Below are 57,222 nucleotides of genomic sequence, written 5' to 3' on the forward strand. Positions count from 1 at the left end.
CCCGGCGAGTAGCTACTCGCCGGGCCGCGCTCGGGAACGGGCCGGTCTTCCGTCCCGAGCGATGGATCGGGCGCATCCCGATCACGCTCGACCGCGGGCCGGGTGATCTCATCGCTGTGCAGCCACCACGGACGATCTCGGCCGACGCGGCTCAGGAAATCTTGCGGCGGTAGGTGTTCATGGCGAAGAGATAGGCGACGACCAGGATCCCGACGCACCAGCCGAGGGCGATCCAGATGTCGTTGCCAACCGGCTGCTCGGAGAACAGGGCGCGGACGGCGTCGATGATGGAGGTCACCGGCTGGTTCTCGGCGAAGGCGCGAAGCGGACCCGGCATGGTGTCGGTGGGCACGAACGCCGAGCTGATGAACGGTAGGAAGATCAGCGGGTAGGAGAACGCGCTCGCGCCGTCCGGAGTCTTCGCGGACAGGCCGGGGATGACCGCGATCCAGGTCAGCGCCAGAGTGAACAGGACCAATATCCCGGTCACCGAGAGCCACGACAGCACTCCGGCGCCGGAGCGGAAACCCAGGAGCAGGGCGACGAGCACGACGACCACGACAGAGATCAGGTTGGCGACCAGCGAGGTCAGTACATGCGCCCACAGCACCGACGACCGTGCTATCGGCATCGACTGGAATCGCTCGAAGATGCCACTCTTCATATCGAGAAACAGCCGGAAAGCAGTGTAGGAGATACCCGATGCGATCGTGATGAGCAGGATGCCGGGTAGCAGATATTGGACATACGAATCCGACCCCGAGTCGATCGCGCCGCCGAAGACGTAGACGAACAGCAGCATGAACGCGATCGGCATGATCGTGGTCGTGATGATGGTGTCCACGCTACGCGTGATGTGACGCAGGGATCGTCCCAGCAGCAGGGTGGTGTCGGCGAAGAAATGCGTGGTCATCATGGTTTCCTATTTCGTCCGAACCGCGCCGCGGTCATTTCCGGGGGTGCCCTTGTGGTCATCGTCTCCGACGAGAGCGAAGAAGATGTCCTCGAGGCTCGGCTGCTTTTCGATATATTCGACTTCGGCAGGTGGGAGTAGCTGTTTCAGCTCGGCGAGGGTTCCGTTGACGATGATCCGGCCCCGGTGCAGGATCGCGATCCGGTCGGCGAGTTGTTCGGCCTCGTCCAGGTATTGCGTGGTGAGCAGCACCGTCGTGCCGTGCTCGGCGAGTTCTTTCACCGCGTCCCACACCTCGATGCGCGCCTGAGGGTCGAGCCCGGTCGTGGGCTCGTCGAGGAAGATCACCGGCGGGTTCCCGATGAGGCTCATGGCGATATCGAGGCGACGGCGCATACCACCGGAATACGTAGATACCTTCCGGGTGGCCGCGTCGGTCAGTGAGAAACGCTCGAGCAGGTCGTCGGCGACGGTGTCCGCGTTCTTCAGGTGCCGCAATTTGGCGATCAGCACGAGATTCTCCCGGCCGCTGAGAATTTCGTCGACGGCGGCGAACTGTCCGGTGAGGCTGATGGATTCCCGTACGTTGCCCGGTTGCGTGGCGACGTCGAAGCCGTTGACGCCGGCCGTTCCCGCATCGGCTGCGAGCAGGGTGGACAAGATCCGCACAATGGTGGTCTTACCGGCGCCGTTCGAGCCGAGCAGCGCGAAGATGCTGCCCCGTTCGACGTCGAAGTCCACGCCGCGCAGCACCTCCGTCTTGTTGTAGGACTTCTGCAGACCCTGTACGCGGATCGCCGGAGCTTGCTGTGTCGTCATCGAAAGGCCCTACTTTCCTTCTGTGGCGGCGCGCTCGATGGCGCTGTTCAGCCGAGCCCGTTCCCTATTGAGCCAGGATTCCTCCTGGTAGTTCCGCGCGAAGGTCTCGATGAACCCCACCGGGTCGGCTCCCACGACCTCCCGGATCGGGATTTCATCGGCCGCGCTCTGCTCGAACAGATCGATGAGGTCGTCGAACAGCGCGACGCCGCCGCCTCCCGCTCCGCCGTACAGCAGGTACCGCTCGAAAGCCTCGACCGCGGTGCGATAATTCGGGGGCAGCTGCTTGGACCGCGTTTTGTACTGCCGCCACCGCTTCTTGTCGCCCAGGTCGCCGATCACCTTCGAGGCGAGATCCGATATTTCCATGGCTATTTGCCTCCCTTTACACGGAGCTGTTCGATACGTTCAGCGAGGAAGCTCCAGGTCCTCCAGAACTCGTCGAGATATTCCTGTCCTGCGGCGTTGAGGGAATACACCTTCCGCGGGGGGCCCTTCTCCGAGGGAACCTTTTCCACGTCCACGAATCCGCGCTTCTCGATCCTGACCAGCAGGGCGTAAACGGTGCCCTCGGCGATATCGGAGAAACCCTGCTCCCGCAGCCATGCGGTGATCTCATAGCCGTACGCGGGACGGCCGAGCAGAATCGCCAGCACAATGCCCTCCAGCGTTCCTTTGAGCATCTCCGTCTCCTGTTTGCCCATGAACACTCCCTTAGCTACTCAGTGACACTGACTACCACTACATAGTAACACCGAGTAGTAGTTCCGCAAGTCCGCTCGGCCGGCTCACCCACGCGACCACCGGCCGAATCGGCCGAGAGGGCAGACAGATCCGTGCCGATCGACGTACCAAGCGATCGACTCCAACCCGCCAGCTGATCATAAGTAGATGTATACGTACACGCCTGAAGCTGAATATACGTATAGTTGCACGTATACGCAAGATCAAGGTACAAACCATTTCGAAGCCTCGTCGGCGGCATATCGCGCCACCGCCAGGCTCTTCACGACTGTGCCCGGACACCTGGTCGCCCTCGCCGACCGTGGCCCGACGAGCGAGGGCACCGCCGGTAGATGTCAGCGGTTGAGCCAGGACGGCGCGCACGGATTTCCGCACCCTCGATGCCCTGTGCACACCGAGAACAGGGCCGTGGATGACCCGGCCGGATCACCAGTCGCGGCGCTGTCCGACCGGCGACGTCTACGCTGCGCTTGTCGCCGCGTAGACCAGCAACGTCATCATCAGCGCGATGACTCCCAGCACACCGCCTACGAGCGCGTCCTTCCGATTGGTCGCGATACCACGATCGACCCGGTCCCAGCCGATGAAACTCGCTATCACAGCGGCCAACCCGGCCGGTGCCGTGAGAATCTCGCTCGCGAAAGGAACGAAGGCGAACGCGACCGCGAAGATACCGAGCAGCAGTGCCGACAACCCGGCACCATTACGGGCAGGCGGGGTGTCGTCCGGGTCCGGTGCCATATCCGCGAGCCTAGACCGGATCCGTTCATCGATCCCGGCTCATATTGCGGTACCGGAGCGGCGGTTACGGCTCGACCGGCCGCGAGCCGATTTCCCAGAGGAGGACACGTGCTCTCCGGTTCGAAGTGGGCGATGACGGATGACTGGGGGCGGGCCTCCGACAGGCTAGAGGGAGCGCGCGACGCGGTGGGCGGAGGCGATCATCGGTTCCGGCACGACGACGATCACCCGGAGCCGAGATCGTGGCTGTCTACGGTGACGAGCGCGACCGCGGTTCCGGTCGTGGTCTCGGTGATCGAGAACGGTCCGTCACGTAACTGCCGCCGCGATCTAGCTTCTACTCGTGACCGGCACGCAGACCTTCCCGCACCTGCTCGCTCCCGGGACCATCGGCCCGATGTCCCTGGCCAACCGAGTGGTCCTGCCGGCGATGGATATGAACCTCTGCGACGACGGCGAAATAGAGCAGGGCGATATCGATCATTTCGCCGCCCGTGCGGGCGGCGGGACCGGGCCGATCATCACCGGCGCCTGCGCTGTCGCCTACCCGATGGGGTGCGCGAGCACCAAGGAACCCGGTCTCTCCGAGGACCGGTTCCTACCCGGGCCGAAAGCTCTGGCCGACGCCGTCCATCCCGCGGGCAGCGCACTGTGCGTACAGATGTCGCACCACGGCAAGATCGCTCGGATCGACACCGTCCAGGGGCGGCCGCTGCTGGTCCCCTCGGCGCCGGGCGGCCCCTCCGACCTGTCCGCTCTGGCGGACAACACTCCCGACGAGCTGCGGAAGCCGGGGGCCGTCACCGGTGGCAGGCACGCCACCTGTCACGAGGCGACGAAGGACGATACCGACTGGCTGGTGCGCTGCTTCGCCGCGGCCGCCGCGCGGGTGCGCGACGCCGGCGGGGACGCGGTCGAGATCCACGTCGCGCACGGCTATGTACTGGGCGGCTTCTCGAGCCGGGCGGACAACAGGCGCACCGACGGATACGGCGGATCTCTCGAGAACCGGGCGCGCGCGGCAGTGGAGGTGATCCGCGCGGTCGCGGCGGAGGTCGGCGATTCACTCGCGATTCCGGTGCGCGTCGCCGGGCGCGAATTCGGCGAGGATGGCGCGCTGACCACCACCGCCCGGTACGGAAAGGCCCGAATCCGCCGATCACCACCCGGTGATCCCGGTAGACGACACGATCACCGATGAGCACGGCCCGCGGACCGGCGCTCATCTCATCAGGAATTCCGGTTCCGGAGGTCAATTATGTTCATTCACCGCTCGACCCGTCGCTTGTACGCGACGGCCGTCGTAGTCGTCGGCGCGGTCCTGATCACCGTCGCCGGTGGCGGAGCCGGCGTCGCCCCGGCCGTCCCTCCGGTGCCCGGGGGTAAGCTCCTCGGCGCCCGGCCACTGACCACCGTCGCGGCGCTACCGAGTGCCGCGCGAACGGATCTGATCGCCTACACCTCCCACGACGCGCACGGGCGGCCGATCGTCGTATCGGGCACGGTCGCTGTACCCCGGTCGGCCCCGCCCACCGCGGGATGGCCGGTGATCAGCTGGGCGCACGGAACGACGGGGTATGCCGATCTCTGCGCGCCCTCACGGGACACCGACACCGGTCCCGCCCACGACTATCTCGGCCCGGTGACCCAGGTTCTCGACACCTGGATCCAGCATGGATACGCCGTTGTCCAAACCGACTACCAGGGCTTGGGAACACCCGGCGGACATCCGTACATCAACGGGCTCGGCGAAGCGAACACTGTGACCGATATTGTGCAAGCAGCCCGCTCGCTCAATCGTTCGATCGGCACGGCCTGGGTCGCCGCCGGACACAGCCAGGGCGGCCAGGCAGCGTTGTTCACCGCCCAGTACGCCGCGGCCCGGCAGCCGGAGCTCTCCTTGAAAGGCGCCGTCGCCATCGCGCCGGGCGGGATCGGCCTCAGCCGAATGGTCGAGTTCGTCGACAGCGGCCGGCCCGGTGCCGCGGCCGCCGCGGCGTTCCTACCGCTCATCGTGCTGGGCGCGCACGTCGTCCAACCGGCGATCGACCCCGGCAAGCTGTTCACACCGGCCGCACAGCCGATGCTGCACGCGGCACACACCGGTTGCGTGGCGCAGATTCGCGAAGTTCCACCGATCCCGGCCACCGAGATCTTCGAACCCGATGCCGACTTCGGCCCCCTGACCCGGTACCTGGAAGAACAAGACCCGTCCGTCACCGCGCCCGCGGTGCCGGTGATGATCGCCCAGGGCAGCACGGACACGCTGGTCACCCGGCCGAGTACGGACACACTCGTCGACGCGCTCTGCGGCAAGGGGGCGACGGTCGACTACCGGATCTACGACGGCCAGGACCACCGGGCCACCGTCCCCAGCTCACTGGCCGACGCACAGCGATTCGTGGCCGCGGCACTGTCGGGAGAACCCGCCACCGACACCTGCGCGACTCCATGAGCGCGGCGATCCCCGCACTCCCCGATCGGAATCGACAGAGTCGCCGACGTATGCATGCGGCCGAGGCCGTGTGGGTGAGAGTCGGCACGAACCACCAGGAGGACCACCCCGCCCGAGAGCGCCCCGAGCCCGCAAGGTGGACATGCCCCGGAGGGTCGCGACAGCCCGCCGTCGGCGGCCCCTCAAAGAGCGGGCGCGTTTCTCCGACTGCGACCACTGCCCTGTGACCACCGAGGACACCGCGATTCGGCTGTTCGAACCGGCGGGCACGATGAAAACCGGCGAATTCGAAGGCCTCTGACCAGGGCAACCGAGGACCGCGGCGGACCGAGGACCCGAAAGGGCATTCCCCCATCCGATCCAACCCTCCACGGCGCTCAGTTACGTCACTGTGACCAGGCGAAGATCGATCAGTTGCGCGCCCAACCGCTGATGGCCGGAACCACAGCCGTCCGCCAGGACAACATCATCGCCCTGCCCTACGCCGCGCTCGCCGGAAGCCCGCGTAAACCCCGAGCGGTGATCACAGTCGCCGACTTCCTCCGTTCCAAGGGCTACTGACCCGGATCGAAATCATCGTGTGACGCCCCGCCCACCCCCTGCGCTCGCCGTAGTCGACGCGGACGAGAGCCGAGAGCCGCACCACATCTGTGCCTGTCGCGGAACCGCCGGCCTCGTCCAGACGACTACCGATCGGCAGTGAACGGACCGGACGCTCGGCGGACCGCGGAGAGACAGGATGGGGCATCGAAATGATCTCGGCGCGGACAGTGTGGGTCGGTACGGCGGCACTCGCGGTGTCCGCGGTGGCCGGTGCCGCGATAGCGGCCGGAGAAATGCCCTATACCGCGGCGGGTACCGCCTTCCCGGGCCTCGCCCAGGCGATCTGCTACACCGTGCTGCGGGCGCTCGCCATGGTGGCCGGCGCGGTCGCGCTGGGCGCGCTGGTGTACACCGTGTGCTGCACCGATACCACCGGCCGCGGACGGGTCGGCGTGGACGGGTACGCAGGACTCCGGGTCGTCGAACACGCCGCCACGGTATGGGCGGTGGCGGCGGTAGCCCTGGTCCCGGTCACAGCGGCGGATATCGCTGGTTCCACGACTCCGGCGTTGTTGCGCGACGGCACCCTGGGCCCGCTGCTGGAGGCGAGCGAGAAGCCCAAGGCATGGGTGGTCGTCGCGCTCCTCGCCGCCGGGGTCGCGCTGATCGCCCGGCTGTCCCTGTCCTGGCTCGGCGCGGTGACGGCGCTGTTGTGCGCCGCGATCGGGATACTGCCGCCGGTGGTCGTGGGCAATGCCGGCGAAGGACCCGGCCACGACTACGCGACCGGGGCGGTGCTGCTCTTCCAACCGGCTCTCTCGGTGTGCTGCGGCGTGCTGTGGTGCGCCGGAGCACATCTGCGACGCAACGGCGCGCACTGTGCGACCGTGATCCGGCGGGTCCGGATGCTCACCGGTCTGTGCCTGGCGGTCGCCGCGCTCACCGGCGGGCCGCTGATCGCGCTGCTGCTGCCGCCGGATCTGCTGCTGGCCACCGGTTATGGGCGGCTCGTGTTCGGCGCGGCGGTCTGCGGCGGTCTCGCCGCCGCGCTCGTGTGGCAGGCCGGCCGGATGCGGGCACGTGCCGCGACGCTGTTCACGATGGCCGGAGCCGCGGCACTGCTCGCGGTGGCGTTGCCGGCCGCCGCGGGAGTGCGGCCGGCGCCGGCGTTCGCGGGCCGCCGATTCAGCGCGCACGAGGCCTTCATCGGCTTCGATATCGTGGCTCCGCCGACCGCGTGGCAGCTGCTCACCTTCTGGCGGTTCGATATCGTCCTCGGCGGCGCGGCGCTGGCCGGGATCGCGCTCTACGCGGTGGGTGTCGTGCGGTTACGCCGCCGGGGTGACGCCTGGTCGGCACGACGCACTTTCTCCTGGGTCCTGGGTTGCCTGAGCCTGCTCGTGGCGACCTCGTCGGGTATCGGCGCGTACGGGTACGCGATGTTCAGCCTGCACATGATCACCCATATGGCGTTGAACATGGTTGTACCGGTGCTGCTGGTACTGGGCGCGCCGATGACGCTGCTGCTGCGGGTGGTACCGGCGGCGGGCAGCGGCGAATTACGCGGGTTGCGTGAAGGGTTGCTCGAGGTGCTGCATTCCCGGGCGAGCGCTGTCCTGGCACATCCGGGCTTCTCCATTCCCGTGTTCGTGGTGACGTTGTACGGGCTGTACTTCACCTCGCTTTTCGAGAATCTGATCAGCTATCACTGGGGGCACGTGCTGATGAACGTGCACTTCCTGATCGTCGGTTACCTGTTCTATTGGGCCATCATCGGTATCGACCCCGGTCCGCATCGGCTCCCACATCTCGGGCGGCTCGGCATGCTGTTCGCGATCATGCCTTTCCACGCGTTCTTCGGCGTGGTCGTGATGTCGACCGCGTCGGTCATCGGCGGCCGTTTCTACACGAACCTGCAATTGCCGTGGGGTATCGATCTGTCCGCGGATCAGCACGCGGGCGGCGGTATCGCCTGGGTGGCCGGGGAGGTCCCAGTACTGATCGTGGTCGGCGCCCTGCTGACCCAGTGGGTCGCCCAGGACCGGCGGACCGCCGTACGTACCGACCGGAAGGACGAGACGTACGGCGATTCCGACCTCGCGGCCTACAACGCGATGCTGGCGGAGCTGGCCCGTTCACGCAGCTGACTCAGCGGCCCTCCGCGCGTTCGTACTCGACCGGTGCCGGCGCAACCGCAAACTGTTGGTGACCACGAAGAACGACGAGAAGGCCATCGCCGCCCCGGCGATCAGCGGGTTGAGCCAGCCCAGCGCGGCGACCGGGATCGCGACGACGTTGTAGCCGAACGCCCACACCAGATTCGCCCGGATGGTGCGCAAGGTGGCGTGCGCAAGTTCGACGGCGTCGGGCACCGTGTGCAGGTCGGGCCGCACCAGGATCACGTCGGCGGCCGCGAGGGCGACATCGGTGCCGGTGCCGATAGCCAGTCCGAGGTCCGCCGTGGCCAGCGCGGCGCCGTCGTTGATGCCGTCACCGACCATGGCCACCCGGTGCCCGGCCGCCCGCAACTGCGCGATCCGATCCACCTTGTCCTGTGGCAGCAGTTCGGCGAACACCTCTCCGACGCCCACTTCGTCGGCGACGGCCTGTGCGGCGAAAGTATTGTCTCCGGTGAGCATGACGGTCCGCAGGCCCAACCGGTGGAGCCGGGCGACGGCGGCGGTCGCCGACTCCTTGACCGTGTCGGCGACCGCGATCACCGCCACAACGGTTTCGTCCACGGCGACGAACACCGCTGTGCGTCCGGCCCGGGCGTGCCGGTCGAGGTCGGCGGCCAGCGCCGCCGGCGGCACACAGCCGAACTCGGCCATCAGTCGAGGACGCCCGACGAGGACCTCCCGGCCCTCGACGCGCCCCTGGGCCCCGAGGCCGGGAAGCGCCGCGAATGCTTCGGTAGCCGGGAGTTCCCCCGCCCGCCGCGCGGCCTGTGTCACCGCCGCCGCGACGGCGTGCTCCGACGCGGCTTCCACCGCGCCGGCCAGCCGCAACGCCGCCGCCGCGTCGATTCCCGTGGCGGTGACGCCGACCACGCGCATCGAACCGTTGGTGACGGTCCCGGTCTTGTCGAAAACGACCACGTCCACATCCCGTGTTGCTTCGAGCGCCCGGTGGCCCTTGATGAAGATGCCCGCCCGGGCGCCGCGGCCCGAGGCCACCATCAGTGCTGTCGGGATGGCCAGGCCGAGTGCGCACGGGCAGGCCACCACCAGCACCGCGATCGCCGCCGCACCCGCCGCGTCGGCCCCGTGGCCGAGCAGCAGCCACGACACGAAGGTGGCAGCGGCGGTCACGAAGACAAACGGGACGAACACCGCGGAGACCTGGTCCGCGACACGCTGCATCCGCGCCTTGCCCTGTTGTGCCTCGTCCACCAGCCGGATCATCGCCGACAGTGCGGTATCCGGGCCCACCGCCGTCGCCTCCACGACAATGCGCCCGGTCAGCGATACGGTGCCGCCGGTCACCCGGTCGCCGGCGGCGATCTCGACCGGTAGCGATTCGCCGGTCATCGCACCGGCATCGAGGCTGGTGGCCCCGCCGATCACTGTGCCGTCGGCGGCGACCGTCTCCCCGGGCCGGACGAGAAACCGCTGGCCCGTGTTCAATTCGGAGACCGGCACGGTGATCTCACGTCCGTCCCGGGTGAGGACGGTGACCTCGTGGGCCGCCAGTGCGGCCAGCGCCCGCAACGCACCACCGGCGGCGCGTTTGGCCTTGGCCTCGAAGTAGCGACCCGCCAGGACGAAGGTGGTGATACCCGCGGCCACCTCGAGATAGATCGAATCGCTGGACCAGATCGCCGCCCAGACACCGTCCGGGGTTTCGGTGCGGGCGGGACTCAGGTACATGGTGTGCAGCGACCACAGAGTCGCGGTGAGCACACCGACGGAGACGAGTGTGTCCATGCTCGCCGCGCGATGCCGGGCGTTGGTGAACGCGCGCCGATGGAACGGCGCGGCCGCCCACAGCACCACCGGGAGCGCCAGGACGGTGAGCAGCAGCTGCCACCCGTCGAAACGAACGCTCGGAATGAACGCGAACATGACCGACAGATCGGCCAGCGGGAAGAATGCCAGCAGCGCGACGAACAATCGCCGGCGTAGATCCGTCACCTCCGTCTCCTCGGCGGCCGTTTCGGCGAAAGCGGGACGCTCCGGCGGGGTCGGCTCGGCGGAGTACCCGGCGGCAACCACCTCTTCGCACAGCTGGGCCGGGGTGATCACCGGGTCGGCATCGACGGTCGCCGTACCGGTCGCGTAGTTGACGGCCGCGGTGACACCGTCGATCTTGTTGAGCCGGCGCTCCACCCGGGCGGCGCAGGCCGCGCAGCTCATGCCGCCGACAGTGAGGCGGATCCGGGCGCTGCGCTCGGGCGCGAGGATGTCCGGTAGGGCCGGCATCACCGCGCCGTTCCACAGAGACGGCACGGGCCGGGCAACGGACGGATGATCGGTGATTTCGGCACGATCGAGCAGTCGGACGACGGGAGCGCACGGTTCCCGGCCACCGGGGTGATCCCGGCGACAGCACGCGATCCGGTGATGTGAGAATCGGCGCGTGGATTGCTCGGTGGCACAGGAATCGCTGTCCGCTCGGCTCGCCGTGTGCGCGCCTCACCTCGCCCGCGGGTAGCGGGGCCCCGGGCCGCTCATCCGATACGCAGCCCGAGGAGCTCGACTACTTCGGCGGCGCTACGTGCGGGCAGGGGTGCCGCGTGGTCGGACGCCCAGTCACGGTCGAAACCGGCGAGCTGGATATCGCACCAGCGGAGCACGGCGGTCCGGTGCGGTACGGGCAGTGCCCCGGAGGCCGCGACCAGCCCACGCCAGCGGTCCAGGGGGACGGACCCGGCCGTGGTGAGCGCGCCGAGCACCTCGGCGAACCCCACCGGTTCCGGCCCGAAGAGGTCGAGAATGCGGGGCGAGCGGGTGGAACGCGCGGGAGTCGGAGCGGTCACCAGACGGGCGACATCGTCGGCGCGGACCATCGGCTCGCGCAGTGCGGTCCGCGGCACCGCACCCACGGCCGCGGCGGCCGCGGCCAGCGCGTGCAGGAAGTCCCCGCGCGCGCCCCGGCTATCCGCCGGATGCGGCAGTATCCGGCCCGGGCGCGCGATGGTGGCCGCGATACCGAACTCGTGCGCGGCCGTCGCGAGCAGATGTTCGGCGACCGACTTGCTTTGCGCGTAGCCGGTGGGCAGCGTGGACGGTTCCCCGAGTCCCCCGCGCGGCCCGGCGGCGGTGGCAGTGGACACCAGGGTGAGCGCAGCCCCGGTCCGGTACGCGAGGCGCAACAGCGCGGCGGTGGACTCCACATTGGCCGGCCGCAGTCCGCTGTAGGCCTGGACCGCGTTGATCTCGGCCGCGCTGTGCACGATCCGGCTCGGCGCGGGGAACGAGGCCGCGCCCGCGGCGAATTCGGCAAGCGGCGTTGTCACGACGCGCACGCGTCCCGATTCCCACGCGGCATCGAAGATTTCCGCAGCGACGACAGCTGTGCAGGCGGTGCGCAACCGGTGGCGGGCGTGCTCGGGATCCCCGGCGCGCACCGGCACCACCACATCGTCCTCGGTGGCGTTCAGGAGTTCCGCGAGCAGATAGGCGCCCAGGAACCCGGTTCCGCCGGTCAGCAGTACCGGGCCGGCGGTTGCGGGTGTGGGCGCCGCGGCGGTGCCGCCCACCCGCAGAGCAGCATGTTCACCGGCGGAATGCACCCGCAGAGCGCCACGTGCACCGGCGAGGCCCGCCCGCGGAACGCCACGTGCACCGGCAAGATCGACCCGCAGCTCGCTGCGCTCACCGGCAAGATCCACTCGCAGGGCGGCTTCCGCGGCAAGATCCGCCCGCAGACCAGCACGTTCGGCGGTGAGATCCGGGCCGTCGCGCCGACCGCGGCCCGCCGGTGCGGCCAGTGCCGCCGCGGTGGGCCGGGCGAGCACATCGTCGACCTCCACCGGGACTCCGAGCGCCACAGTGAGCCGGTTCGCCAAGGCGATGGTCTGCATACTGGTGCCGCCCGCCGCGAAGAAATCGTCGGCCGCGGTCAGATCGTCGCGGCCCAGGATCTCGGCGAATACCGCCAGCACCCGCGCGGCGGTATCACCCGGCGCCGGGTCGTCCCCGGCACTCCCGGACCGGTCCGCTTTCAGGTTGCGGGTGCGCGGTAGCTGCTCGACCACGCGCACCCGCGCCGGAACCCAGGCCGGCGGCAGCCGCTCGGCCAGCCGCCGCCGCACCGCGGCGCACCAGTCCGGCGACCGGGGCGCGGTCACGGTGACCAGCGCGTGCAGGGCGAACTCACCGTGCCGGGTGATCACGGCGTCCCGGATGCCCGGCTCGCGGCGCAGCAGGTCTTCGATCGCGCGCACGCCGACCCGCTGTCCGCCGACCTTCACCGTGCCGTCGACCCGCTCGACGAATTCGAGTGTGCCGTTGTCGAGTACGCGGACCCGGTCGCCGGTGCCGAAGGCACGCACGGTGGTCCCGGCGACCGTGATCTCGCGGAATCCGTCGCCCGGCGGCAGATAGCCGTCGGCCAGTGCCGGCCCGTAGAGATACAGCAGCCCGCAACCGGGGTCCGGGTCGGCGGCGAGCATGTCCACCGCCAGCGCGGCACCAATACCGGGGAAGAGTGTGCCCAGCGGGACCGGTGGCGCCGAACCCGGGACGAGTGCGGTGCTCGCGCAGACGATCGCCGCCTCGCTCGGACCGTAGCTGTTGTGCAGCGGCGGTCCGCCGCGGGCGTGCCAGCGCGATACCAGTTCCGGTGACGCCTCCTCTCCGCCGATCACCACGAGCCGCACCGACGGTGGGATGGCGAACGTGCCCACGTCCACTGCCACCGCCAGTTCGTGCCAGATCGCGGTGGGCAGGTCCAGGACGGTGGCGCCGGTGCGGCCGGCCAGCGCGAGCAGGGCGGCCGGTGAACTGCGGTCGGTGGCGCGGGTGGCCACCATCGCGCCGCCCGCGGCCAAGGTCACGAAGATCTCCTCCACGCTGGTGTCGGCGTGCAGTGGCCCGAACTGCACCACTCGGTCTCCCGGCCCCCAGCGGTAGCGCCGGACCGCGTCGGTGACGAAAACGGCCAGGGCGCCACCGCCGACCCGGACGGCCTTGGGCCGGCCCGTCGAGCCCGAGGTGAGCACCGCATAGCCCGCGCCGGGCGGCAATGAGTAACCGGTGAGCTGCCGCGGCGTAGCGCTTTCCGGTGCCGGGACAACAGCAGGGACCCCGGGCGCCACCTCGGCCGCCAGTGCGGCGAATCGGCCGTCGTGCACCAGCACCGACGGTTCGAGCGCGGTGAGCAGTTCTCGTAATTCGGTCTCCGGAAGCGTGGAATCCAGCGCGGCGTGGGCCGCGCCCGCGACCGCGATACCCAGCATAGTGACGATATCGTCGGGTTCGCCACCCGGGACGACGGCGACCAGATCGCCGGGTGCCACGCCGTGGCCGGTCAATACGCGCGCCCGGGCCAGCGCGGCGGCCAGCAGTTCACCGCGCGTCACGAGGTGGTCACCGTCGATCAGTGCCGGAGCGTCCGGATCGGATCGGACGTGCCGGGCGAACAGCTCCAGCGGATGATCCGGGAGCGCCGCCGCGGGGGACTGTAGTAGCACGTAGTCGATTCCGAGATCGGCGACCTTCTGCCCCGCTCCCGTCGCCACCGCCTCGATCATCCGGACCACAGCGTCGGCGTGGGCGTCGAGTTGCACCGCGCTGTAGCGTCCAGGGTGCGCGTCGACGATCAGTTCCGCACTGCCGCCGCGCAGGTACACATTGATCGACAGATCCTCGACCGGACCCGCGCTCAGGTTCCGTGCCGTCGTCTCGACACCGGGCAGACCGAATTCATAATCGAACGGCATGATGTTGACGATGGGCCCGAGTAGGCTGCGGCCGGCGCCGAGCAGCCCGAGTTCGGCACGCAGTCGTTCGTGCCGGTATCGCGAATGCCTCCGGGCGGCGCGCAGGGACCGCCCGATCCCTCCCGCCAGCTCGGCCACGGTCTCGGCCGGATCGTTGCGAACCGGTACGGCGACCGCGTTGAGCACCATGGTGGGCACCGTGGCGGCGACCGACCCGATCCGGTTCATCATCGGCACACCGAGCACTATCTCGCGTTCGGCGAGGTGACGGCCGAGGTGGATCGCCACCGCGGCCAATATCGACTCCCCCACCCCGTAGCGGGCACCCGCCGGTGGCCGCCACCGCGGCAGCGCGCGCCGGGTCCGCAGCCGTTCGGCGACCGGAGGCAGCGGTTCGGTCGACGGGGTGGGCGCGCTGCGGTGCGGCAGCGCCGATCGCCAATATGCGCCGTCGGCGTCGTGCCGCGCCGACTCGGTATAGGCCCGATCCTCGGCGATCACCTCGTCGAGTCCGCGTTCGGGCGGCGGCACCGGGGAGCCGCCACACAGCGCCCGATAGTGTTCGGCGACCCGGCGGGCACACTGGGCGAAACCGTAACCGTCGAGGGCCACGTGGTGGGCCCGGTGGTACCACAGCAGTGTCCCCGGGCCGGTGATCAGTACCAGATGCGCGGCGGTGACACCGGCGTAGGGATCACACGGTTTTCGCAGATCCGCCTCCATCCGCGCCCGCGCCGCTTCCTCCGGTGCGGGTTCCTCGGAGAGGTCGGTGACTGTCACCGGTACCCGGTCCGCCGGGTCGATGACCTGTCGCGGCCCCGAATCGGTGTGGATCAGGCGGATACGCTGCGCTTCGGTGTCGGTGATCATGCCGCGGACGGCGGCGGCCCACAGGTGCGGCTCGACCGGCCCGCGCACCGTCAGGTATTCGGCCAGGGTGAACGCCCGCCGCTGCGGCCAGAGGCGCAGCGCATCGGTTATGCCGCGCTGTGCCGCGGTGAGCGCACGCCCCGGCGGTGCCGTCACAGGCCCAAACGCGTGCACCATGCGCCGAGCACCGGTTCTTCGGCCAGTCCGGCGAAATCTATCCGCGCGCCGGCGGCACGCCAGCGCTCGACCAAGGTGGTGAGCCGCAGCGAATCCAGTCCGAGATCCGCCAGATCGGTGTCGGCGGTCAGTTCGGCCGGTTGCACGAACAACATTTCCGCGAGGTCGTCGATCACCCGCTGCCGATCGAGCCGCGACCCGCCGCGGCCCGACGCCTCAGTTGACGCGTCGATCACGATCGGCCAGAACCGTTCACGCAGTTCGCGGCGCAGGATCTTGCCGCTGGGGGTGCGCGGGATCGCCTCGACGAAGTCGTAGCGCGAGGGCACCTTGAACCCGGCCAGCCGTCCGGTCAGGAACAGCATCAGGTCCCGCCTGGTGAGCCCGGTGCCGGGTCGTGCGACAACGAAGGCGTGCACCCGCTCACCCCAGCGGTCGTCCGGTGCGCCGACCACCGCGCATTCGTGCACATCCGGGTGCGCATCGATGGCCTTCTCCACCTCCGCCGGGTAGACGTTCTCGCCCGCGACGATGATCAGATCCTCGACCCGGTCGCGGATGACGAGATACCCCTCGTCGTCGAGATATCCGGCGTCGCCGGTACGCACCCAGCCGTCCTCGGTCACCGTGGCCGCGGTGGCCGCCGGGTCGGCGAAGTACTCCACCATCCGAGCCGGACTGTGCACCAGCACCTCACCGGATTCGCCCGGAGTGGCGGCCGTCCCGTCAGGACGCCGGATCTGTATGCCGACGCCCGGGTACGGCCGACCGGCCGCATGCCGCAGCCGGCGGCCCGGCCGGTGGTCCTCGGGTGGCAGGCAGATCGCGGTGTTGCCGGTCTCGGTGAGCCCGTATATCTGGGCGAAATCGCATCCGAAGGTGTCCACCGCGCGGGCGAGCAGGTCCGGGCCGATCGGCGATCCGCCGTAGACGATTTTGCGCAGCGACGCGAAATCCGCCGGGCCGGTGCCCGGCTCGGACAGCATGAGCAGCAGCATCGCGGGGACGAAACAGGAGGTGGTGACGCCGTGGTCGCGGACCGCGGCGACGGCGGCCGCGGCGGTGAACGCCGGCAGCACGACGGTGGCCACGCCGGAGTTCAAGCCTTGGACGGCCCACCACATTCCACCGATATGGAAGGACGGGAGCGCGGCCAGGCTCACGTCCCCGTCGCGCCAATCGATCCAGTCCAGCCCGGCCTCGTCGAGCAGCGAACGGACCGCGAAGAACGTCCGGTGCGCCAGCACCACGCCTTTCGGCCGCCCGGTCGTGCCGCTGGTGTACATCTGCACGACCGGGGTATCGGCGGTCGCCGGGAACGGTTCCGAGACCGTGCCGCGGGCCCCGTCCCGCCACTTCGGATAGCCCGGCAAGTCCACCACCGTGGCGGGATACGCGCCGAGCCGGTCGGGCATATCGGTGACCACGAGCCGCGCTGCGCTGTGTTCGAGGATGTAGCCGATCTCCGCGGCGGCCAGTCGCTGGTTCACGGGCACGAGGACCGCCCCGATGCGGGCGCAACCGAACAGCAGTTCGTAGACCGCGATCGTGTCCTGCGCCAGATAGAGCACGCGATCACCCGCGTCGACACCCGCCGACCGCAGGGCACACCCGACGGCCGCCGAGCGGTCTTCGAGTTCGGCGTAGTCCACCGTGCCGGAAGAATCGATGAGCGCCGGCTGCTGTGCTCTGGGGACGGCGTGGTGCGCCAACGCCGTCACCAGAGTGTGCGGGCCCCTCATCGGGTCGCACCGGCCGCCGGGTGCCCGGGTGGGTCCAGCAGCACGATCTCGATATCGCCGACGGCGCTGCCGCCGGCCGAGTCGGCGAATTCCACACCGGTCTGCACCGCGTACAGCGGTCGCGACCGGTTCCGGAACGTGACCTCTCCGATAGTCAGTTCCGCAGTGTAGGAACGGGAGTCGATCGGTCGGCGGTACCGGCTGTCGAACGTGCTGATCAGCACCGACGGCAGTTGCCTGGCCCAGTAGTCGTCCATCGACCAGTCCGCCAGCTCGGGGATCAGCCGGTCGCGGATGGCGACGGCCAGGGCGTAGTAGACCAACTGGTTGTAGGAGATCGTGAACTCCACGGCGTTGAAATGACCGGTGTCCTCGATATAGCAGCTCCGGTCGATCGCGAACTCGCCCACCCCGACCACGGATTCGCCGCGCCGCACGGCATGCGCGCGCTCGAGGTAGACCGTGCCCTTGCGCGCGTACGGACGCACGGCCCGGGCCAGCAGCGCGATATCGTCCGCCGTCGCGTCGGAGACGGCCACGGCGGTCGCCGGGTCGGTGGCGGTCATACGGCTTCCTCACTGGTGAGCGGAAATTCGTCGAGTACGGTCACCCGATAGGACTCGGTGCGGTCGTTACCGGGGTTGTGCAGGGCACGGTGGATGAGCGTGCGGTTGTCCCAGAGCACGAGATCACCGGGTTCATAGGACTGGAGGAAGATATTGGGGTGGGAACAGCTGTCGTCGAGCTGCCCCGATTCGGCCAGCAGATCCGAGAGCAGGGTGCCGGGTAACGCCTTGCCCGAGCCGTCTTCGATCGCATAGGTGAACGCCTCGGAGAGGTAGAGCAGGCGCTCGCCCGTCACCGGATGCCGTAACACGGTCGGGTGCCGCTGCGGCGGTGTCCGACGTTCGACCTCCGCGATCACCTCACCCAGCGGGCGGAACACATCGCCCGGACGGATCTTGACGTAGCGGCGCGCACTGTGGCGGCAGTAGGTGTTCTCGATCGCGGTACGCAACCGTGGGCTCAGGCGCCCGTACGCCCGAGCCATATCGATGAAGTAGGTGCCGCGGCCGGCGGCCGGTAATCGCTGCGGATAGAAGCACGTGACCGCGAACGGTTCCGGCATGAACTGATAGTCCGAATGCCAGAACGCGCCGGTTTTCGGTACGCCCACCCGGCCGGTGTCGCGGTCGACGTTCGACGAGACGAAGACGTATTCGCTGTCGGGATGGTGGTACATGGGCTCGTAATAGGCGACCGGGGTCCCGAAAGCCGCTCCGAGCGCGACGAACTCCGCGACGCCGAGCGCCTGTTGCGTGAGAACGACGATCTTGTCGTGGTAGAGGTGGCGCCGTAGTAGCGCTACCTCGTCCGCGGTGGCTGCCACCGCCGAGAAATCGCGCACTTCGATACCACGACCGCCCCCGGTCCGGGTGTCGATCCTCATATGTCCTCTGTCCAGCTGTGCGGTTACGGAACTGCGCCCCTATGACCGCGGGTGGTGAATGGAGCCGACGAGCCGCCCCGCCAGGAGCCGTTGCTGTCACGAGGAGTAGTCGGATGCGACGGATGCGCGGTTCCCGCAGCGCTGCACCGTGACGGCCGTCTCGCACCGCCGATCTCGGTACTTACCGGTAACGCGGGGGAGCCGAGCGCTTTCAGGTGATCGGCGACCGCGGGCTCCGACGGACTCCACCTCGGATCGGTGCCGTTTCGCGACCGACTCGGCAGAGCGGTCGGTCCACCCCGTCCACGGTTCCTGGTGGAACGTGGAAGGGGCCGCGCCGCCGCTCACCCGCCGGGTGTTCGGGGCACGATATCCACCGGGTGGGCATCCATCTCCTCCGACAGCGCCAGCACCACATGGGGGCGACCGGTGAGCGGATTGGTCAGAATCCGGGCCCGCACCCCGAAAACCTCGAGCAGCAGCTCCGGTGTGAGGGTCGTGGCCGGGTCCCCGGCGGCGGCGACCCGGCCCGCCGCGAGCACCACGACATGATCGGCGTACGCCAGTGCCTGCCCGATATCGTGTACCGCCAGCACGATCGTGGCATCGAGTTCCCGTAGCAGCCGCAACAGCGCGAATTGGGCGTGTACATCGAGATGGCTGGTCGGCTCGTCGAGCAGGATCACCGGCGCCTGCTGGGCCAGCGCTCGCGCCAGCAGCACCCGCTGCCGCTCGCCACCCGACAGGCCGGCGAACGGCCGGTCGGCGAAAACCTCGACACCTACCCGGCGCATGGCCGCCAGCACGATCTCCCGGTCGCGTCGCGAATCCTGCTGTAGATACTTCTTGTGCGGCGACCGCCCCATTGCCACGATCTCCCCGACCGTGAAATCGGCAGCCGCACCGTGATGCTGGGTCACCACCGCACGGGTCCGCGCCATCTCCTTGGCGGGCGCGCGCCAGACGTCGTGGCCGTCGATCAGGGCCACCCCGGCCGCCGGTTTGCACGCCCGGTAGACCGCCCGCAACAGCGTGGACTTCCCCGAACCGTTGGGTCCGATCAGCGCGGTGACCCGGCCCGGCGCCGCGGTCAGGGCGACATCGTCGAGAACGGTCGTGCCGTCGATATCCACCCGCAACCCGGCCACCTCTACGGATGCGCCCGGGGAGGTCGTTTCGCTGTTGCCGGTCATACCGCGCCCCCGGACCTGCTGCGCCCGAGCAGCCACAGGAAGAACGGCCCGCCCAGGGCGGCGGTGAAGATGGTCAGCGGATACTCGTTGGGCGGGTCGATCGCCCGCGCGGCGAGATCGATGAGCACGAGGAACGCCGCCCCGAGCACCGCGGTCACGGGCAGCAACCGCCGATAGTCCGAACCCGCCCCGAACCGAGCGATATGCGGAATGATCAGCCCCGCGAAACCGACCCCGCCCGCGACGCTCACCGCCAGACCGGTGAGGACCGCCACGATCACGATGAGCTGGAGCCGCAGCCGGTTCACGTCGACGCCGAGCGCCACCGCATCATCGTCCCCCATGGACAGCGCGTTGAGGTTGCGCCCCTGCACCAGCAACCAGCCCAGGCAGGCCACGGCCAGGACCGCGGGCACGGCCAGCGCACCGAGTTCGGCCCCGGCCACACTGCCCATCATCCAGAACAGGATGCCCCGGATCTCCGCGGGTTCGGAGCCGAGCTGGATCAGGCTCGTCCCGGCCGCGGCCACCTGCCCGACCGCGACACCGGCCAGGACGATACGCGGGCCGGTGAACCGGCCCTGATACTGGGCGAACACCAGGACCAGCAGCAACGCCCCGAGCGCGCCGACGAACGCCGCGACCGGTACACCCAGATTGCGGATCCACAGGGCCGAGACCGAGGACATGACCGCGACCGCGGCCAGCGAAGCGCCGGAGGACACCCCGAGGACGAACGGATCGGCCAGCGGATTGCGCACCATACCCTGCAGCACCGCGCCCGCGACCGACAGTGCCGCGCCGACCAGCACCGCGGCCAGTACCCGGGGAACCCGCAACTGCCACACGATCATCGCGTGCAACGCGTCCGGCGCCGAGCCGAATCCCAGGATCTGATAGCGGAGGGTGGCCCAGACTTCGGTGACCGGGACGTTCACCGACCCGAGCGCGACACCGGCGAGACACGCCAGCACGACCGCGACCGCGCCGCCGATGAATACGGATCCGAAAGGAAACCGTCCCGAACTCTTCCAGCGCGTCCGGGCGGCGTCAGAAGGCATCGGGGTGGGCGACACGGGCGATCTTGTCGATCGCGTCGGCGTTGGCCGGGCCGAGATAGATGCCATCGGAAACCTTCACATAGGTCTTGTTCTTCGAGGCGTTCCACTGCGGATACGCGGCGAACAACTTCGCGGCCTCCGCGTCGAGATCCTCGCCCGGCCGGTACGCGCCGATCACCAGGACATCCACCGGCGCGGCGGCGAGCTGTTCGGCGCTGAGGTTGCCGGTGAGATCCCAGCCACCGTCGGCAAAACTCGGTTCACCGCCCGCGGCGCGCACCACGGAGTCGTAGATGGTGCCCGAGAACACGGCCGGCAGGCCGTTGGCGTTCATCACACTCATATCCGGGAAGGCGATCAGCATTCGCTTCGGTTGCCGTCCTGCCACAGCCGTTTTCGTCGCTTCGATGCGACCGCGCAGGTGGGTGGTGAGGTCGGTGGCCCGCTCGGAGACACCGAACACCTCGCCGATCAACTCGATGAATTCGAGCGAGGACTCGGTGGACCCGGTGCGGTACTTCTGTTCCTCGGCCGGCGTGACGTTCTCCGGTTTGCCGTATGCGCAGTTGACCGGGTTCACCAGCGTGCGGATCCCGGCGCGGTCCAGCATCTCCCGGCTCGCGAAACCGAACTCGGGGTCGAAACCGCCGGACCAGGTGGATACGACCAGATCCGGACGCAGCGCCAGTGCCTGCTCGGCCGGGACATCGGCGGCGGCGTTGAGGGTCAGACCGCCCTTGGACAGCGCATCGACCTTCTCCGCCATACCCGGGATATCGGAGACACCGTAGAACTGGGTGTTCGCGGCGATCGAGTCCTCGAGCCCGAGCGAGACGAAGGTCTCCGCCTCCCCTACCGACGCCCCCTGCAGGACCAGCACACGCGACGGCGGCCGGTCGAAAGTCTGCTCGAATCCGCAGTTGTCCACGGTCACCGGGTATCCGGCCGGTATTTCTCCCGCGCTCGCGGACTCTCCGGCGCCGGAGGTGCCGCAGGCGCCCAGCAGCCCCGTACCCGCGAGCAGCAGTCCGCACAGCGCCGGCCGCGAAAGCCGTCGTACTACCTTCATGCCGCGTATCCACCTTTCGTGGTTTCGCCGATCGCGGGCCGAGCCCACTCCTCGCAGTAGTCGCGCGCGGGGTACCGGCGGTTCCCGGGCGGTGACTCGAACTTCGGCGCCGGCCGCGGCGGCATGCGCACAGTGCACCTGCCGGTTGCGCCGGGCAGCGCCACCCCGAACAGCGCAATGCCGCCGAGTACCAGCAGCAGAATCTGTGGAAGGGGCAGCGCCCACCCCGGTTCCGCATAATGAGGCCCGGGAGAGTCACCGCCGCAGACGAGCGCCGGGCGACCCGCGCCCCACCCTGCCGCCGGTCCCGAAGAGGTGCGACGATAGACGGCACCATGACCAGTCCAGCGCACCGTTCGCCGCTCGCCCGGGCGTGCCGTGCATGGGTCTTCGCGCTGATCTGCGTGCTGTTGTCGGCATCCGGGCACACACTGACGTCGGCGCACACCATCTCCCTGTCGACGCTGGCTCTCGCGGTCGCCTTGCTCACAGCTCTGGCCTGGTCGGTCGCCGACCGGCAACGCGGGCTGCTACCGATCACGACAGGATTACTCGCCGGCCAAGGCCTCCTGCACCTGTGGTTCGCGGCCGACCCCGCCGGTGGGCACACCGGCCACGCCGAGGCCGCCGGCCGGCTGACCGAGACACGAACGCCGGCCATGCTGCTGGCGCACGGTCTGGCGGCTCTGGTGTGCGGCGTCTGGCTGTGGTGTGGGGAACGCGCGGCGTTCTCACTCGCCGCGGCCCTGTACACGCGCATCCTGGTACCGCTCCTCCTGCTGCCGCTGCCGGTCGCCCGTCCCGCGGTGCCCGCGCAACCGGCCGACGGACCGGACGAACCGGCGGTAGCGGTCGAGTTCCTACGGCACGCGCTGGCACGCCGCGGGCCACCCGGACGCGAGATCGGCCTCTTCTCACCATCCGCCGCGACGGCGTGACCGCCGGCCGGCCTCTTCCGTGGAATTCCGCGGGCGATCGGGGCTTCCGTGGCACGCGGCGGGTATACCGTCACCGGCGCAGCACCGGCGGTGACGTGATCTGCTGATGTCCGTGCCGCGCCCTCTCGGTGCATGCATGCGCGGAGATCGGCGCGATCGCGATGCCGTCCGCGTCTGCGTCCCGATCAGAAGCTTGCTGTGATGGACACATTGCACTTCATGCTGCCCGGATGCGGGCGGTTACGCTGCTCCCCGCACGACTCGGCGCCGTCTTCCGGCCGTCACCCGGCGGGCGACCATGCCCCAGATGAGCACCTCACCGCGCTGGCCCTCGCGGCGGGGGCAGGCGACCGGACCGCACTGGCGGAATTCGTCCGGTGTACGCGGGCCGATGTCTGGCGCTTCGTCGCGCACCTCACCGATGTGCAGTCGGCCGACGACCTCACCCAGGAGACCTTCTTGCGAGCGATGGGCAGTTTGCCGCGTTTCGCCGGACGCTCGACCGCGCGGACCTGGCTGCTGTCGATCGCCCGGCGCGCGGTGATCGATCGGCTGCGCAACGCCTCGGCCCGGCCGCGAACCGCCGGCGGCGCGGACTGGGAAACAGCGATCGAGCAACGGCGTGACCGCCACGACAGCGACGTGGGTGAGGAGATGGTCGTCGCCGACTTCCTGCGTCATCTCCCCGAGGATCGCCGCGAGGCGTTCGTGCTCACCCAGATCCTCGGATTGACCTACGCCGAGGCGGCCCGGGCCGCCGACTGTCCGGTCGGCACGATCCGTTCCCGGGTCGCCCGGGCGCGGGAAACCCTGGTCGAGCTGTGGCGGGGTATCGACGCCGATCCCACGGTGGTCTACGCATTCCCCAGGGACGCCCGGCCCTCCGGCACGTCGTCGGTCCCGCTCGCACACGCGCGGTGACGCTATCGCGTGCTCCGCGCGAACTCCGGTACCGCGACGGTGGCCGGCGCACCGGCCACCGGCTCCGGCGGGACCGCGCATGGTGGACATCCGATCTCGGTTGTCCGCCATGCGGTTCGGCCGCCACGTGGTGGCTCGGACGGCAAACCCCCTCAACCCAACCACGTCAAGGCAAGGAACTCGCGTGCACAAACCAACGAAGCACAAGAACTCGCTGTCCTCGGTACGGCAGGTGGACCGCACCCGCCGGATCCTCGTCCAGCTGGCGGTGGCCGCGGTATTGATCGGGCTCATCGCGGCCATCGGAATCAATGTGGCGCTGCAGAAGGCAGAGCGCGACGACCCCGGGCCGACTCCGGCCATCGCCGCGCAAGCGGGCGCCGACCCGGCCGGCGTCACCACGAGTATCACCGGGTCCGGCGCGATCAGGATCGGCACACCGTCCGCAGCGCGGATTGTCCGAGTGGTCGCCGACCTGCAGTGCCCGGCCTGTCAGCGCTTCGAGGCGAGCTATGGATCGCTGCTGACCGACGCGGTGAACGCGGGGACGGTGGCGGTCGAGTACGACATCATCGCTTTCCTCGACCACGCCTCGTCCACCGAGTATTCGAGCCGGGCCGCCAACGCCTCGTTCTGCGCCGCCGAATCCGATCCCACCGGTTACCCGAGCTGGTTGCGGACCATGTTCGAGCACCAGCCCGCGGAAGGCGGTGACGGCCTGCCCGACAACACGATCGTCGAAATCGCCGAGGGCGTCGGCTACTCGGATCCGGAATTCGCCCGCTGCGTGACAGACCAGACCTACCGCAAATTCGTCCGGGCCCGCACTCTGGAGGTTCTCGACAGCGGAATCCAGTCGACACCGTCGATCTTCGTCGACGGCACGCCGATCGACCCCGGGCAGCTTCCCGGCGCGATCGGCTCCTGACCCGGCATCCGCCGCGGCGGATTCGGCTCGATCCACCGGACGCGGCGCCGACCCATCCTCGGCCCGCGGTCCGGTGGCCCGGAACTCCACGCACCGGACCGCTCGGCAGTCCGGCCGGCCACCACGATCACGGCCGAGAGGTGAACTCGTGTTCGGCTACCGTCCAGGCCCGTGCCTGCTCACTGAGAGTGAAGCCGAGCCCGGGACGGGCGGAAACATACATGCGGCCCTCGCGGATCTCCAGGCTCTCGTTGAACAGCGGCTCCAGCCAGTCGAAGTGTTCCACCCAGGGCTCGATCGGGTAGGCCGCGGCGAGGTGGAGGTGGATCTCCATGGCGAAGTGGGGGGCCAGCTGCAGGTTCTCGTTTTCGGCGAGGGCGGCGAGCTTGAGGAACTGGGTGATGCCGCCGATACGGGGCGCGTCGGGCTGGATGATGTCGGCCGCGCCGAGCCGGATGAGCTCTTTGTGCTCGGCCACGCTGGCGAGCATTTCCCCGGTGGCGATGGGGGTGTCCAGCGAGGCGGCGAGTGCCGCGTGCCCCTTCGCGTCGTAGGCGTCGAGCGGTTCCTCGATCCAGTCGAGGTGGTATTCCTCCATGGCCCGGCCCATACGCTGAGCGGTGGGCCGGTCCCATTGCTGGTTCGCGTCGACCATCAGCGGGACATCGTCGCCGATATGCGCCCGCACCGCGGCCAATCGGGTCAGGTCGTATGTGCCGTCGGGATGACCGACTTTGATCTTGATCCCGCCGATTCCGCTGGCCAGCGAGGCGGCGGCGTTTTCCAGCACCTGCTCGGTCGGGGTGTGCAAGAACCCGCCCGAGGTGTTGTAGCAACGGACCGAGTCGCGGTGCGCGCCGAGCAGCTTGGCCAGCGGTAGACCGGCGCGCTTGGCCTTCAGATCCCACAGCGCGACGTCGAACGCCGCGATGGCCTGGGTGGCCAGGCCGCTGCGGCCCACCGACGCGCCGGCCCACACGAGCTTGGTCCAGATCTTGCCGATATCGCTGGGATCCTCGCCCAGGAGGTTCTCGGCGATCTCCTTGGCATGGGCGAACTGGCCGGGACCGCCGGCGCGTTTGGAGTAGCTGAACCCGACGCCCTCGTAGCCTTGTTCGGTCTCGATTTCGACGAACAGGAAGGCGACCTCGGTCATCGGCTTCTGCCGGCCGGTGAAGACTTTCGCGTCGCTGATCGGCGTCGCCAGCGGCAACGTCACCGAGGAAAGGCGCAGCCGAGCGATCCGGTCGAGGGTTGCCGGGCCGGCGGCCGCGAGTGTGCGCGCAGTGTTCGTCGTGGTCGTCACTTCGTGTCCTCATGTAGACGTGTCTGAATTCGTGGGAGGGCGCTTGGAGGCCGTAAGGCAGGTCGTGGCCGCCCGGGAGCCGCTGGGCTGCGGCGCGATTCCCCGGGAGTCGACGGGGAGATCGGCAGGTCGAGGGAATCTGTGGTCCCCCGGTCGAGCCGACGGTCGCGCAAGGACCGTACCGTTGTGCGAGTTCGCTACGGCCCTTCTACCACCGCGACGGTGGTGGCGCCGCTGGTCCGCTGTGTTGCATGCCACTGACGGTATGCGGGTGGTGTGATCCACGTCCAACACAGAAATTGGATGTCGCGATTCAATAAGAGCATCAATACCCCGCCGCGTAACTATACAAATTAGGTATCGCAGGCAATAAAAATCGACCTGGACCTGAATCGGTGTGTTACTTACGGTCGAACGCAGCCATCGTTCTGTGGCTCAGACCACATGCGGCAGCACAGCCCGCATCACATAGGTCCAGGAGATCGACCATGCACACACTCAGTCAGGATGAACCGGCGGAGGCCGTGACAACGGCCGCCGCGAAAGCCGGCCGCACCAGGTATCTGATCCTGGCGATGCTCTTCCTGGTCACCACGATCAACTACGCGGACCGGTCCACGCTCTCCATCGCCGGTGACTCCATGCAGGAGCAGCTACACATCAGCTCCAGCGAGCTGGGTCTGCTGTTCTCTGCTTTCTCCTGGTCCTATCTGATCGCCCAGATACCCGGCGGCTGGCTACTGGACCGTTTCGGGTCGAAGAAGGTCTACGGACTGGCGATCTTCCTCTGGTCGGTGTTCACAATGATGCAGGGCGCCATCGGCTTCTTCGCCGGAGCGGCGATCTTCCTGCTGTTCATCCTGCGCTTCGCGGTCGGTCTCGCCGAGGCGCCGTCGTTCCCCGGCAATTCACGTATCGTGGCGGCCTGGTTCCCCACCAAGGAACGCGGTTTCGCTTCCGCGCTGTTCAACTCCGCCCAGTACTTCGCCACCGTAGCCTTCGCCCCGTTGATGGGCTGGTTGGTCACCGCCATGGGCTGGGAGCATGTCTTCACTGTCGTCGGCGGTATCGGCGTGGTCCTGGCCATCGTTTGGACGAAGGTCATCTACGCGCCCCGCAGCCACCCCCGGGTGCAGAAGGCCGAACTGGACTACATCTCCGCGGGCGGCGCCCTGGTGGACCTGGATGCCCCCACCGCCGAACAGCAGCGGCAGACCAAAGAGGCCACCTCCGGTAAGCAGAACCTCCGCCATATCGGGACCCTGCTGAAAAACCGCACCACCCTGGGTGTCTTCGTCGGTCAGTACTTCATCAACACCATTACCTGGTTCTTCCTGACCTGGTTCCCGGTGTATCTGGTTCAGGAACGCGGGATGAGCATTCTCGAGGTCGGCTTCGTGGCCTCACTGCCCGCACTGTGCGGATTCGGCGGCGGAGTTCTGGGCGGCTGGCTCTCCGACCGCCTCGCGCAGCGCGGCGTCGGCCTCACCGCCGCCCGGAAGATCCCCATCGTCGTCGGCCTGCTCCTGTCCACCAGCATCATCGTTTGCAACTACGTCACCGCCTCCTGGCTGGTGGTCCTGATCATGTCCGTGGCATTCTTCGGCAAGGGCCTCGGAGCCCTGGGCTGGGCGGTCATGTCGGACGTGGCACCCAGGCAGATCGCCGGTCTCGCGGGCGGCGTGTTCAACACCTTCGGCGCCGTCGCCGGCATCGTCACCCCGCTCGTCATCGGCTTCATCCTCGATGCCACCGGCTCCTTCGACCTCGCTCTCGCCTTCGTCAGCCTGTGCGCGGCCATGGCCGTTGTCAGCTACCTCGTCATCGTCCGCGAGATCAAACGCGTCGAACTGCCGGATTACCAACCGGCCGCCACGTAACACCCCGGGCGCCGACACAGGACGTGCGCCCCTGGGCAGTCGACCGCAGAGACGCGTACCACCCGACCGCACATCGGGTGGTACGCGCGTGAAGGCGGTCGATGCCGACTGCGCCGAAGCCCCCGGCGCGCGACAGGAACTCATCGGCTTCGCCCGCGCGACCGCAGCGGATTCGGCAGCCTCGACGATTTGCGGCCGAGAACAAAGCGTCGGACGCATACTCGGCCGGGAGCGGCACGCGAACCCGTGCCCGCATCATAAGCACGCCGGTGATCGGCTCACCAAAGATCGCTCGCGTCGACCCGCCGTTGACCAAAAACCTGATGGTGATAGATATCTGGAGATTCGCCCGGCCGCCGGACCAGGCCAGTTCGTCCGCGTCCGGCGGTGCGCCGGGCATGCGGGCCGATCCCCGGCCCGCAGTCGCCGAAAGGAATCGAGATGCCGAACGCGGTCATCGTGGACGCCGTCCGCCTCGCCTCCGGCAAAGGGAAAATGGGCGGAGCGTTGTCCGCGACGCATCCGAAAATGTAGCGTCACTCAGGCGGGGCAGAGGGTCGACGGCGCAGTGGTGATTGTCGGATCCGGAATCCGCGCGAGGTGGTAGATCTGCTGTCAGCGAAGCGCGAGGACCGGACCGGCACTCAGCCGGCATCTGGCATGCTGGGTGCCATGGAGAATGACTTGCGGGAGGCTGAGCGGCGACTCCAGGCTGCACAGCTGGCAGGGGATGTCCAGGCGCTGGATGAGTTGCTGGATGACCGGCTGATCTTCACTTTCGGCTCGGACACGTTCACCAAGGCCGATGATCTCGAGCTGCACCGCACTGAGGCTCAGATCGTGAGCAAGCTCGAGGAAGAACAGCTGACGGTACTCGTGGAAGGGCCGACCGGGGTCACTTGGTTCCTCGGCGTCGTCGAGGGCAGCGTTCATGGATCACCATTCGCAGCCAGGATGCGCTATACCCGCGCCTGGGCGCACGACGACTCGCGTGGCTGGCGGGTCGTCGCCGCTCATGCCTCGGCGGTCGAGTCTTTCGAAGAGTTCGCCCACGTCGACTAAGGTCGTCCGAACCGAGCCGGGAAGTGGCGCGACGCAACGGATCTCCGACCAACAGGCTCGGGTTCTGCTCAGGTTCAACCGGTGGACGCAACACCCGACCACCGCGACCTGATGAAGGGCTGACCGGTTTCGCGGCGTCCACCGCGGTCACACCCGCACCGAACGACCACGCGGTACCGATCCGCCGGCGCTGTCCGGCTGCCGGACCTCGCGGCGCCAGCGGCCGGACGAGATGGTGACAACCGGTGGCGATCACGGCCCGAGGTCGGCGGGCGGCAAATGTCCGTATGGTAGTCATCGTGTCGCGGTCATGGTTGCAGCGGCACACGGCGCGGCCGAACGATCCGATGGGCGAGTCGCCAGCCCGATGCGGTTCGTTCGAAGGTGTCCTCGTAGGTGGCGCTGCCGACGGCCCCGTCCGCCATGATGCCGAGGCCTTTGGACATTGTGCGAGCTGTTCCATCGTAGGCTTCGGTGAACACGATGTTCGTGACGTGATGGGCTACCGGATTCGCGTCGCCCAACGACAAGGCGGCCTCGCGGATCGACTCCGGTCCGACCAGGACACCGCCGCCCAAAGCGCTCACGTCGTAGACGATGTCCTCGGTGAACAGCGCCTGCAACCCTTCGAAGTCGCCGCAGTCGGTCAGATGCCCGTGCGAGTTGATCAGTTCCGTGATGGCGAACCGGTCGTCGGCGGTCAACATGGTTCTGCCCTCCAGCCCTCGAAACGGGGATGACCCCGGTTCTGCCGGTACCATAAACGGGGATGTCCCCGAATAGCAAGCCCGGCCTCAGAGCCGACGCATCCCGCAATACGGCGCGCCTGCTCGCCGCAGCTCGAGAGCTCATCACCGAGGCGGGCCCCGAAGTCGCACTCGACGAGATCGCGCGGCGCGCTGGTGTCGGAAACGCCACGCTGTACCGCCACTTCCCGACCCGTGCCGACCTACTCGTCGCCGTCTACCGCGACGAGATCGCCGACCTGTGTCGCTGTGGTACGGAGCCGGCCGGTTCGGAACCACCTCTCGATGCGCTTTTCACCTGGCTCGACAAGTTCGTCGTACACGTAGCGACGAAGCGTCCACTCGCGCTTGCCGCGTCCGCCGGCCCCGGCGACCGCCACACGCCGCTGTTCGCGGAATGGCACACCTCGATAACTGCCGCGGCCGGTGTCCTGGTGGAACGCGCCCGGACGGCGCTGCGACCGGATGTCACCACGACCGACGTGCTGACACTGGCCACCGGCTTGGCCCTCGCCACCGGCGCCGACGGCGAGCACGCGCACCACTTGGTGGCATTGCTACGCAGTGGCTTGGCATCACGGTCGGCCGACGCGGACCGCGCTTGATGTCTCCGGTCGGCCGGTCACTCAGCGCATGCTGTCGTCCTCTATCCATGGACGCAGCCACGGCACCAGTGCCCACGCCGGAGAAGCTCCTCCCGGACGCCCGGGTAGCAGATCGCGCGGTCGTCATGCGGATCGTAGAGCAACTCGTCCATATCCTCGACGACCACGGACGGGCTACTGGACCCGTAATCTCCATGGTGGCGAACCACCGGATGTGAGTTGCGGATCTTCGCGTTCGAGACCGTCGGCCGATGATCACGAGCTCGGCGCGGGTGCCTCGTCGGCAACCTTCCTCTTCAAACACGCAACTCTTGGTCAGCAACCCTGATGCTGACCCCGGAGGTCGCTCGGCGTCAGCCAGGTTTCTGATCCGCCGGAGTCATCGCCAGGGGCTGAAGTCCCCCGGAGTCCACCAACGCGTCAATCTCAGTGCTGTCCATGCCGAGTTCGGCGCAGACCTCCCGGATGTGTTCGCCTGCGAGTGATGCCTGGCGGGTAGGGGGTCGGCGATACCGGAGAACACGGCCGCGCGGGGCGGCGGCGGGCAGGCTCATAGGGAGTCGGTCGTGTTCGACCCGGGTGTAGTGGCGAGTACTGCGACCGCGGTGACCTGGGCGGCGATATGGTCGGGATAGACGGTCTGGCCATCGCACAGCGGTTCCGCGTCGTCCGGGTAGCGCCAGAGGGTGGAGACACCGCACGAGGCGCGGACCAGGGGGCCGTAGCCGAGGCGGGTGCGCAGGCCGCGTTCCTCAGGTTGATTACTCAGGATGTCACCGCTCGGGAGACGAGGAAATCAATGGTCGAAGTGCACGAACTGCCTCGAGAGCTGCGCCCCGGGTAGTAATCCAGACCGACCCCCGCCGGTGTCATGCATGACCTGCATGCGACAACGAGAGTCTGTCTCCACAACAGCCGATCCCCTCGGGGGGAACCGCACCCCACTGCTAGTGTGAACATATGTTCGAATACGGCCGGGGATCACCCGCGCCGGGGCCGCCCGAGGATCCGGCGGAGACCGCGCCGCCCTCACCGCCCGCCCGGCGGCCGCGGATCGCCGCCCGGGATCACGCGTCGATCCTGCACGCGGACCTGGACTCCTTCTATGCCTCGGTGGAGCAACGGGATCAGCCGCGGCTGCGCGGCAGACCGGTCCTCGTGGGCGGCGGAGTTGTCCTGGCCGCCAGTTACGAGGCCAAGGCCGTGGGCGTCCGCACGCCGATGAACATCGGCAGGGCATTGAGCCTGTGCCCGGACGCCACGGTGGTCCCGCCGCGGATGTCGGTCTATGCCGAGGCCAGCCGCTCGGTGTTCGAAATCTTCGCCGATACCACCCCGATCGTGGAAGGAATATCGATCGACGAGGCGTTTCTCGATGTCGCGGGACTGCGCCGGATCAAGGGTGAACCGGAGGCCATCGCCGCCGATCTGCGGACGCGGGTCCGGCGGGAGCTCGGACTGCCGATCTCGGTCGGCATCGCGGGGACCAAGTTCCTGGCCAAGGTGGCCAGCGCGGTCGCGAAACCGGACGGGTTGCTGCGGGTGGAACCGGCCGAGGAGCTCGAGTTCCTGCATCCGCTGCCGGTGCACCGGCTGTGGGGTGTGGGCCCGGTGACCGAACGTGCCCTGCACGCACACGGTATCGAGCGGGTCGGACAGTTGGCGGAGCTGGGCGAAGCGGGGCTGCGGCCGATCGTCGGCGCGGCCGCGGCCCGGCATCTGCACGCACTGTCCTGGGCGCGCGATCCACGCCGGGTGGAGACGGGGCGGCGGCGGCGATCCCTCGGCGCGCAGCGCGCACTCGGCCGCCGGCCGCACCCGCCCGCGGAGATCGAGGCATATCTGCACGGCCTCACCGACCGGCTCGGCCGCCGGCTACGGGCCGCCCAGCGGTGCTGCCGCACGGTGGTGCTGCGGATGCGGTTCGACGATTTCACCCGCGCCACCCGGTCGCACACCCTGCCCGCGGCCACCGACCACACCGAAACGATCCTGGCGGCCGCCCGGGGCCTGTTGACCGAGGCGATGCCGCTGATCACCGCACGCGGCCTCACCCTGATCGGGCTGGCATTGACGAATCTGGAGAACGCCGACCCCCGGCAACTCACCCTGCCGTTCGACCAGGGGCCCACACCGGCGCTGGACACCACCCTGGACGCACTCCGCACCCGGTTCGGCTCCGGGGCGGTCACCCGCGCCGCGCTCCTGCGGCACGGCGAGGGTCTATCGGTGCCCATGCTCCCGGACTGACCCGTGCGGATCGTCGATCGGCCCGACGCGGTGCCGCTGCCCTTCGGACCGGACAGGACCACTGCCGTACCGACCAGAGGGGCCGCAGTCGTTCGAGCCGGACGCGACCACTGCCGTTCGAGCCGGACGCGACCACTGCCGTTCGAGCCGGACGCGACCGCAGCCGTTCGAGCCGGACGCGACCACTACTCGCCGAGAGCATCGGGCGCGGTGCGCATTCGAGGCCGCGACCGGCCGGGCCACATCTGGACGTTTGTTCAACAGTGTGGTTCGCTGCCAGTCGAGCAGGAAGGACTCCTCGATGGTGGCAACCTCCGAAACACGTGCCGCGGCGCGACCCACGGATTCCGAGCAGGCGGCGCTCCCCCGTCGCACGGTACTGGCGGGAGCGGCGGCCGGAACGGTCGCGCTGGGCGCACTCACCGCGACCGCGCCGGGTCTCGGCGAGCGGCTCGCCGCCACCGCACAGGCCGCGCCCGGCGGCTATCTCGTGGGTCTGGGAATCTCCGATATCACCGGCCCCGCCGCGGAATGCGGCATGATGGGCTACTCCCAGCAGGATCAGACCACCGCGGGCATCCACCTGCGTCCTCGCGCCCGCGCGTTCGTCTTCGCCTCCGGATCTGCGCGGGTCGTCTTCGCCGTCGCCGAGAACGCGATGATCTTCCAATCGGTGCACCGCGGCGTGCTCACCGAACTGGGCCGCCGTTTCGGCGAGCTGTACACCGAACGCAATGTCCTGCTCACATCGACACATTCGCACGCCGTCTGCGGCGGGGCCGCCCACGACTACGCCTACAACCTGTCGATTCTCGGGTTCAAGCAGCAGGTGTACGACGCCGAGGTGACCGGTCTCGTCGAAGCCATCGCGGCCGCGCACGCCGACCTCTCCCCCGGCACGCTCGCCCTCGGCCGCGCCGAATTGCACAACGCCAGCGTCAACCGGTCCCGGGTCGCCTTCGACCGCAACCCCGCCGCGGACCGGACGCACTTCCCGGACGCCATCGATCCGGCGGTCACCACGGTATCGATCGGCAAGGGCGGCGAAGAGGTCGGCGCGATCACCTGGTTCGCCACTCACAACACCTCGATGACGAACAAGAACCGGCTGATCAGCTCGGACAACAAGGGTTACGCAGCATTCGCCTGCGAGCACACCGACCACGGCGTGCGCTATCTCGACGGCGCACCGGGTTACGTCGCCGCCTTCGCCCAGACCAATGCCGGTGATATGTCGCCCAATCTGGATCTGCGGCCCGGTTCGGGTCCGACCGGCAACGAATTCGACAACACCCGCATCCTCGGTGAGCGCCAGCACGACGCCGCCCGCGCGGCGTTCGCGTCCGCGAGCCCCATGAACGGGCCGGTGGGGTCGGTGTTCTGCTATATCGACCTGTCCGATATAGCGGTCGACGGACGGTTCACGCCCGACGGCGCCGCCCGACGCACCGCACCGCCTGCCGCGGGTGTGTCGTTGCTCGCCGGGAGTGTCGAGGACGGCCCGGGGCTGCCGGGCGGCCCGATTCCGGAGGGCGTGCGCAACCCCTTCCTCGACTTCCTCGGCGACCCGCATCAGCCCGCACCCGGCTGGCTCGCCGATGCCCAGGCGCCCAAGGCGATCGCGGTGCCGTTCGATCTGCTGCCGCCGGCACCGTGGGTGCCCAGTGTGGTGCCGATCCAGATCGTCCGCCTCGGCGAGTTGTATCTGGCGGCGGCCGGTGGTGAGTTCACCATCGTGGCCGGCCTGCGGGTGCGCCGGGCGGTGGCGGCGGCCCTCGGGGTCGGACTGGATCAGGTACTGCTGCAGGGGTACGCCAACGCCTACCACGAATACGTCACCACCCCGGAGGAATACGACGCGCAGCAGTACGAGGGCGCGTCCACCCTGTTCGGCCGGTACACGCTGCCCGCCTATCAGCAGGAGTTCACGCGGCTGGCCACCGCGCTGGCCACCGGCGCGGCCGTCGACCGGGGCCCGGCCCCGCGCGACCTCTCGCATTTGCAACCCGACTTCGTCCCCGCCCCCGGTCCCGATACCGCCCTCCCGGGACACGACTTCGGCGCGACGCTCACCCCGCCGGCCGCGCACTACACCCGCGGTGCCCGGGCGGAGGTGGAATTCGTCTCCGCCCACCCGAGACACAACCCCCGCCGCAACGGCACCTTCCTCGAGGTGCAGCGGCGGGTGGACGGGACGTGGATGCGGGTCGCGAACGAGGGCGAATGGGCCGTGCGTTTCCACTGGAGCACACGCGGCCCGGGGACCTCGGTGGCATCCTTCACCTGGGATATCCCCGCCGATGCCGCACCGGGACGTCATCGTTTCGTGCACTTCGCCGATCGGCTCACGCCCGGCGGCCGCCTGGAGCCGATTGTGGGGACCAGTACCGAATTCGACATCGCCTGATACCGCTCGACCGCCGCGGCACAGCGATCGAGCGGCCCGATCAGGGCAGGATGGAATCGATGTAGCCGCCGTCCACACGGACGGCGCCCCCGGTCGTGGCGGAGGCCTGATCCGAGGCGAGGTAGACCACCATATTGCCGATCTCGGCGGGTTCGATCAGTCGCTGGATCAGCGAATGCGGGCGATGCTCCTGCATGAAGCGGTGCTGGGCCTCCTCCCAGGGCAGTTCGGAGCCGACCAGGTCGCGGACGAAATCCTCGACGCCGGGTGTATGGGTCGGACCCGCCAGCACGGAATTGACGGTGACCCCGGTACCCGCCGCGGCTTTCGCATATCCGCGGGTGACGGCGAGCAGCGCGGTTTTCGTGGTGCCATAGTGCACCATTTCGAGCGGGGTCACCACCGCCGAATCGCTGGCAATGTTCATGACGCGACCGAAACCCTGCTGCATCATGCCGGGCAGATACATTCGGATGAGCCGGATGGCGGACAGCACATTCACCTCGAAGTAGCGCCGCCAGTCGTCGTCGTCGATCTCGAGTACCGGTTTCGCCTCGAAAATTCCGAGATTGTTGATGAGGATGTCCAACTCGGGGACCTTCTCCCGCAGTATTCCGGCCCCCACCGCGGAGGACAGGTCGGCGGCGACGGCGCGCACCGAGGCCCCGGGCACTTCCCCCAGAATGCGGGTGCGGGCCGCTTCGGTTTTGTCCGGCCCGCGCCCGTTGACAATCACCGACGCACCGGCCCGCGCCAGCGCGGTGGCGATGGCCAGGCCGATGCCCTGGCTGGAACCCGTGACCAGTGCGTGCCGTCCGGAGAGGTCGATGTCCATCCCCTCATCGTGCCGCACCACCACGTACCGGCCGGGGGTGCCACGCGGGTTCCCCTCGGCGGGCCGATTATTCTGCCATTGACAAATGGCACATTGATGAATGATTCTGAACGCATGACTGGGTCGACGAGGACCTCGCGCTCCGCTGTACCGCGGACGCCCTCCCCGCGTTCACGGCCGGCCGCCACCGCGGCGGAATACGGTGGTCCCCGCCGGCTCCCCTGGGTCTACACCAGCGGGCACCCCGACGACACCCCACGGCTGCGGCTCACCGTCGCGGCCGGCACCGCGTTACCGCCGCTGCCGGTCCAGGCCGGCGGCGCCGAGATGCTCAGCGGCGGCGCCCGGCACCTGCACACGATGGTCCGGACCGCGGGCGGAGACTGCACGCTCGACATCTGGCCGGGCCAGGTGCACGTGTTCCAGGCACTGCCGCGCCTGGCTCCCGAGGCCGACGCCGCCCTGGGCCGGGCCGCCGAATTCCTCTGCGCGGCATCAACGGTCGGGACCCCACGGAAAGTGAGCTGAGATGACAGCCCTGCGCAATCTCCTGCCGTTCGGCAGTTCGGGCCGCACCTATGGCGCCCGCGCGGTGGTCACCGGCGCCGGGAGCGGAATCGGCCGCGCCCTGGCCCGCGATCTGGCCGCCCGGGGCGGACAGATCGTCTGCGCCGATATCGACGAGAGCCGCGCCGCGGAAACGGTGGCCCTCATCGAACGCGAACACCCCGGCGCCGCCCACGCTTTCCGCTGCGATGTCGCCCGCCGGGAGGACGTGGAGATCCTTGCCCGGTTCGCCGACTCGGTATTCGACGGTCCGGTCTCGCTGGTGGTCAACAACGCCGGCGTCGGAATCGGCGGGAAACCGGTCGGCGCGATCGGATTCGGCGACTGGGAGTGGGCGCTCGGTATCAACCTGTGGGGCGTAGTGCACGGATGCGAGATCTTCGCGCCCCGGCTGCGGGCCGCCGGCCGCGGCGGCATCATCAATGTGGCCTCGGCCGCCGGATTCGCGGCCGCGCCCTCGATGGCGGTCTACAACACGTCGAAGGCCGGAGTGCTCGCCCTGTCGGAGACGATGGCCGCGGAATTCAGCGGCACCGATATCGCGGTCACCGTACTCTGCCCCACCTTCGTCCGGACCAATGTCGCCCGGGACGGGCGCATCACCTCGGGTTCGCGCGATCTCGCCGACACCCTGATGCGCTGGACCGGCTTCGCCCCCGAGCGCGTCGCCCGCATCACCCTCGACGCGCACGACCGCGGCCGGCTGCATGTCCTCCCCCAGCCCGACGCCCAGCTGATCTGGCTGCTCAAGCGCGCTTTTCCCGGACCGTACACCACGGTGGCGGGCCTGCTCGAGCGGCTGTTGCCGCAGGACGCGCCTGCCACACCGACCACCACCCAGAGAACAGGAGTCTGATATGGCGACCATGGACTTCCAGGACATGCTCGACAAGATCAAGGACCGCCAGTGGGCACTGGCCGATATCGACTGGGACGCGCCGGGTACCGAAACGATCACCCCGGAACAACACGCGCGCCTGAAGCCGTTCATGTCGGACCTGATGTGGATCGAGAACGTGGGGGCGCGCGGATTCGCCGCCATGGCCAAGAAGGCTCCCGACGAGACCTTGCGGGAGATCTACCGCTATTTCCACGCCGAGGAACAGAAGCACGCCAATGCCGAACTCGCGTTGATGCGGCGCTGGGGCATGCTCGAGGGTGACGAGATCCCGCAACCGAATATCAACGTCAAACTGGTCATCGATTTCCTGGACAAGTACGCCGACGAGATGTCGCTGTCGTTCCTGGGAACCGTGATCCCGATGCTCGAGGTGGCGCTGGACGGCGCCCTCGTCAAATTCATCATGGACGAGATCGAGGACCCGGTGTGCCAGGAGGCGTTCCGCCGGATCAATGCCGACGAATCCCGGCACCTCGCAGTTGATTTCGCGGTGATGGATGTGCTGGGCCATGCCGAGATGCGCACCCTGCTCATCGAACTGGTCGGGGGCTGGGTGAAACCGACCTTCCTGATCGGCGTAATGAGTTATATGCCGCTGCTGAACAAGATGCGCGACAACATCGTCGCGCTGGGAGTGGATGAGAAGAAGCTGTACTCGGCGCTCGAGCGCTACCGGAAGGTGGGCGAGCGCAGCGAGTTTGCGCGCCGGCTGCCGATGTACCAGATCGTGAAGAGGCACGGTGACTGGGTCGTCGACCGGGGGCACCCGTATCACCTGCTCGCGGACACCTTGGTGAAGGTCACCGGGGCCATTCCGCGGCGGCTGCTGCGCAGGGACCCGAGCTGGTCGAAGGAAATCACCTACACCCCCGCCGCATGACGAGGACAGAGATGACCACGACCAGCACAGCCCCGCTCGATGTCGCCGTGATCGGGGCGGGATTCGCCGGAATCGGCGCGGCCATCCGGCTCCGCGACCGCGGTATCACGAATTTCGCGGTGTTCGAACGCGGTGACGCCATCGGCGGAACCTGGCGCGACAATACCTATCCCGGCGCGGCCTGCGATATTCCCTCCCGGCTCTACTCCTACAGTTTCGCGCCCAATCCGGACTGGTCACACACCTATTCCGGAAGCGGTGAGATCCTGGGCTATATCGACGCGATGGTGGCGAAATCCGGTATCGCACCCCGTATCCGGCTGCGGCACAACGTCACCGGAATGGTATTCGACGAGGCCACCGGGACCTGGGAGATCTCGGTCGAGGGCTCCGGAGGAGTCCGCGCCCGCGCGGTGGTGCTGGCGTCCGGACCGCTGACCGAACCCGGCTACCCCGATATCCCGGGTATCGACTCCTTCGCCGGCCATACGATCCACAGTGCCCGCTGGGACCACGACTACGATTTCGCCGGGAAACGGGTCGCGGTGATCGGTACCGGAGCCAGTGCGGTGCAGATCATTCCGGAACTGGTGGAACGGGCCGGTTCGGTGAAGGTTTTCCAGCGCACCCCCGGCTGGGTCCTGCCCCGGGTGAACCGGCGCACCGGCGTCCTGGCCAAAGAGCTCTACCGGCACGTTCCCGGCGCGCAGACCTTCGCGCGGCAGGCGTGGTTCTACGGACACGAGTCAGTGGCGCTCGGCGTCGTCTGGAACACCCCGCTGACCCGGGTGGTCGAACTGGTCGGCCGAGCGCAATTGCGGCGGCAGGTCGCCGATCCGTGGCTGCGCCGGCAGCTCACCCCCGATTTCCGGGCGGGCTGCAAACGACTGCTCATGACCGACGACTACTACCCGGCGCTGCAACGGGAGAACTGCAAACTGATCACCTGGCCGATCGCCCGGATCGCCCCGGACGGTATCCGCACCGCCGAGGGGATCGAGCATCGCGCCGACTGCATCGTGTTCGCCACCGGGTTCGAGGTCTCCAAAACGGGGACGCCGATCCCGATCACCGGTCGCGACGGCCGGGTGCTCGCCGACGAATGGCAGCGCGGCGCGTTCGCGTACCGCAGTGTCGCGGTCTCGGGGTATCCGAACCTGTTCCTCACCTTCGGACCCAATTCCGGTCCGGGGCACAACTCGGCACTGGTGTACATGGAAGCGCAGATCGACTATCTGGTGCGGGCGATCGGCCTGATCCTCGACCGTGATCTGCGGATGCTCGAGGTGCGCCGCGAGCGCCAGGAGCGTGACAACGCGGCGATCCAGCGCAGGCTCGGCGCGACCACCTGGAACTCGGGCTGCCGCAGCTGGTACTTGACCGAGGACGGGTACAACGCGACCATGTACCCGGGGTTCGCCACCCAGTACCGCAATCAGTTGCGCGAGGTCGATCTCGACGACTACACAATGGTGGCCCGTGCCGACGGTGGCATCGGTCTCCTGGCCGGCGGCTAGACTCGGATTCCCGAGCCGGAGTCACCGGCGCAGGCGGGCGAGGGAGGTGCGGATTCATGGCGCGATACCGGATCGATGATCTCGCCCGCGCCGCGGGCACCACCTCCCGCAATGTCCGTGCCTATCAGGAACGCGGACTGTTGCCGCCCCCGGCCGACCGCGACGGCCGGGCCAGTATCTACGACGATTCGCATCTCGAGCGGCTCCGCCTCATCGACGCGCTGCTGCAGCGCGGTTTCACCACCGCGCATATCGCCGATTTCATCACCAGCTGGGAAACCGGTAAGGACCTCACCGAGGTGCTGGGCCTACAGCACGCCGTCACCGCGAACTGGTCGGAGGAGGAGACGTTCGAGGTCCCTCGGGAGCTACTCGCCACCATCCTCGGTGAGCAGACCGAGGAGCTGGTGGCCCAGCTGGGCCGGATGGGTCTGGTCCGGGTGGACGGCGAGACGGTGGTGATCACCGATACCCAGCTGCTCACCTCGTTCACCGAACTCCACGAGTACGGGGTGGAGCTGGGCACGCTGATCTCGGTGTACGCCGAGGTCGCGACGCGAATCGACGATATCGGCGAGCTGCTCATCAACGCGGCGAAGAAACATATCGTCGACGAGCACGGGCCCGGCTGGCTACCGGACTCCAACGACGAGATCGCCGCCACCACCCGCATGCTCAATACGATGCGCGAGCTCGGTGTCGCCGCGGTACACACCAGTCTGGCCCGGTCGCTCGACACCACCCTGCGCCGCGAACTCGGTGACTATCTCGCCACGGCGGCCGAACGGGAACGGGAACGGAATATGGGCCGCGCCCAGCGCGACCGCTGAGCACCACGGCATTCCTCAGGCCAGCCGGCACAGTGTCTTACCGGTGGTCGCGCCCGACAGCATCGCCACCAGGGCGGCCGCCGCCTGCTCGATCCCCTCGAACACCGATTCCCGGTGGACCAGCCGGCCGGCCGCGAGATGCGCACCGACCTCGGCGCGCATCGGCGCCTCGAGGTGGTTGAAAGATCCGGCCCGGAAACCCCGCATGCGCAGACCTTTCGCCACCATGGTGAACAGGTTCGGCGGCCCGGCCGGGGCGGCGCCGTCGTAACCGGACACCGCACCGCACAGCGCGATCCGCCCCTGCGGGCGCAGCGCGTCCAACGCCGCGGTCAGATGGCCACCACCGACATTGTCGAAATACGCGTCGATTCCGGTGGGCGCGAGCGCCGCCAGCGATTCGGCGAGGGCGGGTTCGTGGTAGTCGAAGGCCGCGATGCCGAGTTCGTCACGCAGGTAGGCGACCTTGTCCGGGCTGCCCGCCGAGCCGAGCACCGTGGCGCCCCGCGAGACCGCGAGTTGCGCGGCGAGCGAGCCGACCGAACCGGCGGCCGACGACACCCACAGCGTATCCGCCGCGGTCAGCTCGAGGATCTCGACCAGTCCCACATAGGCGGTGAGTCCGGCGCTGCCCAGCGGCCCGAGGAACCATTGCGGCGGCAGGTCCCCCGCGTCGATCCGGGTGGGTGCGCCGTAGCCGCCGATGGTCTGCGCACCGGCGCCCACCACCGCGTAATCGCGGTAGCCGAGGGTGTGGGAAACCAGATCCCCGACGGCATAGTCCGGATGGCGGGTCTCGGCGACCACACCGAGCGCGAGACCGGTGAGCCCCTCACCCGGCCGCAGCGGCGACAGGTACCCGTCGGGTGTGGTTTCCGCGAGCCGGATGCGGATGGACGGATCGATCGACAGCCAGGTGTTGCGCACCAGGATCTCGTCCGGGCCGGGTTCCGGAACGGGTTCCTCGATCAGCGTGAGATCGGTGACGCTCAGCTTTCCGGCCGGGCGCCGGGCCAGGCAGAGCCGGCGATTCATCGGTGGTCCTCCTTGTCGGAAGGGCCCGCGCCGCTCAGCGCGCGAAGGCGACCTCGGGTGTCCGGGCGATGAGCAGCCGGCACACCGCGCCGGTGGCGTCGAGCTGGGCGGTGGCGTTGAACGACGCCTCGAACTCCCCGGCACGGGTGGTACGACCGAGCACGAGTTCGTATTCGCCGACCACCGCGCCCACGTCGATGTGATGGATCAGGGTGCTCTTCTCACGCTGGGCGAGGTAGGCGACCAGACCCGCCCGGTCCCCGACGAATTCGGCGCTCTCCCCGGATCCCTTGGAGAACTGCACCGACATGGTGAAATCGTCGGAGATCATGCCGAGCACCCGATCCGGATCGTCGGAATCCATATAACCGAACCACCGGGCCAGCACCGGCACATCCGTTGTCATTGCTGTTCTCCTTCGGTCGAGGACCGGTCCACGAGCGCGAAGTCCGCGCTGAACGTGACCTGATACCGGTCGATGAGTCCCGCCGCGTCCAGATGCATCGCGGCCACGAAGTAGCCGGTGGTCACCGTGTCGTTCTCGGTGACGGCGCCGTGGGCGAACTGCACGTCACCGTCGGCGGCCACCCGCAGCAGCACGTGCTTGCGCTTCACCGGCGGCCGGCCGCCGAGGTAATCGAACATGGCCGAGCGGCCGCGGTCCCGTTTCACCCCGGTCGGCAAAACCATCGTGAAGTCCACGTCCTCGGCCAGCAACGCCACCGCGTCCCGCAAGCCGCCGCTGTCGACAGTCGCGTAGTACTCCTCGATCACGTAACTCATGAAATGAACTTAGTTCAGCAAACCACTTCTTGTCGAGACCGAGAACCGCTACGCTCGGTTTGCCGAATTGAACTCAAGTCAACCGGAGAATCATGTCCCCGACCTCAGCAGCCGCCGTCGAAGTTCCCTGGCCGCGGGTGGAACCGGCGGCCCTCACGCCCAGGCCCGAACAGGAACAACTGCGCGAAACACTGCGGGCGCTGCTCGCCAGGCACAGTGATATCGACCAGGTCCGCGCGGCGGCGGAGTCCGCGAGCGGATACTCCGAACCGCTGTGGCGACGTCTCGTCGACGAGATGTCGGTGACCTCGCTCGCCGTACCGGAGGAGCAGGGCGGGCTGGGCTACGGCACTGCCGAGCTGGCCGTCGTCCTCGAGGAATGCGGCCGGGCCCTGGTCTGCGAGCCCGTGACCAGCTCGGCGGTACTGGGCGTTCAGGCGCTACTGCCGGCCGCCGGGGAGACCGCCGAACTCTTCGCCGAGGTACTCGCCGGCCGATCGCTCGCCTCCGTCGGCATCCTCGATCCGGCGACCGACGCGCTGCGGGCCCGATCCGTTTCCGATGCCTGGCGCGTCGACGGCACGGTCACCCATCTACCGGGCGGCGAGACCGCCGATATCGTGGTGGCCTCCGCGGATACCCCCGCGGGCCGCCGCCTCTTCGCCCTGCGCCCCGGACCGGAGGCCGTCCGTAGCCCACGCCGGGTCCTCGACCCCACCCGCAGGCAGGCCGACCTCACCGTCCGCGACTGCCCGGCCGTCGCACTGACGACGCCGGAATCGACACCCGCCGCCGTCGCGCGACTGCACGATCTGGCCACCCTCGCCACGGCCTGCGAGAACACCGGCATCGTCGAGCACCTGCTGGATCTCACGGTCGACTACGTCCGCACACGCCGGCAGTTCGGGCGGCCGATCGGCTCCTTCCAGGCCGTCAAACACCGGCTGGCCGATCTACTGGTCGAGCTGGAACGCATGAGATCGGCGTCCCGGTATGCCGCCGCCCTGTACGCCGAGGACCCCGACTCGGCACGACTGGCCGTGGCGGTGGCGGGTGCCGTGTGCACCGACGCGGCCGTACTCGCGGCCTCCGAAGCGGTGCAGTTGCACGGCGGCGTCGGCTTCACCTGGGAGCATCCCGTGCACTCCTATTTCCGGCGCGCGCTCGGAAACGAAGCAGCACAAGGTGATTCGCGCACCCATCGTGTGCGCATCGCCGATCTGATCGGTGTCTGAACGACCCGGACCGGCGCGGAATTCCGTATTGACGCCCTGCGTGCCGTCGAGTACAACTGAAGTGAATCCAGTTCAATAACGGACAATGAAAGAGGCCCCCGATGGTTGACACCGACCACATCGTCCTGGAGAAAGACGGCGAGATCGCGCGTGTCTGGCTCAACCGCCCGCACAAGAAGAACGCGGTCACCGTGGAGCTGCTGCACCGGCTCGACGAGATCATCGTCGAGGTCGACAACGACCCCGAGCTGAAGGTCCTCGTACTGCGCGGCCGGGCCAACACCTTCTGCTCGGGCTTCGACCTGGACGAACTGCGAGAGAACTACGTCGGCAAGACCAACGCGATGGATGTCGCCGTGCTCTCGGCGAAGGTCTGCGACCGCCTGTACTCCATGAACACTCCGTCGGTGGCGGTGCTGGAGGGATACGTCACCGCGGGCGGCTTCGAGTTGATGATCTCCTGCGATTTCGCGGTCGCCGCCGACGACGCCAAGATCGGCGACTTCCACATCCGCCGCGCGCTCTTCGGTGGCGCGGGCCCGATCTACCGCCTGCCGCGCATGATCGGTATCCGCAAGACCAAGGAACTGATGCTCACCGGCAAACTGCTTTCGGGCAAGGAAGCCGAAGCCTTCGATCTGATCAACGCCTCCGCCCCGGCGGCCGAACTCGACGCCCTGGTCGCCGATTTCATCGCGCCGATCATCGACAAGAGCCCGTTCGCCATGAAGCTCACCAAGATGACCATCGACCGCGGCCTGGACGCCGATATCCAATCGCTGATGGTGATGGAACACCTGGCGGTCGGCAACGCCCTGCAGTCCGAGGACGCGCGCGAGGGTGTCAACGCCTTCCTGGAGAAGCGCGAACCCAAGTGGGTCGGTCGCTGAACCAGCGATCGGCAGACCGACCATCGGAAGGAACGACATGGGTGAGCAGGTGAAACCCGTACTGGAAGGCAGTAGGTGCCGGGTGTGCGGCACGGTCGGCTACCCGGCGAGCACGAGCTGCGCGCGCTGCGCCCGGCCGACCGCCGACCCACTGCCCCTCAGTGACGAGGGGGTGGTCTGGGCCTACACCGTTCAGCGGTACCCGCCGAAATCGCCACCGTATGTCGTTCCCGCCGAGGGCTTCACACCGTACGCGGTCGGCTATGTCGAACTTCCCGAGGGGATCAAGATCGAGGCGATTCTCGACTGCCACGATTTCGCCGCCCTGGACCGGGCGCCGGTGCGGCTGGTCGCGGTCACACCGGTCCCCCGGTTCGCCACCACTACCACCCAGCAGAGCGAGGACCGGTGACAGATCAGGTTTCGATCATCGGGAGCGGGCTGTCGCGCTTCGGCCGCCGGCCCGGGGTCAGTGGCCGGCAGATGGCGGTTGAGGCGATCACCGCCGCGGTGGCCGACGCCGGACTGGCCTGGCCCGATATCCAGGTCGCGTTCGGCGGCAGCGACGGGTCGGGACTGGCCGACACCCTGGTCGCCGAGCTCGGCTTTACCGGTATCCCGTTCACCAATGTCAAGAACGGCTGCGCGACGGGCGGCAGCGCCCTGTTCTCCGCGGTCAACGCGGTGCGATCCGGTGCCGCCGAGATCGCGCTCGCGGTCGGCTTCGACAAACATCCACGCGGGGCGTTCGACCCCGACCCCGCCGACTGGGGTCTACCCGAGGGGTACGGCACGGCCGGACTCATGGTGACCACCCAGTTCTTCGGCGCCAAGATCGGCCGCTATATGCGCGAGCACAATATCTCCGCGGCGACCCTGGCGAAGGTCGCCGAGAAGGCCTACCGCAACGGCAGCCGCAATCCCAATGCCTGGCGGCGGGAGCCGATCTCGGCAGCGCAGATCGCCGCGGCGGATATGGTGAACGATCCGCTCACCAAGTTCATGTTCTGCTCCCCCGGTGAAGGGGGCGCGGCCGTGGTCGTCGCGAGCCAGGCCGCTGTGCGCCGGCTCGGCGGGCGCCCGGTGCGCTTGCGGGCGATCAGCCATCGCACCCGGCGCTTCGGATCCTTCGAGGTGTTCAGCCCGGCGGTCCAGGGCACCGGGGAACCGGCCAGCGTCAGTACCGATGCCGCCACGGCGGCTTTCGAGCAGGCCGGGATCGGGCCCGGCGATATCGATATCGCCCAGCTCCAGGACACCGAGAGCGGCGCGGAGATCATGCATATGGCCGAATGCGGGTTCTGCGAGCACGGCGCCCAGGAGGAGCTGATCGCCGCGGGCGCCACCGAGATCGACGGCCGGCTGCCGATCAACACCGACGGCGGCTGTATCGCCAACGGCGAACCCATCGGCGCCTCGGGACTGCGGCAGGTCCACGAGATCGTCACCCAACTGCGGGGCGAGGCGGGCGAACGCCAGGTGCCGGGCGGCCCGCGCCTCGGTTTCACACACGTCTACGGCGCTCCTGGAATCAGCGCCTGCACGGTCCTTTCGGTCTGAGGGCGAGGGAAACACAATGAGTACACAGACACTTCCGGATCTCGCCGAGTTCGCCGAATCGGCCCGGGACTGGTTGCGCGGCGTCGCTGCGCCCCGCACCGAAGCCACCTGGGGTCACGGTGACGATTCGGTCGCCGTATTCGAGAACTGGACCGCCGCGGAGGAGCGGCGGCACACCGACGCGATCCGCGAGTACGAGCGCACCAAATTCGATGCGGGCTGGGGGGCGCTGAACTGGGCCCCGGAATACGGTGGGCGCGGGCTGCCGATGTCCTATGTACTCGCGTTCCGGCGTGCCGAAGCGGAGTTCGAGATACCGCGGCGGACCGAGATGTTCTCGGTGACCCAGCAATTGGTGGCGCCGACCATCGAGCAGTGGGGTACGCCGGAACAGCGGGACCGCTATGTCCGGGCCATGCTGCGCACCGATCTCATCGCCTGCCAGCTCTTCTCCGAAACCGAGGCCGGCTCCGATCTGGCCGCGGTACGGACCCGGGCCACCCACAACGCCGACGGCACCTGGACCCTCGACGGCCACAAGGTCTGGACCTCGGGCGCCCGCGTCGCCGACCTGGGCGTGGCGGTGTGCCGGACCGATCCGGCGGCAGCCAAGCACGCGGGACTCACCGTATTCCTGGTGCCCATGGACGCCGCGGGTGTCACGGTCCGCCCGATCCGGCAGATGACCGGCGGCAGCTCATTCAACGAGGTCTACCTCGACGGCGTGGTGCTCGACGACGGGTTGCGACTCGGTCCGGCCGGCCAGGGCTGGCCGGTCGCGCTGACCGTGCTCGCCGCCGAACGCCTCGACGGCGCGACCCTGGGCCTGGCCAATGCCGATCAGGCGGTGGCCCTCGCCCGCAACCTGGGGCGTGCGCTGTCCGACCTGGAACGCGACCGGGTCGCCGACCTGGTGACGCGCAGCTATGTGCAGCGGGTGGCGGGTATGCGGGTCGCCGCGGCGGTGGTCGCGGGGCGGGATCCGGGACCGGAGGCCTCGACGGGCAAGCTGCTGGCCACCGACACCATGGCGCGCACATCGGAGGTGGCGCGGCTGCTGCTCGGCCGCGACCTGGTCGCCGATTCGGGACGCTGGGGAACCTACGCCTGGACCGAGCACGTCCTGGGCGCACCCGGCTACCGGATCGCCGGCGGCACCGACGAGATCCAGCACAACATCATCGCCGAGCGGGTGCTCGGCCTGCCCAAGGAGCCACGCCCATGACGCTGGAACACCGGGTCCGTGACCGGCTGGCCGCCGAGCTCGGGGACGAACTCACCGCCTTCGAACGCCTGCCGGGTGGCCATTCGGGACTCACCTACCGGGCGGTGACGACCGGCGGAGCCTATGTGGTGAAAGCCGTCCCCGAGGGCCGCGAACCCATCGGCCGCCACGATATGTTGCGCCAGGCCCGGATCATGCGCGCGCTGGCGCCGACCGAGGCCCCGGTACCACGCATCGTCGTCACCGACGAGAGCGAACCGGCCTGGTTCGCCATGGAATTCGTCGCCGGCGAATCGCTGGAACCGGTACTCGACGATCCGCCCGTGGCGCCGGATCTCGCCGCGGCCCGGATGCGCCGTGCGGCCGAGGTGCTGCCCCGGCTGCACGCGGTCGCTCTCGACGCGGTGCCCGGTATCGAACCCGCGCTGACCCCCGCCGACGAACTGGTCCGCTGGGCCCGCACGCTCGGTGCGGTACCCCCGGAACTGGTCACCGGCGGTGACCGTCTGCTCGAACTACTCGGCCGCCGCGTGCCGGAACCCTTGGCACCCACCCTCGTACACGGTGACTACCGGCTCGGCAACATCATCGCCGCGGGCACCGAACCCGTCGCGCTGATCGACTGGGAGATCTGGAGCGCCGGTGACCCCCGGGTCGAGCTCGGCTGGTTCCTGGTCTTCGCCGACGGCACCAATTTCCCCGGTGTGGGCCGCACGATGCCCGGGCTGCCGAGCGCCGCCGAACTGGTGGAGCTGTACCGCGCGGGCGGGACCGACCTACCGGAGCTGCCCTGGTTCGACGCGCTCGGCCGGCTCAAGATGGCCGCCATCATGGGCCACAACCTGCGGCGGCACCGCGAAGGCCGGCACCACGACCCGGACCAGGAAAAGCTGCCCGCCACCATCGACCGCCTCATCGAGACCGGAACCGCGCTGCTCGCCGGTTGAGGTCTCCTCCCCCAGTTCAGGAGCCGCACCGTGGATTTCTCCTACTCCGCCCGCACGACGGACCTGCTCGACAAGCTCGGCCGATTCATGGACGACCACGTCTATCCGGCCGAGCGGATCTACGACGAGCAGATCGCCGCGGCGGACAACCCGCACGAACAACCGCAGATCATGCGGGAATTGCAGACCCGGGCCCGGGAACTGGGTCTGTGGAACCTTTTCATGACCCACGACGGTTTGGGCGCCGGGCTCACCAATCTGGAATACGCCCCGCTCGCCGAAATGGTCGGCCGGTCCATCATCGGTAACGAGGCGATCAACTGTTCGGCACCCGATACCGGGAATATGGAAATCCTGGCCATGTTCGGGACCGACGAGCAGAAGGACCGGTGGTTGCGGCCGCTGCTGGATTGTGAGATCCGGTCGGCGTTCGCGATGACCGAACCCGATGTCGCCAGTTCCGACGCCACCAATATCACGTCGACCATCCGCCGGGACGGAAACGATTACGTCATCAACGGCCGCAAATGGTATACCTCCGGAATTCTCGACCCGGATTGCAAACTCGTCATCTTCATGGGCAAATCCGATCCGGAGGCGCCGCCCTATCGCCGGCAGAGCATGATCCTGGTGCCCGCCGACGCGCCCGGTGTCGAAGTACTCCGTGATCTGCCGATGTTCGGTTTCCATGACCGGCTCGGCCACGGCGAGGTGCAGTTCACCGATGTCCGGGTGCCCGCGGCGAATATGCTCGGCGCCGAGGGCGACGGGTTCGCCATCGCGCAGGGCCGGCTGGGCCCGGGCCGGATGCACTACGCGATGCGGGCCATCGGAATGGCCGAACGCGCCCTGGACCTGATGTGCCGCCGCGCGCTGGCGCGCACCGCGTTCGGGGGCCCGCTGGCCGACCGGGGTGTGGTGCGGGAGTGGATCGCGCGTAGCCGGATCGAGATCGACCAGATCCGCCTGCTGGTCCTGAAGTCGTCCTGGCTGATGGACACCAAGGGCAATGCGGCGGCGCGCTCGGAGGTCGCCGCGATCAAGGTGGCTGCCATGGAAGTGGCACACGCGGTGGTCGACCGGGCAGTCCAGATCTTCGGCGCAGCCGGGGTCAGCAACGACACCGTGCTGGCCCGGATGCACGCGATCACCCGGGCACTGCAGATCGCCGACGGCCCCAATGAAGTACATCTGCGCACCATCGCGCGTCTGGAAGTGAAGAAACACCGATGAGCACAACGGATCTGACCGGAAAGGTCGCGCTGGTGACCGGCGCGAGCCGCGGACTCGGGCTGGCGATCGCCCGCGGACTACGCGACGCCGGCGCCACGGTGATCGTCTCCAGCCGTAAACTCGCGGCCTGCGAGGCGGCGGTCGCCGCGCTCGGCGCGGGACCCGGCAGCGCGCACCCACTGGAACTGCATGTGGGCAGGTGGGACAGCATAGAGCCGGCCGTCGACCGGATCGTCGCCGAATTCGGCAGTCTCGACATCGTGGTCAACAATGCCGGAATCGCTCCGCTGGCCGAGAATCTGACGGCGGTGACCGAGGGCCTGTGGGACAAGACCCTCGAGGTGAACTTGAAGGGCCCGTTCCGGCTGATGGCTGTCGCGGGGGCCCGGATGGCCGCCGCCGGCGGCGGCTCGATCATCAATATCTCCAGTATCGGCGCGGTCCGGCCCAGCCCACCCGAGGCGATGTACGCCGCGGCGAAGAACGGCCTCAACGCGCTCACCATGGCGTTCGCGCAGGAATACGCGCCGTCGGTGCGGGTGAACTGTGTGATGCCGGGCGGGTTCGCGACGGATATGGCCGAACACTGGGACGACGAGTTCGTCGGCAAGATCGTCGACCGGCTCCCCGCGGGCCGGCTGGGACGGCCGGAGGAGATCGCCGGATTGGTCGTTCATCTGGCGAGCGATGCCGCCGGGTACACGACCGGGGCCCTCATCCCGGTCGACGGCGGCCGGACGGCGGTGTACTGAGATGAGTACGCAGCCGGGCGATCCGGATATCGCCACGCCGACGAGCCTGTTCGATCTGAGCGGACGGGTCGCCGTGGTCACCGGTGCCTCGTCGGGTCTCGGGCTGGGCTTCGCCCGCGTGCTGGCCGGCGCGGGCGCCACCGTCTACGCGGCCGCCCGCCGGGTGGACCGGCTGACCGAGCTGGCGCGGACCGATTCCCGGATCGTGCCGGTGCCCTGTGACGTGACCCGGGGCGCGGACCGTACCGCCCTGGTGGACCGCTGCTACGCGGAGTCCGGGCACCTGGACGTCCTGGTCAACAATGCGGGCCGGCCGGGGCCGCCGCAGGCGGAGCAGGAGACCGATGCGGGGTTCCACGCGATCCTGGAGTTGAACCTGCTCGCCGGTTTCCACCTCGCCACCTACGCGGCGAACCGGCTGCCCGAGGGCGACCACGCGTCCTACATCAATATCTCCTCGGTGATCGGCCTGGTTTCCACCGCACCGATCGGCGGCGCCAGCTACGCCGCCTCCAAGGCCGGAACCCTGGGACTCACCCGGGAACTCGCCGGCCAGTGGGGCCGGCGCGGGATCCGGGTGAATGCCGTGGTGCCGGGATGGTTCGACACCGAGATGACCGACGGACTGTTCAGCAACGAGAAATCGGCGGGCTGGGTCCGGCGCAACACCATGCTCGGCCGGGGCGGCCGGACCGGAGAGGTGGACGGCGCGGTGCTGTTCCTGGCCTCGGACGCGTCGTCCTATATGACCGGGCAGACCCTGGTGGTCGACGGCGGCTGGACGGCACGCTGATGCTGGCCGTGCAGCTCACCACCTGGGGTGCCGAACCCGAACTCCGCGAGATCCCCACGCCGCGGCCCGGCGGGGAGGAACTGCTGGTGCGGGTCGAGGCGGCCGGGCTGTGCCGCTCGGACCTGCACATCATGGATGCCGCCGCCGGCGCGTTCGGCTATCCGCTCCCGCTCACTCTCGGACACGAGGTCGCGGGCACCGTGCTCGAGGCGGGCCCCGCGGCCGACCACCGCTGGATCGGGGAAACCGTGGTGGTCCATGGAATCTGGAGTTGCGGCGAGTGCCGCAACTGCGCACGCGGGCGGGAGAACTACTGCCTGCGGCTGCGCCCGGACCGGGACGGCCGGGGAAAAGCGATCGGTAACGGCCTCGGCCACCCGGGCGGGCTCGCCGAGGCGATGATCGTGCCCTCGTCCCGATTCCTGGTTCCCGCGCGCGGTGTGGACCCGGCGGCCTGCGCGCCTCTGGCCGATGCGGGCCTGACCGCGTACCACGCGGTACGGCAACACCGCGACCTTATCGATGCCGGCAGCGTATGTCTCGTGGTGGGGGTCGGCGGGCTGGGTCATCTCGCGGTCCAGATCCTGCGCGAATTCGGCGCCGGACGGATCATCGCGATCGACAACCGGGCGGACGCACTCGAGGTGGCCCGCCGGCTGGGCGTGGACGCGACCTTTCCCGATATCCCGTCCGCGACCACCGGCTTGGGCGACGGCGCGGACCTGATCCTGGACTTCGCGGGCGCCCCGGACACCGTGGGCGCGGCCGGGCCGGCGCTCGCACCGGGCGGGCGCCTGGTGGTGGTGGGCAGCGCGGGCGGGCGGATCGAGGTCGGCAAGGACGTCGGCCTGGCCGCGGGCTGGACCGTGACGGCGCCGTTCTGGGGGCCGCGGTCGGACCTGGCGACAGTGGTCGATCTCGCACGCCGGGGTGCCCTGCATGTCACTGCGGAGACCTTCCCGCTCACCGAGGCGGTCGCGGTCTACCGCAGGCTGCGGTCGGGCGGGATCACCGGGCGCGCCGTCCTGATCCCACCGGCGTGACGAGCGCATTCCGCCCCGCGCGAGCGCGGCGACGAGTAAACAGAGAGCACAGCGGCACGAGGAACAGGCGATGAGAGTACTGGCGAAGGAGATGCTCGAACGGGCACGGCGGACACCGGCGGATATCGCGGTGATCGACGAACTCGGACAGCACAGTCTGGGTGAGATCATGACGACGGCGAACACCCTGGCCGAGCGGATAGCGGCCCTCGACGATCGCGCCCCCACGGCACTGATCCAGGCCGACAACACCTGGCGCACCCTGGCCGCGGCGCTCGCGGTCGGGCTGCGCGGCGGAGTGGTCGCCGTGTTCAGTCCGCACGCCACCGAATCGGAGTTCCGGCTCGCGATGGAGGACATCGGTCCCGATCTGGTGATCGGCGACTCCGCGGCGCTGCGCCACTGGGACGTGCCCGAGGAGATCTACTCGCGCCGCGATACCGCCTTCGACGAGCATCTGCTGCTGGCCCGCGCCACGCCGTTCGAATCGGTCCGGCGCTGGCACGGCGGCAGCGCGATCGCGATGACCTCCGGTTCCACCGGCCGGCCCAAATGCGTGGTCCAGTCCGAGGACGCCATCCGCTACGCGTGTCGCAGCACGATCGACGCGGTCGGACTGCGCGCCGGGGAGACCGTGGGCGCGTTCGTCCCCTTGTCGTCGGTTGCCGCGTTCTGCTTCGGTATGTACCTGCCGGCGTTCCTCGGCGCCACCATGGTCACCATCGGCCGCTGGTCGCCGGGCGCCGCGCTCGCGGCGATGGCCGGGCACCGGGTGGCGTGGACCATGCTGGTGCCGACCATGGCCCTGCAGCTCTCGGTGGTCGAGGGCAGTACCGGGCAGCTGTCGGCCATGCGCGCCATGACGGTCGGCGGCGGGCCGATGAACCAGCGGGCGCTGGCCGAGGCCGAGGAGAAGCTCGGCACCACCTTCCTGCGAGTGTTCGGTATGTCGGAATGTCTCGGCCACACCACACCGCGGCTCGGCGATCCGCCGGAGATCCGGCTGGGGCGGGACGGTCGCCCGTTTCCGGGCACCGTGGTCCGCGCGGTCGACGAGAACGGTGCGGCACTGCCCGCCGGGGAGATCGGCGACGCCCAGGTGAAAGGCCCGTCCCTTTTCATCGGATACGCCCGCGGGGGCGCTCCGGTGGCGCCGGCGCTCACCGACGACGGATTCCTGCCCACCGGTGATCTGGTGGAGGTGGCCGGAGACGGTTCCATCCGGGTGATGGGCCGGCAGAAACAGATCATCATCCGCGGCGGGCGCAATATCGATATCAACGAGATGGAGGCGGCGATCGCGGCGCTACCGGGCGTGGTGCAGGTCTGCGTCGTCCCGGTTCCCGACGATCTCCTCGGCGAACGCGCGGCGGCACTGGTCGTCACCGATACCGCCGAGCTGACCCTGCCGGTGGTGACCGCGCAGCTCGCTGCCGCGGATTTCCCAAAATTCAAATGGCCCGAATACCTGTTCACCGTCGCCGACCTCCCGCAGAATCGGGTCGGGAAATTATCCCGGCCGGACGCGGTCCGGCTCGCCGCGCAACTCGCCGCAGCCGACTCGAGTTCATATCGGGTGGGGTAGAGTTGAAGCATCCACATCGTCGAATCCTGGGGGCACTTCACTCATGACCGTTGATACCGGAGCTCGGCGGGAGAGCCCGCGGTCCAAGCGCGGCAGCATCCTGACCGCGGCGATCGAGCAATTCGGACGAATCGGTTACGAGCATACGAAATGGGCCTCCATCGCCGACGAAGTCGGAATCGGCCAGACGGCGCTGTACCACTATTTCGAATCGAAAGCGCACTGCCTGCTGACCATCATGCGGCTGGAATTGGCCGATTCCGCGGATCGTTTCGTCGCGGCCATCGAGGGCGAGGAAAACCCGGAAAAGGCATTGCGCGCGGCCGTGGCCGCGGCTTTGCGCGCCGAGCCCATCGACGCGCTGCAGCGACGCATCCTGCAGAACCATATGGACCTACTCGCCGCCCCCCGGCAGTCCGAGAAAGAGGAAGCCGAACGGCTGCGCTCACGCGAACTGGTCCAGGAGATCGAACAGAACTGGACCGATCTCATCGCCCGCGGTGTCGAGACCAGCGATTTCGCCGGTGACGATCCGCGGGTACTGGGCCGGCTCGTACTCGCCGTGGTGATCAGCGTCTGGCGCTGGTACCGCCCGGACGGTGCGCTCACCCTCGCCGAGATCACCGAAACGGTCACCGAGACGGCGGTGCGGATGGTGCGCGCGTAATCATCCTCAGCAGGGGGCGCGCGCTGTCGCACACCCTGCGAAACCGAACAGAATTCAGTTAGGATCTCTCCATGTACAACCTCATCGTTCTGGCGGCGCGCCCCAGCGAGTGGACCCACGACCAGTTCATCGAATGGTGGCGCGGCGAACACGCCGAGGTCACCTACCCCCTGCCCGGCCTGCTGCGCTGGCAGCACACCGAACTGCTGGACAGCTTCGACGAGCGGTCCGCCGGATGGGACGGGCTGTCCATCCTGAGCTTCGAATCCCGGGAGGCGCTCGACGCCGCGCTGGCCGGCCCGGAATGGAAGGCGGCCGTCCGCCATGTCGGCGCCATGCGCGGTCGCCGCATGATCTGGTACGGCGAGGAGCAGACCATGGTGCCCCTGGCCGGCAGCGGCGAATGAGCGCCCACTGGGCCGAGCCCGGCTGCTATCCGGTGGCCGAAGGGATTCACCGCATACCGCTGCAACTGCCCCAGGACGGATTGCGCGCGGTCAATGTCTACGCCGTCGAGACCGACGACGGGCTCGTCCTGATCGACGGCGGCTGGCACCGCCCGCACACCTATGACGAACTGTCCGCCGGACTCGCGCGGATCGGCCGCTCCCCCGGCGAGATCCACGATGTCCTGGTCACCCATATCCATCGCGACCACTACACCTTCGCGGTGGAACTACGCCGCCGGCACGGCTGCCGGGTCCATCTGGGCGCCGGCGAGTCGATGGGACTCGACGCGGTGCGCGCGCTGGGCAGCAATGTCCCGGAGAGCTCCCTGCGCGAACTCCGGCGGGCCGGTGCGTCCGGTATCGCCGCGCGCGCGTATCTGGCCGGCGCCGACGAGCCCTTCGATCTCGCGGACTGGGAAGCACCGGACCACTGGCTGCGGCCCGGCCCGGTATCCCTCGGCGGTTACGAGCTCGAGATCCTCGAGACTCCCGGACACACCAAGGGCCACACCGTCTTCCACGATCGGCGGCACCGGCTGGTCTTCACCGGCGATCATCTGCTCCCCACCATCACCCCGTCCATCGGATTCGAACTCGGCACCTGGGAACTCCCCCTGGACAAGTTCCTGCACTCGCTGACCCTGCTGCGTGACGACGACGACCGGACCATGCTGCCCGCACACGGACCCCACGGTGGCAGCGCAGGCGCACGGGCCCGCGCGCTAGTCGCCCATCACGAGCGAAGATTCGACCAGATACGCACCGCCGTAACAGATCTTGCGCCGTGCACCGGTTACGAAGTCGCCCGGGCCCTGGCCTGGACCCGCCGGGAACGCTCCTTCGCGACCCTGGATACGTTCAACCAGATGGTCGCGACCTGCGAAACAATGGCCCACCTGGATGTCCTCGTGGCACAGGATGTTCTCGCCGCCGACGATATCGAAGGTGTGGATATCTTCCGACTTCCGAACTGAACGGTGATGCCACCCGGCCCGACAACCGAACCACGACTTACAGCGGCGTTCACTCCGAGGCACGCAGTGCTCGGGTGACCAACCGGAATTGGGCGGGACCGCCGGGATTGATAAGGATGTCGACATCGGGCGGGACGATATCCATGAGGGCGCCTCCCCATATTTTCCGCCAGTGCGCAGGGCCGACTCGCTGCTTGTGCACTTCAGCGGTAACGACCGGAACACAGGTCACATTCCCGCCCGGGGCATCGGCGGCCCGAACTCCCGACGTCGCCACCGCACTGAAGTACGACCTGCGCCGTCGTACCGGCGCAACGCCCCGATCCTGCCGGCCCGCTCCACGACAGTCGAAGATTTGACCTCAACTATCGTTCAGCTTCTAGCGTGGCGTCCATGATCGACTCACGACCTTCCACGACCATTCTGGTGACCGGCGCCACCGGCAACATCGGCCGCGAACTGCTGCGCCAACTCGCCGATCGGGGTGACCTCCACATCCGTGCCGCGACCCGCGATCCGTCCGGCGCCACGCTGCCCGGCGCAGTCGAGGCGGTTCGCGCCGACCTGCGTCGGCCGGACTCGCTGCGGTCCGCGCTCGCGGGAGTCACTGCTCTGTTCCTGGTGTCGCAGGTGGGCGACGATGCCGGTATCCTGGCCGCGGCTCGCCGTGCCGGTGTGGAGCATGTCGTGCTGGTGTCCTCGATCACCGTGCAGAGCCATCCTCATCTGGGGCCGGCCCGGGACAATGCCGCGGTGGAACAGCTGCTCGAGACCAGCGGCATGGACTGGACGATCTTGCGTCCCACTCAGTTCGCGTCCAACGCCCTGCGGTGGGCGGATTCGATTCGCGAATCCCGCAGTGTAGAACTATTTTTCGCCGATGTCGGGCTGCCCACCGTCGATCCCGCCGATATCGCCGCGGTGGCCCGGGTGGCGCTGACCAAGCCCGGGCATCGAGGGCGTCGGTACGCGCTGACCGGACCCGCCCGGATCAGCCCGCGCCGGCAGATCGACGCGATCGCATCGGCGCTCGGGGAGCGGCTCTCGATCACCGAGATCGACCGGGCCCGTGCGCGGGAACAGATGGTCCCGCAGCTGGGTCCCCGGACGGCGGACGCGCTGCTCGATGTGACGGGCGGCGATCTCAACGAGGAACTGCTGACGGTCCGCGACACCGTCACCGAGGTGACCGGTTCCGGCGCCCGGACGTTCGACGACTGGGTCGCCCGCAATGTGTCCGCGTTCCGCTGAGGCGAGCATTCCGGCAACCGGGCAAGCCGATCAGGTCCCGATCAATCGAAAGACGCTGTGCAAAAACAGCTCTCGGCAGTAAACGGACGACCCGGGCCACTCCACCCCCATCCGTTGAGGTGGCCGGGTCGCGGGATCAGGCGCAGGTCCAGCCGCCGTCCACGTAGAGTTCGGTGCCCGTCACGAAAGTGGAATCGTCACCGGCCAGGAACGCGACCGCGGCGGCGACTTCCGTGGCGTGGCCGAGCCGCCCCATCGGAGTATGGGCCAGCATCGCCCGGTGGCGCTCGGTGCCCTCGTACCGCGCGCGCAACTGTTCGGTCTCGATGAAACCCGGGTGGATCGAATTCACCCGAACCCCTTTCGTGGCCCAGTGCAGCGCGGCGTTCTTGGTCATCGTGCGGACCGCACCCTTGGCCGCGGCATAGGCGAGACTGTTGCCCAGACCGCCGACCGTGCCCAGGATGGAGCAGAGGTTGACGATCGACCCGCCTCCGCTGTCCTCGATCAGGGCGCCCCCGTGTTTCATACCCAGCCAGGTCCCGGTCTGGCTCACTTCGATCAC

The 57,222-nt window shown here is 68.6% G+C and carries 51 protein-coding genes and 2 pseudogenes (1 of these 53 only partly in view); 32 read left to right on the forward strand and 21 right to left on the reverse strand.

All coding sequences use genetic code 11. The features are described 5' to 3' along the window. Nucleotides 1-151 precede the first annotated feature (151 nt). From AB0H42_RS08285 to AB0H42_RS08305, 5 genes are all read right to left on the reverse strand, one after another. Entirely contained in the window at nt 152-913 is a 762-nt protein-coding gene (locus tag AB0H42_RS08285; RefSeq protein WP_357051706.1) for an ABC transporter permease, read from the reverse strand. Nucleotides 914-922: 9 nt separating this feature from the next. Then, nucleotides 923-1,732 carry an ATP-binding cassette domain-containing protein gene (locus AB0H42_RS08290; protein ID WP_357051708.1) on the reverse strand — a complete coding sequence of 270 codons (810 nt, stop codon included), beginning with the start codon at nt 1,730-1,732 and terminating at the stop codon, nt 923-925. 9 nt (nt 1,733-1,741) lie between these two features. Then, nucleotides 1,742-2,101: a DUF1048 domain-containing protein gene (locus AB0H42_RS08295; protein WP_357051711.1), complete on the reverse strand. Its 360-nt coding sequence runs from the start codon at nt 2,099-2,101 to the stop codon at nt 1,742-1,744. A gap of 2 nt (nt 2,102-2,103) precedes the next feature. After that, complete coding sequence (locus AB0H42_RS08300) at nt 2,104-2,436, reverse strand: PadR family transcriptional regulator (protein ID WP_039822337.1); 333 nt, start codon at nt 2,434-2,436, stop codon at nt 2,104-2,106. Between the two features lie 499 nt (nt 2,437-2,935). Continuing rightward, a complete protein-coding gene (locus AB0H42_RS08305) occupies nt 2,936-3,217 on the reverse strand; it encodes a hypothetical protein (RefSeq protein ID WP_357051714.1) in 282 nt (93 codons plus the stop codon). Nucleotides 3,218-3,560: 343 nt separating this feature from the next. On the opposite strand from AB0H42_RS08305, the pseudogene AB0H42_RS08310 reads away from it, so the two are divergent. The 4 genes and pseudogenes from AB0H42_RS08310 to AB0H42_RS08325 all read left to right on the forward strand — a co-directional run. Then, nucleotides 3,561-4,325 (forward strand): annotated as a pseudogene (locus AB0H42_RS08310) (oxidoreductase); the annotation flags it as partial. A gap of 150 nt (nt 4,326-4,475) precedes the next feature. Next, nucleotides 4,476-5,672 (forward strand): lipase family protein, encoded by a 1,197-nt coding sequence (locus AB0H42_RS08315; protein ID WP_357051717.1) that lies wholly within the window; start codon nt 4,476-4,478, stop codon nt 5,670-5,672. Nucleotides 5,673-6,068: 396 nt separating this feature from the next. Then, nucleotides 6,069-6,233 (forward strand): annotated as a pseudogene (locus AB0H42_RS08320) (iron transporter); the annotation flags it as partial. A 191-nt stretch (nt 6,234-6,424) separates the two neighbouring features. Beyond that, nucleotides 6,425-8,362: a cytochrome c oxidase assembly protein gene (locus AB0H42_RS08325; protein ID WP_357051721.1), complete on the forward strand. Its 1,938-nt coding sequence runs from the start codon at nt 6,425-6,427 to the stop codon at nt 8,360-8,362. Here AB0H42_RS08325 and AB0H42_RS08330 read toward each other — a convergent pair. The 8 genes from AB0H42_RS08330 to AB0H42_RS08365 all read right to left on the reverse strand — a co-directional run bounded on the left by AB0H42_RS08330 (nt 8,351) and on the right by AB0H42_RS08365 (nt 21,662). After that, nucleotides 8,351-10,636 carry a heavy metal translocating P-type ATPase gene (locus AB0H42_RS08330; protein ID WP_357051724.1) on the reverse strand — a complete coding sequence of 762 codons (2,286 nt, stop codon included), beginning with the start codon at nt 10,634-10,636 and terminating at the stop codon, nt 8,351-8,353. The two genes, AB0H42_RS08325 and AB0H42_RS08330, sit on opposite strands and share 12 nt — an antisense overlap. A gap of 248 nt (nt 10,637-10,884) precedes the next feature. Next, nucleotides 10,885-15,126 carry an AMP-binding protein gene (locus AB0H42_RS08335; protein WP_357051727.1) on the reverse strand — a complete coding sequence of 1,414 codons (4,242 nt, stop codon included), beginning with the start codon at nt 15,124-15,126 and terminating at the stop codon, nt 10,885-10,887. After that, nucleotides 15,123-16,889, reverse strand: coding sequence for an AMP-binding protein (locus AB0H42_RS08340; RefSeq protein WP_357051728.1), 1,767 nt, complete (start codon nt 16,887-16,889; stop codon nt 15,123-15,125). The genes AB0H42_RS08335 and AB0H42_RS08340 overlap by 4 nt, the downstream gene beginning before the upstream one ends. Beyond that, complete coding sequence (locus tag AB0H42_RS08345; RefSeq protein WP_357051731.1) at nt 16,886-17,455, reverse strand: FcoT family thioesterase; 570 nt, start codon at nt 17,453-17,455, stop codon at nt 16,886-16,888. The genes AB0H42_RS08340 and AB0H42_RS08345 overlap by 4 nt, the downstream gene beginning before the upstream one ends. Next, nucleotides 17,452-18,339: a TauD/TfdA family dioxygenase gene (locus AB0H42_RS08350; protein ID WP_357051734.1), complete on the reverse strand. Its 888-nt coding sequence runs from the start codon at nt 18,337-18,339 to the stop codon at nt 17,452-17,454. The genes AB0H42_RS08345 and AB0H42_RS08350 overlap by 4 nt, the downstream gene beginning before the upstream one ends. A gap of 344 nt (nt 18,340-18,683) precedes the next feature. After that, nucleotides 18,684-19,532, reverse strand: coding sequence for an ABC transporter ATP-binding protein (locus tag AB0H42_RS08355; RefSeq protein ID WP_357051737.1), 849 nt, complete (start codon nt 19,530-19,532; stop codon nt 18,684-18,686). Next, the gene (locus AB0H42_RS08360) at nt 19,529-20,593 is read right to left on the reverse strand and encodes an iron ABC transporter permease (RefSeq protein WP_357051739.1); all 1,065 of its coding nucleotides are present in this window, start codon (nt 20,591-20,593) and stop codon (nt 19,529-19,531) included. Before AB0H42_RS08360 ends, AB0H42_RS08355 begins: the two co-directional genes overlap by 4 nt. Continuing rightward, nucleotides 20,583-21,662 carry an ABC transporter substrate-binding protein gene (locus AB0H42_RS08365; protein ID WP_357051742.1) on the reverse strand — a complete coding sequence of 360 codons (1,080 nt, stop codon included), beginning with the start codon at nt 21,660-21,662 and terminating at the stop codon, nt 20,583-20,585. Before AB0H42_RS08365 ends, AB0H42_RS08360 begins: the two co-directional genes overlap by 11 nt. Before the next feature lie 335 nt (nt 21,663-21,997). Here AB0H42_RS08365 and AB0H42_RS08370 point away from each other — a divergent pair, with 335 nt between their 5' ends. From AB0H42_RS08370 to AB0H42_RS08380, 3 genes are all read left to right on the forward strand, one after another. Next, a complete protein-coding gene (locus AB0H42_RS08370; RefSeq protein ID WP_357051745.1) occupies nt 21,998-22,600 on the forward strand; it encodes a hypothetical protein in 603 nt (200 codons plus the stop codon). A gap of 201 nt (nt 22,601-22,801) precedes the next feature. Beyond that, nucleotides 22,802-23,521: a sigma-70 family RNA polymerase sigma factor gene (locus AB0H42_RS08375; protein ID WP_357051748.1), complete on the forward strand. Its 720-nt coding sequence runs from the start codon at nt 22,802-22,804 to the stop codon at nt 23,519-23,521. A gap of 184 nt (nt 23,522-23,705) precedes the next feature. Continuing rightward, nucleotides 23,706-24,449 carry a thioredoxin domain-containing protein gene (locus AB0H42_RS08380; RefSeq protein WP_357051751.1) on the forward strand — a complete coding sequence of 248 codons (744 nt, stop codon included), beginning with the start codon at nt 23,706-23,708 and terminating at the stop codon, nt 24,447-24,449. Nucleotides 24,450-24,576: 127 nt separating this feature from the next. On the opposite strand, the gene AB0H42_RS08385 is transcribed toward AB0H42_RS08380, so the two are convergent. Further along, nucleotides 24,577-25,755, reverse strand: coding sequence for a mandelate racemase/muconate lactonizing enzyme family protein (locus AB0H42_RS08385; protein ID WP_357051754.1), 1,179 nt, complete (start codon nt 25,753-25,755; stop codon nt 24,577-24,579). 488 nt (nt 25,756-26,243) lie between these two features. Here AB0H42_RS08385 and AB0H42_RS08390 point away from each other — a divergent pair, with 488 nt between their 5' ends. Next, a complete protein-coding gene (locus AB0H42_RS08390) occupies nt 26,244-27,635 on the forward strand; it encodes an MFS transporter (RefSeq protein ID WP_357051757.1) in 1,392 nt (463 codons plus the stop codon). A gap of 278 nt (nt 27,636-27,913) precedes the next feature. On the opposite strand, the gene AB0H42_RS08395 is transcribed toward AB0H42_RS08390, so the two are convergent. Next, nucleotides 27,914-28,093: a hypothetical protein gene (locus AB0H42_RS08395; protein ID WP_357052295.1), complete on the reverse strand. Its 180-nt coding sequence runs from the start codon at nt 28,091-28,093 to the stop codon at nt 27,914-27,916. Nucleotides 28,094-28,235: 142 nt separating this feature from the next. Here AB0H42_RS08395 and AB0H42_RS08400 point away from each other — a divergent pair, with 142 nt between their 5' ends. After that, on the forward strand, nt 28,236-28,697 hold the full coding sequence (locus AB0H42_RS08400; protein ID WP_357051760.1) for a nuclear transport factor 2 family protein: 462 nt from the start codon (nt 28,236-28,238) through the stop codon (nt 28,695-28,697). A 308-nt stretch (nt 28,698-29,005) separates the two neighbouring features. On the opposite strand, the gene AB0H42_RS08405 is transcribed toward AB0H42_RS08400, so the two are convergent. Continuing rightward, complete coding sequence (locus tag AB0H42_RS08405; protein WP_357051763.1) at nt 29,006-29,401, reverse strand: nuclear transport factor 2 family protein; 396 nt, start codon at nt 29,399-29,401, stop codon at nt 29,006-29,008. A 65-nt stretch (nt 29,402-29,466) separates the two neighbouring features. Here AB0H42_RS08405 and AB0H42_RS08410 point away from each other — a divergent pair, with 65 nt between their 5' ends. The 3 genes from AB0H42_RS08410 (at nt 29,467) to AB0H42_RS08420 (ending at nt 34,705) form a co-directional block, all read left to right on the forward strand. Continuing rightward, nucleotides 29,467-30,048: a helix-turn-helix domain-containing protein gene (locus tag AB0H42_RS08410; RefSeq protein WP_357051766.1), complete on the forward strand. Its 582-nt coding sequence runs from the start codon at nt 29,467-29,469 to the stop codon at nt 30,046-30,048. Between the two features lie 960 nt (nt 30,049-31,008). Next, nucleotides 31,009-32,298 (forward strand): DNA polymerase IV, encoded by a 1,290-nt coding sequence (gene dinB, locus AB0H42_RS08415; RefSeq protein ID WP_357051769.1) that lies wholly within the window; start codon nt 31,009-31,011, stop codon nt 32,296-32,298. 301 nt (nt 32,299-32,599) lie between these two features. After that, nucleotides 32,600-34,705, forward strand: a complete 2,106-nt coding sequence (locus tag AB0H42_RS08420; RefSeq protein ID WP_357051772.1) for a neutral/alkaline ceramidase — start codon at nt 32,600-32,602, stop codon at nt 34,703-34,705. A gap of 40 nt (nt 34,706-34,745) precedes the next feature. Here AB0H42_RS08420 and AB0H42_RS08425 read toward each other — a convergent pair whose 3' ends face one another. Beyond that, entirely contained in the window at nt 34,746-35,540 is a 795-nt protein-coding gene (locus AB0H42_RS08425) for an SDR family oxidoreductase (RefSeq protein WP_357051776.1), read from the reverse strand. A 114-nt stretch (nt 35,541-35,654) separates the two neighbouring features. Between AB0H42_RS08425 and AB0H42_RS08430 the strand changes: the two genes are divergently transcribed. The 5 genes from AB0H42_RS08430 to AB0H42_RS08450 are packed head-to-tail and all read left to right on the forward strand — an operon-like array spanning nt 35,655 to nt 40,235. Continuing rightward, nucleotides 35,655-36,068 (forward strand): hypothetical protein, encoded by a 414-nt coding sequence (locus AB0H42_RS08430; protein WP_357051780.1) that lies wholly within the window; start codon nt 35,655-35,657, stop codon nt 36,066-36,068. 1 nt (nt 36,069) lies between these two features. After that, nucleotides 36,070-36,963, forward strand: coding sequence for an SDR family NAD(P)-dependent oxidoreductase (locus AB0H42_RS08435; protein WP_357051783.1), 894 nt, complete (start codon nt 36,070-36,072; stop codon nt 36,961-36,963). Between the two features lies 1 nt (nt 36,964). Next, entirely contained in the window at nt 36,965-37,888 is a 924-nt protein-coding gene (locus AB0H42_RS08440) for a ferritin-like domain-containing protein (protein WP_357051786.1), read from the forward strand. Between the two features lie 11 nt (nt 37,889-37,899). Next, complete coding sequence (locus AB0H42_RS08445; RefSeq protein WP_357051789.1) at nt 37,900-39,405, forward strand: NAD(P)/FAD-dependent oxidoreductase; 1,506 nt, start codon at nt 37,900-37,902, stop codon at nt 39,403-39,405. Between the two features lie 56 nt (nt 39,406-39,461). Beyond that, the gene (locus AB0H42_RS08450) at nt 39,462-40,235 is read left to right on the forward strand and encodes a MerR family transcriptional regulator (RefSeq protein ID WP_357051792.1); all 774 of its coding nucleotides are present in this window, start codon (nt 39,462-39,464) and stop codon (nt 40,233-40,235) included. Nucleotides 40,236-40,250: 15 nt separating this feature from the next. On the opposite strand, the gene AB0H42_RS08455 is transcribed toward AB0H42_RS08450, so the two are convergent. Genes AB0H42_RS08455 through AB0H42_RS08465 form a run of 3 tightly spaced genes read right to left on the reverse strand, consistent with a single transcriptional unit; the run spans nt 40,251 to nt 42,053 of the window. Continuing rightward, nucleotides 40,251-41,270: an NADP-dependent oxidoreductase gene (locus AB0H42_RS08455; protein ID WP_357051795.1), complete on the reverse strand. Its 1,020-nt coding sequence runs from the start codon at nt 41,268-41,270 to the stop codon at nt 40,251-40,253. Nucleotides 41,271-41,304: 34 nt separating this feature from the next. Continuing rightward, complete coding sequence (locus AB0H42_RS08460) at nt 41,305-41,676, reverse strand: hypothetical protein (RefSeq protein ID WP_357051798.1); 372 nt, start codon at nt 41,674-41,676, stop codon at nt 41,305-41,307. Beyond that, nucleotides 41,673-42,053: a nuclear transport factor 2 family protein gene (locus AB0H42_RS08465; protein WP_357051801.1), complete on the reverse strand. Its 381-nt coding sequence runs from the start codon at nt 42,051-42,053 to the stop codon at nt 41,673-41,675. Before AB0H42_RS08465 ends, AB0H42_RS08460 begins: the two co-directional genes overlap by 4 nt. A 92-nt stretch (nt 42,054-42,145) precedes the next feature. On the opposite strand from AB0H42_RS08465, the gene AB0H42_RS08470 reads away from it, so the two are divergent. The 15 genes from AB0H42_RS08470 to AB0H42_RS08540 all read left to right on the forward strand — a co-directional run bounded on the left by AB0H42_RS08470 (nt 42,146) and on the right by AB0H42_RS08540 (nt 56,657). Next, complete coding sequence (locus AB0H42_RS08470) at nt 42,146-43,288, forward strand: acyl-CoA dehydrogenase family protein (RefSeq protein ID WP_357051803.1); 1,143 nt, start codon at nt 42,146-42,148, stop codon at nt 43,286-43,288. Between the two features lie 101 nt (nt 43,289-43,389). After that, nucleotides 43,390-44,178 (forward strand): enoyl-CoA hydratase/isomerase family protein, encoded by a 789-nt coding sequence (locus AB0H42_RS08475; protein WP_030519541.1) that lies wholly within the window; start codon nt 43,390-43,392, stop codon nt 44,176-44,178. Between the two features lie 37 nt (nt 44,179-44,215). Continuing rightward, a complete protein-coding gene (locus AB0H42_RS08480; protein ID WP_357051806.1) occupies nt 44,216-44,590 on the forward strand; it encodes an OB-fold domain-containing protein in 375 nt (124 codons plus the stop codon). After that, nucleotides 44,587-45,738, forward strand: coding sequence for a thiolase family protein (locus tag AB0H42_RS08485; RefSeq protein ID WP_357051809.1), 1,152 nt, complete (start codon nt 44,587-44,589; stop codon nt 45,736-45,738). Before AB0H42_RS08480 ends, AB0H42_RS08485 begins: the two co-directional genes overlap by 4 nt. A 16-nt stretch (nt 45,739-45,754) precedes the next feature. Next, nucleotides 45,755-46,963, forward strand: a complete 1,209-nt coding sequence (locus tag AB0H42_RS08490) for an acyl-CoA dehydrogenase family protein (protein WP_357051812.1) — start codon at nt 45,755-45,757, stop codon at nt 46,961-46,963. After that, nucleotides 46,960-47,910, forward strand: coding sequence for a phosphotransferase family protein (locus AB0H42_RS08495; RefSeq protein ID WP_357051815.1), 951 nt, complete (start codon nt 46,960-46,962; stop codon nt 47,908-47,910). The genes AB0H42_RS08490 and AB0H42_RS08495 overlap by 4 nt, the downstream gene beginning before the upstream one ends. A gap of 30 nt (nt 47,911-47,940) precedes the next feature. Next, entirely contained in the window at nt 47,941-49,143 is a 1,203-nt protein-coding gene (locus AB0H42_RS08500) for an acyl-CoA dehydrogenase family protein (RefSeq protein ID WP_357051818.1), read from the forward strand. Then, a complete protein-coding gene (locus AB0H42_RS08505) occupies nt 49,140-49,895 on the forward strand; it encodes a glucose 1-dehydrogenase (protein WP_357051821.1) in 756 nt (251 codons plus the stop codon). The genes AB0H42_RS08500 and AB0H42_RS08505 overlap by 4 nt, the downstream gene beginning before the upstream one ends. 1 nt (nt 49,896) lies before the next feature. After that, nucleotides 49,897-50,688 carry an SDR family oxidoreductase gene (locus AB0H42_RS08510; protein ID WP_357051824.1) on the forward strand — a complete coding sequence of 264 codons (792 nt, stop codon included), beginning with the start codon at nt 49,897-49,899 and terminating at the stop codon, nt 50,686-50,688. Continuing rightward, nucleotides 50,688-51,731 (forward strand): NAD(P)-dependent alcohol dehydrogenase, encoded by a 1,044-nt coding sequence (locus AB0H42_RS08515; protein WP_357051826.1) that lies wholly within the window; start codon nt 50,688-50,690, stop codon nt 51,729-51,731. Before AB0H42_RS08510 ends, AB0H42_RS08515 begins: the two co-directional genes overlap by 1 nt. A gap of 70 nt (nt 51,732-51,801) precedes the next feature. Beyond that, nucleotides 51,802-53,316, forward strand: coding sequence for a class I adenylate-forming enzyme family protein (locus AB0H42_RS08520; RefSeq protein WP_357051829.1), 1,515 nt, complete (start codon nt 51,802-51,804; stop codon nt 53,314-53,316). 43 nt (nt 53,317-53,359) lie between these two features. Beyond that, entirely contained in the window at nt 53,360-53,983 is a 624-nt protein-coding gene (locus AB0H42_RS08525) for a TetR family transcriptional regulator (protein ID WP_357051832.1), read from the forward strand. Between the two features lie 71 nt (nt 53,984-54,054). Further along, nucleotides 54,055-54,390, forward strand: a complete 336-nt coding sequence (locus AB0H42_RS08530; RefSeq protein WP_357051835.1) for an EthD family reductase — start codon at nt 54,055-54,057, stop codon at nt 54,388-54,390. Next, nucleotides 54,387-55,406, forward strand: coding sequence for an MBL fold metallo-hydrolase (locus AB0H42_RS08535; protein ID WP_357051838.1), 1,020 nt, complete (start codon nt 54,387-54,389; stop codon nt 55,404-55,406). The genes AB0H42_RS08530 and AB0H42_RS08535 overlap by 4 nt, the downstream gene beginning before the upstream one ends. Before the next feature lie 393 nt (nt 55,407-55,799). Then, nucleotides 55,800-56,657 carry an NAD(P)H-binding protein gene (locus tag AB0H42_RS08540; RefSeq protein WP_357051841.1) on the forward strand — a complete coding sequence of 286 codons (858 nt, stop codon included), beginning with the start codon at nt 55,800-55,802 and terminating at the stop codon, nt 56,655-56,657. A gap of 136 nt (nt 56,658-56,793) precedes the next feature. Here the strand turns inward: AB0H42_RS08540 and AB0H42_RS08545 are convergent, their stop codons facing one another. Then, nucleotides 56,794-57,222 carry the 3' portion of an SDR family oxidoreductase gene (locus AB0H42_RS08545; protein WP_357051844.1) on the reverse strand. Its footprint extends 336 nt past the window's final position, so 429 of the gene's 765 nt are visible here — the last part of the coding sequence; its start codon lies off the right edge, out of view — the gene reads right to left on this strand; it ends in the stop codon at nt 56,794-56,796.

Source organism: Nocardia sp. NPDC050799 (assembly GCF_040654015.1).
Taxonomy (GTDB): domain Bacteria; phylum Actinomycetota; class Actinomycetes; order Mycobacteriales; family Mycobacteriaceae; genus Nocardia.

Bases quoted from the DNA above. Each gene is read 5' to 3' on its own strand.
- AB0H42_RS08285 (WP_357051706.1), bottom strand. From the start codon at position 913: ATGACCACGCATTTCTTCGCCGACACCACCCTGCTGCTGGGACGATCC.
- AB0H42_RS08290 (WP_357051708.1), bottom strand. From the start codon at position 1,732: ATGACGACACAGCAAGCTCCGGCGATCCGCGTACAGGGTCTGCAGAAG.
- AB0H42_RS08295 (WP_357051711.1), bottom strand. From the start codon at position 2,101: ATGGAAATATCGGATCTCGCCTCGAAGGTGATCGGCGACCTGGGCGAC.
- AB0H42_RS08300 (WP_039822337.1), bottom strand. From the start codon at position 2,436: ATGGGCAAACAGGAGACGGAGATGCTCAAAGGAACGCTGGAGGGCATT.
- AB0H42_RS08305 (WP_357051714.1), bottom strand. From the start codon at position 3,217: ATGGCACCGGACCCGGACGACACCCCGCCTGCCCGTAATGGTGCCGGG.
- AB0H42_RS08315 (WP_357051717.1), top strand. From the start codon at position 4,476: ATGTTCATTCACCGCTCGACCCGTCGCTTGTACGCGACGGCCGTCGTA.
- AB0H42_RS08325 (WP_357051721.1), top strand. From the start codon at position 6,425: ATGATCTCGGCGCGGACAGTGTGGGTCGGTACGGCGGCACTCGCGGTG.
- AB0H42_RS08330 (WP_357051724.1), bottom strand. From the start codon at position 10,636: ATGCCGGCCCTACCGGACATCCTCGCGCCCGAGCGCAGCGCCCGGATC.
- AB0H42_RS08340 (WP_357051728.1), bottom strand. From the start codon at position 16,889: ATGAGGGGCCCGCACACTCTGGTGACGGCGTTGGCGCACCACGCCGTC.
- AB0H42_RS08345 (WP_357051731.1), bottom strand. From the start codon at position 17,455: ATGACCGCCACCGACCCGGCGACCGCCGTGGCCGTCTCCGACGCGACG.
- AB0H42_RS08350 (WP_357051734.1), bottom strand. From the start codon at position 18,339: ATGAGGATCGACACCCGGACCGGGGGCGGTCGTGGTATCGAAGTGCGC.
- AB0H42_RS08355 (WP_357051737.1), bottom strand. From the start codon at position 19,532: ATGACCGGCAACAGCGAAACGACCTCCCCGGGCGCATCCGTAGAGGTG.
- AB0H42_RS08360 (WP_357051739.1), bottom strand. From the start codon at position 20,593: ATGCCTTCTGACGCCGCCCGGACGCGCTGGAAGAGTTCGGGACGGTTT.
- AB0H42_RS08365 (WP_357051742.1), bottom strand. From the start codon at position 21,662: ATGAAGGTAGTACGACGGCTTTCGCGGCCGGCGCTGTGCGGACTGCTG.
- AB0H42_RS08370 (WP_357051745.1), top strand. From the start codon at position 21,998: ATGACCAGTCCAGCGCACCGTTCGCCGCTCGCCCGGGCGTGCCGTGCA.
- AB0H42_RS08375 (WP_357051748.1), top strand. From the start codon at position 22,802: ATGGACACATTGCACTTCATGCTGCCCGGATGCGGGCGGTTACGCTGC.
- AB0H42_RS08390 (WP_357051757.1), top strand. From the start codon at position 26,244: ATGCACACACTCAGTCAGGATGAACCGGCGGAGGCCGTGACAACGGCC.
- AB0H42_RS08395 (WP_357052295.1), bottom strand. From the start codon at position 28,093: ATGACCGCGTTCGGCATCTCGATTCCTTTCGGCGACTGCGGGCCGGGG.
- AB0H42_RS08410 (WP_357051766.1), top strand. From the start codon at position 29,467: ATGTCCCCGAATAGCAAGCCCGGCCTCAGAGCCGACGCATCCCGCAAT.
- dinB (WP_357051769.1), top strand. From the start codon at position 31,009: ATGTTCGAATACGGCCGGGGATCACCCGCGCCGGGGCCGCCCGAGGAT.
- AB0H42_RS08420 (WP_357051772.1), top strand. From the start codon at position 32,600: ATGGTGGCAACCTCCGAAACACGTGCCGCGGCGCGACCCACGGATTCC.
- AB0H42_RS08425 (WP_357051776.1), bottom strand. From the start codon at position 35,540: ATGGACATCGACCTCTCCGGACGGCACGCACTGGTCACGGGTTCCAGC.
- AB0H42_RS08430 (WP_357051780.1), top strand. From the start codon at position 35,655: ATGACTGGGTCGACGAGGACCTCGCGCTCCGCTGTACCGCGGACGCCC.
- AB0H42_RS08435 (WP_357051783.1), top strand. From the start codon at position 36,070: ATGACAGCCCTGCGCAATCTCCTGCCGTTCGGCAGTTCGGGCCGCACC.
- AB0H42_RS08440 (WP_357051786.1), top strand. From the start codon at position 36,965: ATGGCGACCATGGACTTCCAGGACATGCTCGACAAGATCAAGGACCGC.
- AB0H42_RS08445 (WP_357051789.1), top strand. From the start codon at position 37,900: ATGACCACGACCAGCACAGCCCCGCTCGATGTCGCCGTGATCGGGGCG.
- AB0H42_RS08450 (WP_357051792.1), top strand. From the start codon at position 39,462: ATGGCGCGATACCGGATCGATGATCTCGCCCGCGCCGCGGGCACCACC.
- AB0H42_RS08455 (WP_357051795.1), bottom strand. From the start codon at position 41,270: ATGAATCGCCGGCTCTGCCTGGCCCGGCGCCCGGCCGGAAAGCTGAGC.
- AB0H42_RS08460 (WP_357051798.1), bottom strand. From the start codon at position 41,676: ATGACAACGGATGTGCCGGTGCTGGCCCGGTGGTTCGGTTATATGGAT.
- AB0H42_RS08465 (WP_357051801.1), bottom strand. From the start codon at position 42,053: ATGAGTTACGTGATCGAGGAGTACTACGCGACTGTCGACAGCGGCGGC.
- AB0H42_RS08470 (WP_357051803.1), top strand. From the start codon at position 42,146: ATGTCCCCGACCTCAGCAGCCGCCGTCGAAGTTCCCTGGCCGCGGGTG.
- AB0H42_RS08475 (WP_030519541.1), top strand. From the start codon at position 43,390: ATGGTTGACACCGACCACATCGTCCTGGAGAAAGACGGCGAGATCGCG.
- AB0H42_RS08480 (WP_357051806.1), top strand. From the start codon at position 44,216: ATGGGTGAGCAGGTGAAACCCGTACTGGAAGGCAGTAGGTGCCGGGTG.
- AB0H42_RS08490 (WP_357051812.1), top strand. From the start codon at position 45,755: ATGAGTACACAGACACTTCCGGATCTCGCCGAGTTCGCCGAATCGGCC.
- AB0H42_RS08495 (WP_357051815.1), top strand. From the start codon at position 46,960: ATGACGCTGGAACACCGGGTCCGTGACCGGCTGGCCGCCGAGCTCGGG.
- AB0H42_RS08505 (WP_357051821.1), top strand. From the start codon at position 49,140: ATGAGCACAACGGATCTGACCGGAAAGGTCGCGCTGGTGACCGGCGCG.
- AB0H42_RS08510 (WP_357051824.1), top strand. From the start codon at position 49,897: ATGAGTACGCAGCCGGGCGATCCGGATATCGCCACGCCGACGAGCCTG.
- AB0H42_RS08515 (WP_357051826.1), top strand. From the start codon at position 50,688: ATGCTGGCCGTGCAGCTCACCACCTGGGGTGCCGAACCCGAACTCCGC.
- AB0H42_RS08520 (WP_357051829.1), top strand. From the start codon at position 51,802: ATGAGAGTACTGGCGAAGGAGATGCTCGAACGGGCACGGCGGACACCG.
- AB0H42_RS08525 (WP_357051832.1), top strand. From the start codon at position 53,360: ATGACCGTTGATACCGGAGCTCGGCGGGAGAGCCCGCGGTCCAAGCGC.
- AB0H42_RS08530 (WP_357051835.1), top strand. From the start codon at position 54,055: ATGTACAACCTCATCGTTCTGGCGGCGCGCCCCAGCGAGTGGACCCAC.
- AB0H42_RS08535 (WP_357051838.1), top strand. From the start codon at position 54,387: ATGAGCGCCCACTGGGCCGAGCCCGGCTGCTATCCGGTGGCCGAAGGG.
- AB0H42_RS08540 (WP_357051841.1), top strand. From the start codon at position 55,800: ATGATCGACTCACGACCTTCCACGACCATTCTGGTGACCGGCGCCACC.